We start from the raw sequence: 49204 nt of genomic DNA on the forward strand, positions 1-49204 counted from the left end.
TAGGCTCCTTTGTCTAAACAAAAAAGCAACAGAATGCCAAATGTAAGCAAACTGTTGCTAGGAGACCCTTATGTACGGTAAAATGGGGTACATAAAGAGTTACAGCAAGTGTTTGCCTAGTTATGGTAGGCGGACGGTTAATAAAGTGGTGAGACACTTTATTAACACGCTGTGCTCTTTTATTTTTTAGTTTTTATTTCGATTTTTTCGGTAACGGATTTGGTCACAAATAACCAGAAAAGTGTTGCCATTTATAATCTTTGATATAGTACAAAACTGCGTAATATAGCGGTTTGTTGCGCTTTTATGAAATATAAATTTCATACCTCACTGATTGTGTAGATCAATTAATGGTTATTAAAACATTACCTGGTAATGCACATGTTATTGGTGTTTTATTTGATGAGTTAGATTGGAAAGAAAAAATAGGATGTATATGTGGAAATGATACATGCCTTATAATTTCACAGTCGAAATCAGATAGGGAGATTATAGAAGAAAGATTAAATTTAATTATTTAGATGCAAAAATCCTGTTTTTAATAAAATTAAAAACAGGATTTTTGTTTAAATACGGAAGTTAAATATTCAACATATATGCGTAATATATGTGTTTTTTATTGAAAAAGCGAGAGAGTTTGTTATAAAAATACAAATTCGTATGATTTTAAAAAAATAACTTGTTTAATATTTCACAATGATAATGTGGATACTTTCACAAAGATGAAAGTGCAGAGCATTTATTATGTACTTGTAAGACATCAAACATATTTAAAAGGAGGTACAACAAATGAAACATCCGATACATGTTACTTCAGAAATTGGGGAATTACAAACGGTTTTATTAAAACGACCGGGTAAAGAAGTGGAAAACTTGACGCCAGATTATTTGCAGCAATTATTATTTGATGATATTCCATACTTACCAATTATTCAAAAAGAGCATGATTATTTTGCACAAACGTTACGCAATCGGGGTGTTGAAGTTCTTTATTTAGAAAAACTAGCCGCTGAGGCGTTAGTAGATAAAAAACTTCGAGAAGAATTTGTTGATCGTATTTTAAAAGAAGGACAGGCTGACGTAAATGTTGCACATCAAACTTTAAAAGAATATTTACTTTCCTTTTCAAATGAAGAATTAATTCAAAAAATTATGGGCGGTGTACGGAAAAACGAAATTGAAACAAGTAAGAAGACACATTTATATGAATTAATGGAAGATCATTATCCGTTTTACTTAGATCCAATGCCTAATTTATATTTTACTCGTGATCCAGCAGCTAGCGTGGGCGATGGCTTAACGATAAATAAGATGAGAGAACCAGCGCGTAGACGTGAATCATTATTCATGGAGTACATCATTAAATATCACCCAAGATTTGCAAAACATAATGTACCAATCTGGTTAGATCGTGATTATAAATTTCCAATTGAAGGTGGCGACGAGCTAATTTTAAATGAAGAAACAATTGCGATTGGAGTGTCTGCTCGTACTTCAGCTAAAGCAATTGAACGTTTAGCTAAAAATCTCTTTAGCCGACAAAATAAAATTAAGAAAGTGTTAGCAATAGAAATTCCAAAATGCCGAGCATTTATGCATTTAGATACAGTATTTACAATGGTTGATTATGACAAGTTTACAATTCATCCAGCCATTCAAGGGCCAAAAGGGAATATGAATATTTATATTTTAGAAAAAGGATCAGATGAGGAAACTCTTAAAATTACACATCGTACTTCTTTAATGGAAGCATTAAAAGAGGTATTAGGCTTAAGTGAATTAGTTCTTATTCCATGTGGAGGAGGAGATGTAATTGCTTCTGCTCGTGAACAATGGAATGATGGCTCGAACACATTAGCAATCGCACCAGGTGTAGTTGTTACATATGATCGCAACTATGTATCCAATACGTTATTACGGGAGCACGGTATAGAAGTAATTGAAGTGCTAAGTTCGGAATTATCTCGTGGTCGTGGGGGGCCACGTTGCATGAGTATGCCAATTGTTCGTAAAGATATTTAGTATAAATAACGGAGAAAGTAGGGATGAAGTATGTTAATGACTAGACCAAATTTAAAAGGAAGAAGCTTTCTAGCAGAAAAAGATTTTACACAAGAAGAATTGTTATATTTTCTAGATTTGGCAGCAGAATTAAAAGAGAAAAAGAAAAATGGTATCCCGCATCATTATTTAGAAGATAAGAATGTAGCGCTCTTATTTGAAAAAACCTCCACTCGTACGCGCTGTGCATTTACAGTAGCATGTACAGATTTAGGGGCGAATCCTGAATATTTAGGGAAAGGTGATATTCAGCTTGGGAAAAAAGAATCCGTAGAGGATACAGCAAAAGTGTTAGGGCGTATGTTTGACGGAATTGAGTTTCGTGGATTTAATCATGAGACTGTAGAATCTTTAGCACAAAATTCTGGTGTGCCAGTTTGGAATGGATTAACAGACATGTGGCATCCAACACAAACACTAGCAGATTTATTAACAATTAGAGAACATGTAGGGAAGTTGAAAAATGTGAAGCTCGTTTACGTTGGAGATGGACGAAATAATGTTGCTAATAGCTTACTAGTTGGTGGAGCAATCGTTGGAATGGATGTACGTATTTGCACACCAGAATCTTTATGGCCTGCACAAGAAGTAATTGATTTAGCAAAAAAATATAATGAACAGGTAATGATAACAAGTAATGTGGAAGAAGCTGTTGCGAATGCAGATGTAATTTATACAGATGTATGGGTGTCTATGGGGGAAGAAGAAAAATTTGCTGAACGTGTCGAGTTATTAAGACCTTATCAAGTAAATATGAAAATGATTAAAGAAACAGGGAATGAAAACGTGATTTTCTTACATTGTTTACCTGCATTTCATGATGTTGAAACGATGTATGGCGAAGAAGTTTACGAGAAATATGGGTTGAAAGAAATGGAGGTAACTGACGAAGTATTCCGCAGTAAACATTCAAAAGTATTTGATCAAGCTGAAAATAGAATGCATACAATTAAAGCGGTTATGGCAGCTACTTTAGGAAACATGGAGTAAAGAAGAAAGGGAGTCTTCCTTTCTTCTTTCTCCTCCTTTAGACACTATCATTCACTATTGCTTTTGTATTGTTATTGCAATTAAAGAGAGGTGAGTGGAATGGGTGAAGATAAGAAATTAGGGTTGTTTACACTAACGGCTCTTGTAGTTGGGTCTATGATTGGCGGTGGAGCCTTTAATTTAGCGAGTGATATGGCAAAAGGTGCTGGTGCTGGAGCCATTATTATTGGCTGGGTTATAACAGGAATTGGGATGATTGCACTTGGATTATCTTTTCAAAATCTAACTGTAAAACGGCCAGATTTAGATGGTGGTATTTTTAGCTATGCAAAAACAGGATTTGGTAATTTTATGGGATTTAATAGTGCGTGGGGATACTGGCTATCTGCTTGGCTTGGGAATGTAGCTTACGGTACATTATTATTTTCTTCATTAGGATATTTCTTCCCGATCTTTGAAGGCGGTCAAAATGTAGAATCCATTATTGGTGCAAGCGTATTATTGTGGTGTGTTCACATGTTAATTTTACGTGGAGTTCAATCAGCAGCACTTGTGAATTTAGTAACTACAATCGCAAAATTAGTACCTGTATTTGTATTTATTGTCATAGGAATCTTCGCGTTTCATATTGATACATTCTTAGATGGATTTTGGGGGCAAACTGGTTCTTTTTCATGGGGAGCAGTTGGTAGCCAAGTTAAAAGTACAATGCTTGTAACTCTATGGGTATTTATTGGGGTAGAAGGGGCGGTTGTTTTATCCAGTCGAGCAAAAAATAGAAGTGATGTAGGGAAAGCAACGGTTATTGGCTTAATTGGTACACTCATCATTTACATTTTAATCACATTATTGTCTCTTGGACTTATGCAGCAAGCAGATATTGCTGGTTTGAAAAATCCAGCTATGGCTTATTTATTTGAAAGTGTTGTTGGAAAATGGGGTGCTATCTTTATAAATTTAGGTTTGGTCATCTCTGTATTAGGTGCTTGGTTAGGTTGGACTTTGCTCGCTTCTGAAATTCCATATTTAGCGGCTAAAGATGGAGTATTTCCAAAATGGTTCGCAAAAGAAAATAAAAATAAGGCTCCAGTAAATTCATTATGGATAACAAATGGTTTAATTCAAATATTCTTGTTAACATTCGTCGTTTCTGATCAGGCGTATAACTTTGCATTCTCTTTAGCATCTTCAGCTATTTTAATCCCATATGCTTTTTCAGCGTTTTATCAACTGAAGCATAGCTTAAAGTCTGAAGAAGCAGATCGAAATAAAAATATAATAATTGGCTTGATAGCCAGTATTTATGGCGTGTGGCTAGTTTATGCAGCTGGTTTAGAGTATTTATTATTAACAATGACTTTATATGCGCCAGGTATTTTTATTTTTTACAATGTTCAAAAGCAAAAGAGTTCGAAGCAAATATTTACTCGAGTGGAATTAGCATCATCCGTAGCAATTGGTGCTTTAGCATTCTTTGCTATTTATGGATTAATTACAGGCAGTATTACTTTATAAAGCGCTGTGAAAGCGAAATGAACTGGAGGGCTGAAATATGGCACGAAGAAAAATTGTAGTTGCACTAGGGGGAAATGCGATACAGTCTGGAGAAGCTACTGCGGGAGCGCAGCAAGAAGCGTTGGAAAAAACGGCGGAACAACTTGTGAAAATAATGGAAAATGATGTGGATATAGTAATTGCGCATGGAAATGGCCCACAAGTGGGGAATATTTTATTACAGCAAAAAGCTGCAGAAACGGAAAAGACACCTGCAATGCCATTAGATACTTGTGGGGCAATGAGCCAAGGGATGATTGGATATTGGATGGAAAATGCGATTGAAAAGGCATTAAAAAAACGGAATATACAAAAAGATGTAGCAACGGTTATAACGCGCGTTGTTGTGGACAAAAAAGATGAGGCATTTAAAAATCCAACTAAACCAATTGGTCCTTTTTATACAGAAGAAGAGGCCAGAAGATTAATGGATGAAACAAAAGCAGTGTTTAAAGAAGATGCTGGTAGAGGATGGAGACGTGTTGTTCCATCACCGAAGCCTGTAAGTATTCATGAACATAAAGTGATTAATTCTTTGGTGGAAGATGGAAACATAGTGATAGCTGTTGGCGGGGGTGGAATTCCAGTAATTGATTCCGAAGAAGGGTTAAAAGGAACTGAAGCGGTTATCGATAAAGATTTCGCTGCGCAGAAATTAGCAGAATTAGTAGATGCCGATACGCTCGTTATTTTAACTGCAGTTGATCATGTGTATGTAAATTATAATCAACCGAATCAAAAAAAATTAGAGCATGTCACAGTGAATCAATTAGAAGAATATATTGAAGAACAACAATTTGCTGCGGGAAGCATGCTTCCAAAAATTGAAGCTGCTATTAATTTTGTTAATACAAATCCAAAAAGAAAAACAATTATTACGTCTTTAGAAAAAGTATATGAAGCACTAGAAGAAAAAGCTGGTACTATTATTTCAAAACAGGATGTATGCATGTGTGTTTAAAATTATTATGTACGCTACTTAGTATTAAAAAAGAATGGAGTTAGTAACTTCATTCTTTTTATTTATTAATATTTTTTGTATTCATTGTTCATAAAGTTTTCATGATGAAATCTGAATATACAAGTTAATTATGATAAAATTCAAATTGAATACGCTTTCTTGATTTTTCGCTCCAACATACAGCAAGAGAGAGGGAATTTTATGAATAGACGGAACGTAGTGAAAGACTTAAAGCAGTTCGAATTATTTGCTCATTTAACAGAAAAAAAATTGAAAGGCTTAACAGAGTTTGTTTATTGGCGAACTTATAAAAAAGGTCAATTTTTATTTTTAGAAGGGGATTCAAGGGAAAGAATTTACTTCATGTTAGATGGTTTTGTAAAGTTAGAGCGGGTTAATCAAAATGGGAACTTATTATACGATGACTATGTAAAGCGGTATTCTATTTTTCCTTATGGTGGTATGTTTACAGACAGAGGATATAGCTATACAGCAGAAGCAATGACGGATGTGGAGGTATATTATATTCCAACGGTAATCTTTGAAGATATGGTAAAATCCAGCAGAACGCAATTGATGTACGTTGTTCAGCAATTATCATCTATATTAAAATTGAATGAAAATCGAGTGCAAAATATTACAATTCCTAATGCACAAGATCGTGTTATCCAAACGTTAAATTATTTAATGCAGGATTTAGGAGAACAGAGTGGGGAAAAGATTGTAATTTCATGTCCACTTACAACAATTGAAATATCCAAAATATCTGGAACATCTCGAGAGACAGTTAGCAGCGTATTAAAACAATTAAAAAATGATAGCATTGTTACAATTTTAGATAAAAAAATTACAATACACAATCCAACATATTTTGAAGAAATCTCAATGTGAAAATTGTATATTAATTTTTTAATTCATAATGTATATTAATAAGGTTCTTTATATATTTATAAGGAACTTTTTTACGTTATCCTCTATAAAAAGATTGTATAGTATGGTAATAATAGCTAAAATCGATAATAAAAAACAAAGTGAAGGGGAGAAAGAATGATTCGTATTGAGTATGATCGATTAGTAGCTATTTGTTACAGTATAGGGGTTTTGTTATTATTAAAAATTCCAAATGATAATGAATTAATTGGGGAAAAACTATTCAATGTCTATAAGGTTCCGATACATACGTATGTTTATATGAATTATAAAGTCTCAAATATATTGATTGTTTCTTTCATACTACATGTAATTGCATTTATATTATTTTTAAAATGGCTAGGAAAAAAGGAGTCTAGTACATTTAGAAAAATGAATAAGATAAAAGTAGTAGGCATTAGTATATTGATTGTAATGATGCCGTTTATTTTAAATAACATCATCCAGACATTGAATAAAACATGGTACTACGCAGGAAAAACAGGGGTAGAAGCAATAGAATATAAAAAAGAAGATAGCCAGTGTAGTATGGAGAAAAATGGAGATAATATCCAACCGAAGTGCATTGTTACTTTAAAAAATTATCGTAATCATTCACAAGCATTAAAAGTTGTTTTATATGATAATGCAAACGAGAATTCAAAAAGCTATCCAGTACCGAAACCAGTCTATTTACAAAAACACGAGACAAAACAATTCGAATTTCAAGTTCCTGTTTCTTATAATAATGGTATTGAAAAAGATAAAGTACCAGATATTAAATTACATTTATTGCATGAAAATGATACGAAGTACAATTAATCTGTAAGTAAAAGTTTATGAGTAGGAGCAATAATTTGAAACGATATAGAAAATCAACTTGAATCATCCAACATACTGCAAGGTAACGGTATATTGGATGATTTTTTATGTTATCCCCTTGTTTCACGTATGAAAAGGAGGAATACTTTGTTGGAAATGAAAAACATCACAAGGATCATACATGGTTTTTACTTTACGCAATCTGTGAAAGTTAGAGCCATAATAACTAGTTTGCCAATTTTTAATGTCGATATCGGGCCAGTTCACATAGTCACCTAGTGTATAAGGATCTAAGCTTTCTCGTAAATCTTTAACCCAGCGTATATTTTGATTTTCTTCATCATCGCATTTCCAAGAGGTAATGTATTCTTGAGCAATAATTGCTTTACGATGAAAATAAGCCGTTTCATTCGGCGAAATATTTTCAACAGCACCTATGAGCGATTGATGCCAAATACTAGCATCTTTATTTGGTGCATGAGAAAGAAAGTATTGCATGATTTGAATGCCTTTAAGGGGAATAGGTTTATAGACATAGGAACCAGAGCGCTTGAAATTTTCAGGGATGTTACCGCCATTAAAAAATTCGACAGCCTTTATATAAGGAACTTCTTCTATAAAGAGAGAGGGGCTACCAGTTTCAAGAAGAGGGGATAATAGGGAATGGAGTTCAGAGGGAGAACCGACAAACTCGCCTTGTGCTTCAATTTTATTTCGTTGCTTGGCGAATAATTCGATCGATGAAGTGAGACGTTCATCTATATAAGGTGCCCAGTTTTGCCACGCTTGAAATGCAGCAATAAAGTCTTCCCATTCCCATGTAATTGAGAAAATTGATACATTTTTTATCGGGTGGACTCGAAAAGTTAAGGAAGTGACAATTCCGAAGTTTCCACCACCGCCACCACGGCATGCCCAAAAAAGGTTAGAGTTTTCTTGTTCATTTGCACGAATGAGTTTTGCACCAAATTTTCCACACGCTTGTACCATTTCCACTTCCATTAATTGATCACATGTTAATCCAAATAAGCGCGAAAGCATACCAATACCACCGCCAAGTGCTAATCCAACAACTCCAACGCTTGCACTTGTACCAGCAGGAATTGTAACACCGTAATTCCAAAGTTCTTTATAAACAGTGCCAAGATTTGCACCAGCCTCAATTGTTGCTGTTAATTTCTCTGTATTAACAGTAATGCGATGCATTTCACTCACATCAATAATAAGTCCTCTATTTAAAAGAGAAAAATTTTCATAGCTATGACGTCCACTTCTTAACCGAAATGGTATATGACGTTCACGTGCCCATTTTAAGGCGTTACAGATATCCTTGCTATTTTGACAAAAAACAATAATACAAGGGAGTTTTGGAATACTTAAATTTAAATTCATTCGGGCTACATTGTAGTCAGGATCTGTGGGAACAACGATACGACCTGTTAATTTTGTTTGCTTCAATTTATTACTCCTTTCTAAAATAATCAGAGCTTTTTATTAATATATGAAAAATGTCTGTAATACGCGTGGACAAGGAGAGGTGGAGAATGAGATTTACCTTTGTGAGAAATAAATAAAGCATAAGAATAAAGAATCTACATAGAGTTCAATGAAAACAGTTGCAAACTGTTCATATTTTGTTATGATAGTGTTACGAAAACGTTTGCATAAAATTCCGATGGGATGCAAAAGGAGAGAAGGACTATGAATAAGACATGGTGGAAAGAAGCAGTTGCTTATCAAATTTATCCACGAAGCTTTATGGATTCAAATGGTGATGGTATTGGAGATTTACAAGGTATTATTGCAAAACTGGATTATTTAAAAGATTTAGGTATAGATGTAATTTGGATTTGTCCAATGTATAAGTCACCTAATGATGATAATGGTTATGATATTAGTGATTATCAAGATATTATGGATGAGTTTGGTACAATGGCAGACTTTGATGCTTTACTAGATGAAGTTCATAAGCGTGATATGAAGCTTATTATTGATTTAGTTATTAATCATACGAGTGATGAACATCCATGGTTTATTGAATCACGTTCATCTAAAGATAATCCGAAGCGTGATTGGTATATTTGGCATGATGGTAAAGATGGTGCGGAGCCAAACAACTGGGAAAGTATTTTTAATGGTTCGGCATGGGAATATGATGAAGAAACAGAACAATATTATTTACATCTATTCTCACGTAAACAACCAGATTTGAACTGGGAGAATAAAGAAGTTCGCGAAGTACTATATGATACGGTTAATTGGTGGCTTGATAAAGGTATTGATGGTTTCCGCGTTGATGCGATCAGTCATATTAAAAAAGAAGAAGGCCTTAAGGATATGCCAAATCCAAAAGAGTTAAAATATGTGCCATCTTTTGATAAACATATGAATGTGAAAGGTATTCAACCTTTATTAGAAGAGCTAAAAGAAAATACATTCTCTAAGTACGATATTATGACTGTTGGTGAAGCAAATGGCGTTAAGATTGAAGATGCTGAGCTTTGGGTTGGAGAAGAGCAAGGTAAGTTCAATATGGTATTCCAGTTTGAACATTTAAGTTTATGGGATGCAGAGAAGAAGAAAGACCTTGATGTTGTAGGATTGAAAAAAGTATTAACGAAATGGCAAAAAGGATTAGAGAATAAAGGATGGAACGCTTTATATATTGAAAATCACGATAAACCACGTATCGTTTCAACATGGGGAGATGATAAACAATATTGGCGTGAAAGTGCAACAGCTCTAGGAGCGATGTATTTCTTTATGCACGGTACACCGTTTATTTATCAAGGACAAGAAATTGGTATGACAAATGTTCAGTTACCAAATATTGAAGATTACGATGATGTAGCAATTAAAAACTTATATCGCGAGAAAATTGCAGAGGGCGTACCACATCAAGATATGATGGAGATTATATGGGCTTCTTGCCGCGATAATTCACGTACACCTATGCAGTGGAATGATGAGATGAATGCTGGTTTCACAACAAGTACACCTTGGTTTAGCATGAATCCAAATTACAAAGAAATTAATGTTGAAAAGCAAAAAAATGAAGAAAAGTCTATTTTCAATTTCTATAAGAAAATGATTGCCCTGAAAAAAGAGCACGATGTACTGAACTATGGTACGTACGATTTACTTTTAGAAGACGATCCACAAATTTATGCATATACACGTACGTTACAGGATGAAAAAGTCATTGTAATTAGTAATATCTCAAAAGAGGAAGCAGTGTATAATGAGGATTTATTTGCACTAGAACGCAAACGTTTGCTTTTAAATAACTATGAAGTTGCGGAACATGAAGAAGTAACAACAATTGCTTTAAAACCTTATGAAACAAGGGTTTATCGCATTTCATAATAAAAAAGGATGCTCTTTGAGCATCTTTTTTTATGAAAAAAAATAAATTTCTATTGCAAAGTGAAAACGCTTTTATTAAAATAGATTTATGAAAACGGTTGCGTAAAGATAAAAATAAAGTAACATAAGGAATCGTTTTCATAAAGGGAACAGAAATTATAATTTAAATCATTATGTTGTTATAAATAAAGGGGAGGAAGAACAGATGAAAATTACGTCTTTTGATTTTTGGCAAAAGTTCGGGAAAGCGTTATTAGTTGTTGTAGCCGTAATGCCAGCAGCTGGTTTAATGATTTCCATCGGTAAGTTAATTGGTATGTCTGCTGGGGATGTTAACGCAGTTCATACAATTGCTCGCGTAATGGAAGACATCGGTTGGGCAATCATTACAAATCTACACATCTTATTCGCAGTAGCAATTGGGGGATCTTGGGCGAAGGATCGTGCAGGTGGTGCATTTGCAGCGCTATTAGCATTCGTCTTAACAAACCGAATTACAGGAGCTATATTTGGCGTAAACGCTCAAATGTTAGCGGATTCAAAAGCGACAGTTTCTTCAGTAATAGCAGGAGATTTACTTGTAAAAGATTACTTTACTTCTGTACTTGGTGCACCAGCATTAAACATGGGAGTTTTCGTGGGGATTATCACAGGTTTCTTAGGAGCTAATCTATATAACAAATATTATAACTATAATAAACTGCCACAGGCATTAGCATTCTTTAATGGAAAACGATTTGTACCATTCGTTGTAATTCTTTGGTCTACAGTTACTGCGATTGTATTATCACTTCTATGGCCATTCATCCAAAGTGGGTTAAATGAATTTGGTCGCTGGATTGCAGCTTCAAAAGATAGTGCACCAGTTGTTGCACCGTTTGTATATGGAACGTTAGAGCGTTTATTATTACCATTTGGTTTACACCATATGTTAACGATTCCGATGAACTATACAGAGCTAGGCGGAACATATACGATGCTAACTGGTTCAAAAGTTGGACAAGTTGTAGCAGGACAAGATCCATTATGGCTTGCATGGATTACAGATTTAAATAATTTATTGGCAAATGGAGATACGAAGGCATATAACGATTTATTAAATAACGTTGTACCAGCTCGTTTCAAAGCTGGACAAGTTATCGGCTCAACAGCAGCGTTAATGGGGATTGCATTTGCGATGTTCCGTAACGTTGATAAAGAAAAGCGTGCAAAATATAAACCAATGTTTTTATCAGCAGCATTAGCAGTATTCTTAACAGGTGTAACAGAACCAATTGAATTCATGTTCATGTTTATTGCTCCAGTATTATATGTTGTATATGCTATTACAACAGGACTTGCATTCGCGTTAGCTGATTTAATTAACTTACGTGTTCATGCATTTGGATTTATTGAGTTAATTACTCGTACACCAATGATGGTTAACGCAGGTTTAACAAGAGACTTAATCAACTTTGTTATTGTTTCATTAGTGTTCTTCGGTCTTAACTTTACACTATTTAATTTCTTAATTAAAAAATTCAACTTACCAACACCAGGGCGTGCAGGTAACTATATTGATAATGAAGATGAGGCATCAGAAGGAACAGGAAATGTACAAGATGGTTCATTAGCAACAAAAGTTATCGATTTATTAGGTGGAAAAGAAAATATTGCTGACGTAGATGCTTGTATGACACGCTTACGTGTAACAGTAAAAGACTTAGATGTTGTTGCACCAGAAGCACAGTGGAAACAAAATGGTGCTTTAGGGCTTATTGTAAAAGATAAAGGTGTACAAGCGGTATATGGTCCGAAAGCTGACGTATTAAAGTCAGACATTCAAGATATGTTAGGTGCGTAATAATATGAAATTGCTAACTTTAAACTGTCATTCTTGGCAAGAAGAGAATCAAATAGAAAAGATAAAATACCTTGCTAAAGTAATTCAAGAAGAAGAGTACGATGTCATCGCATTGCAAGAAGTAAGTCAGTCCATACAAGCTGAAAATGTATGCGGTAACAAGAAAGAAGATAATTTTGGACTTTTACTATTAGAAGAGTTAAAAGCACTACATGTAAAAGATTACAATATTACTTGGGATTTCTCTCATATTGGTTATGACGTGTATGAAGAAGGATTAGCGATTATAACGAAGCATAATATTATAAAAGAAGATACGTTCTTCATTTCAGAAAACGAGGATACAACGTATTGGAAAACACGTAAAATTGTAAGTACAACAATTGCTTATAATGGTAAAGATATAACGTTTTACTCTTGCCATCTCGGTTGGTGGAATGATGAAGAAGAGTCATTCAAAGGTCAAATCAATCGTTTGATGGGGCGTGTAGATAGCAATAAGCTCGCCTTCTTAATGGGGGATTTTAATAACAATGCTCGCTTGGAAGGCGAAGGTTATGAGTATATGATGCAAAAAGGGTTGTATGACACATATGAATTAGCAATAGAGAAGGATGAAGGAACGACTGTCCAAGGCGAGATTGCTGGTTGGGATGAAAATAAACATAATTTGCGAATAGATCTAATATTGTGTAACCAAAGTAAAAAAGTTCATTCTTCAAAAGTTATTTTTAATGGTACAAACAGAAATGTAATTTCAGATCATTTCGGTGTAGAGATTCAATTGGATATATAATAGAAGAAATCCTCACAGAGAATAAAAGCTGTGAGGATTTTTTTTAGGAATACAAGTATTTCCAAGAGAAAATACTTGTATTTTTTATGACATTTCATATATATTTGTTATTATTGAATGTAAAACCGATTTGGTCATTTTGTATTCATACTTTGACTCACTTCGTTATATAATAAAGTAAGTGAAAGTTAATGGGAAAAAATAGTACGTTTTTGGTTAATACACGATGTAGAAAGTGATATAATTGCAAAATGCATGTATCATTTTCTAAAGAAGGAAAAATATATAATTAGGTGATAACTTCTATGAAACAGATTTGGCGTATTTATAAGACAGATTTACGGAATGTAGCCAAACATTGGGCTGCAATTGTTATTGTTTTAGGATTAATGATTTTACCATCGTTATATGCATGGTTTAACATTAAAGCTTCTTGGGATCCGTATGGAAATACAAAAGAGGTTCCCATTGCAGTTTCTAACCAAGATGCAGGTTCTAATTTAAGAGGGAAAGATATTAATATCGGGAAAGAGATTGTAGACTCCCTTAAGAAAAACAAAAATCTTGGCTGGAAATTTGTAGATGAAAAACAAGCGATTTACGGAGTTGAGCGTGGGGATTATTATGCAAGTATTACGATTCCAAAAGACTTCTCTGAAAAAATTGCAACTGTTCTGGATGAAAATCCTAAAAAACCAGAACTGGATTACTATGTGAATGAAAAAGTAAACGCGATTGCACCGAAGATTACAGCAAAAGGTGCATCAGGTATTACAGAAGAAATTAGTAAAAACTTTGTAAAAACAGCAAACGGTGAGATTTTTAAAATTTTCAATGACCTTGGAATCGATTTAGAAACAAACTTACCAAGTATCGAAAAAGTAAAAGATCTTGTATTTAAGTTAGAAGCGCAGTTCCCAGAAATGAATACACTTATGGATAAGGCATTAGATGATGCAACTCGAGCAGAAGATGTTGTGAAAGTAGCGCAAAAAGAGTTGCCAGTTGTAGAGAGTGTTATGAATGATGGGCAAGAAGCGTTAGGGAATTTAGATAAATTCTTTGCGAGAAATGATGAAACATTGAATCGCGCTCCGGGAACTATTAAGAATAATTTAATGGTAATGCAAAAAGGTTTAGATGGTGCCGCGGCAATTACGGATTTCTTAAAGAATCCATCATTGGATTTCAATCTGGCACTTCCAGATCCATCCAAGTTCCCAGACTTACCGAATATAACCATCCCGCAAATACCAACACTTCCAGAGTTACCGCAAGTGAATGGCGAGGGATATAAAAATATTGCTAAAAATATTAATCAAACTGTAAATAATGTTTTTAGTTCAATACGTGTCGGAACAACTTATGCACAAGGCGTTATAAACGGATTGCAAAATGGTAATTTTGATCCAGAAAAAGCAAAACAAGACCTTAATAAGGTTTCTGAAAATCTTCAAGGTCGTGCAGATAGTGTTTCATATTTAATTGATGTCTTTACTAAATTTAAGGAATTTGCACCAACTGATTCTGGAAAAGACTTCTTCCAAAAACGAATAGATAAATTAACGAATCTTAAATCAGCTATAGAAAATGCAAATGGCGGCGTTAAAGATATCGCTAATATTATTGGTACAGGGCAAGAAGTGAAACAAGATGTCAGAGATGCTGCTAATAAAAAGTTAGATGCAATAAATAACTTGGTAAATCAAGCAGAAGCAGATTATAATGCGACGTTTGTAGCAGATTTTGAAAAAGCAGTAAGCACAGCTGAGCAATTGAAAAATAAGGCTGACAATGTAAAAGAAGATGCTCAGCAGCTTAGAGGCAATTTAAATCAAGATATAAATAAGGCTAATGAGATATTAAACAATGGTAGAGAGAACTATGATCAGGCTGTAGCGGATTATGCAAAACTAAAAACCAGTCTTGAAAAGGCAAAAGAAGATTTAAGTAATAAAGGTGTTAACGGCTTAGATTCTACAAAAGTAGCCTTAAATGAATTAAATGGGCAGTTTAAAGCAAGTTGGAATTTAGTTAATGACATGATTCCAGTTCTGGAAAGTACAAATAAAGTGTTAGCTGATGTGAATAGTGATAAAAACCTTAATGGTACAATTTCTAAGTTAAATAAAGCAAAAGATGGTTTGCAAAAAGGAATGGAGTTAACTGATAAAGGAATTGACGCTATTAATAAAGGTCAAAAACCAGCAGCTGATGTTATTGAAAGTATTAATCAAGTGTCTAAAAGTGTTTCGGGTCAAATTGGTGACATTTTAGCTAAATATGACTCAGAAATCACTCCAAATTTCAATGCAGCAATTGCTCGCACAAAAGAGATGTCTAAAAACACATCTCAAATTTTAAAAGAGGCAGACAAAAAGCTTCCAGATGTTAAAAAATTACTAGAAGATTCATCAAAAGGCTTAGTAGATGGTAAAAAGAAATTAGCAGACATTAAAGCTGAAATGCCAGCTACTGAGAAAAAGATTAAAGAATTAGCAGATAAAATTCGTGATTTTGAATCTGAAGAGGATTTAAAAGACATCATACGTTTATTGAAAAATGATGTTGAAAAGCAAAGTGATTACTTTGCGAATCCAGTAAATTTAAAAGAGAATAAATTATTTGCGATGCCGAACTACGGTTCAGCAATGTCACCATTCTATACAGTGCTTGCATTATGGGTAGGCGCATTATTAATGGTTTCATTATTAACAGTAGAAGTACACGAAGAGGGCGCGAATTATAAGAGCCATGAAATTTACTTCGGACGTTTATTAACATTCTTAACGATAGGTCTTTCACAAGCGTTTATCGTATCGATGGGAGATATATTCTTACTCGGTACGTACGTAGTCGATAAGTTCTGGTTTGTGTTATTTAGTTTATTTATTGGTGGAGTCTTCGTTTGTATCGTATACTCACTCGTTTCTATTTTCGGAAACGTTGGGAAATCGATGGCGATCATTTTACTTGTACTACAAGTAGCAGGATCGGGCGGAACATTCCCAATCCAAATGACACCAGCGTTCTTCCAAGCAATTTATCCGTTCTTACCGTTCACATACGCAATTAGTGCAATTCGTGAAACGGTTGGCGGAATGCTTTGGGATATCGTAATAAGAGACTTACTTGTGTTAAGTGTTTTCGTAGTAGTTATGATTGTTGCTGCGTTATTACTGAAAACACCAATTAACAAATCAAGTGAAAAATTTGTTGAGAATGCAAAAGGAAGTAAAATCATTCACTAAGAAAAGGTTCCTACCGAGAGCGGTAGGAACCTTTTTGTTTAATCGAACTTTAATTTTTTTAATGCGTCTGCGAACGGGTTGTTTAATGGTTCTTCTTCTTTTTTCTGTTGTTTCATATATTTTTGGACGTCACGTTTATCAGCTTTGTTTCCAGATTCTTTTTTACGTCTCTCTTGGAATGTAGAAAGTTTCTCACGATAGCCACATTTACATGCAAAGATTTGACCTGCACCTTCACCACGTAATTCTAGTTTCTTCTTACATTGTGGGCAACGAGCGTTTGTTGTGCGAGATACATTTTTACGATGACCACATTCACGGTCTTGGCATACGAGCATTTTTCCTTTTTTGCCGTTTACTTCTAGCATCGGTTTACCACAGTCTGGACAAGACTTCGTTGAAATGTTGTCATGTTTATATTTTTTATCACTCGATTTAATTTCAGAAACAATTTCTTTCGTATAGTTCTTCATTTCAGAAATGAATACTTCTTTTTTTAGCTTACCTTTTGCGATAGCCTCAAGTTTTTGTTCCCATTCACCAGTTAGTGTAGGGGATTTTAACTCTTCTGGTACTAAATCAAGTAACTGACGGCCTTTTGAAGTAATATGAATATCTTTGCCGCGTTTTTCAATTAAGAAAGAGTTGAAAAGTTTGTCGATAATATCTGCACGTGTCGCTACAGTACCTAATCCACCAGTCGATTTTAACGTATCAGCAAGTTGTTTATTTTGCGTATCCATATATTTTGTAGGATTCTCCATTGCTGAAAGTAAAGTTGCTTCATTAAAGCGTGCAGGTGCTTTCGTTTGGCCTGATGTTTGCATAATTAACTTTACAGTTAATGTATCGCCCTTTTCAATGCGAGGAAGAAGCTGCTCTTTTACGTCATCAGTTACATCATCGTCTTCAAATCGATTTTCGTATACTTCCTTCCAGCCAGCATGTAAAATCGTTTTTCCGCGTGCAATGAACGTTTCACTACCAACTTTAGTACGTAATGTTAGTTGCTCGTATTCGAATGCTGGGAATAAAACAGCTAAGAAACGTTTTACAACTAAATCATAAATTTTGCGTTCTTTATCTGTGAATGCTGAGAAGTTAACGTATCCTTCTGTTGGAATAATCGCATGATGATCGCTTACTTTACTATCATCAACAAATGATTTGTTAGGTTTGATAGGCTTTTGTAATACTTTATGTGCGAAGGGACGGTATTCTCCAACACCACATGCTTTTAGACGTTCTGGAAGTGTTCCAACGATATCAGATGAAATGTAGCGTGAATCTGTACGAGGGTACGTTAGCACTTTATGCTGTTCATACAATTTCTGCATAATATTTAATGTTTCTTTAGCAGAGTAACCGAACTTTTTATTTGCATCACGTTGCAATTCAGTTAAATCGTAAAGACCAGGAGAGAATGACTTCTTCTGTTTCTTATCAATTTCCACAACAGTAGCATGTTGTTTATCTAAACTTTTTACAATACCATCAATTTTTTCTTTATTAAAACTACGGCTATTGCCATTTGCATCTTGCCAAGTAAGTTTGAGTTTCTCCATCGTTTGAGCTTCGATGCCGTAGTAAGTTTGAGCTTTGAAGTTCTTTATTTCATCCTCACGACTAGCAATCATAGCAACAGTAGGGGTTTGTACACGGCCGCAATTTAACTGGGCATTAAAGCGAGTCGTTAAAGCACGAGTTGCATTAAGACCGATATACCAGTCAGCTTCTGAACGCGCAACTGCTGAAGCGTATAAATTGTCATAGGCTTTACCTGGTTTTAAATTTGCAAAACCATCTTTAATTGCTTTATCGGTTACAGAAGAAATCCATAAACGTTTGATTGGTTTATTTAGCTTAACTTTATCGATAATCCAGCGTGCGACTAATTCCCCTTCACGTCCAGCGTCTGTTGCTACGATAATTTCATTTACATCTTTTCTAAGTAGCTGACTTTTTACAGCATTAAATTGTTTACCAGTTTGTTTAATAACCGTTAATTTCAAACGCTCAGGTAGCATCGGTAAATCTTCTAAATTCCACTTTTTATATTTCACATCATAACTTTCTGGATCTGCTAATGTAACGAGATGACCTAAAGCCCAAGTTACAATATATTTACTACCTTCAAGATAGCCGTTTCCTTTTTTATCACACTTCAGTACACGAGCAATATCTCGTGCAACGGAAGGTTTTTCAGCGATTACAATACTTTTTGCCATTTAATTGAACTCCTTTATTAACTATATATCGTCTAATATACCACAGTTTTCAAGAGGAAATGTAAAGGAGGCTCCTATCTTATAGTCAGATGTTTCTTTCTAGAAATTCCTTTTAAAATTATTAATTGAACTAATATTTTTTGATTAGTTGATTAAGTGGGGATGGGATTTATCCCGCATTAACGGGCAGTAAGACCCCCACCTCAAAATTCAGTGGAAGCAAAGAAGTTAGGTAGGGTCGGGCTGCCCGTAAAAGCCCGATTGGTGAAGGCTAATAATCAGTGAGGGATGAACAAAACCCCACTGATTAAAGTTTCACTTTATTATTTAGTGCTCCTTTTTTGATCTTATTAAGAGTATCAAAATATAAGAATACATTTTGATACATGAGAGAAAGTGCTCATGTATCATATTTAAAAATCTAAAAAACTATTTTTAGAAAATTCTATAAAAGGATATTGCGTATATTTAACTATAATGGTAAACTTTAGTAGAACCCGGGGGATGTTGAGAAGAAGAGTGGAATTATTATTTTTATATTAAAATTAAGTGGATGTTCAAGGAGGATATTTATAATGAAAAAAGTTATGATTATGAATCTTATTGGATGTAGCGCAGCTACTGCATCAGCAATTATGGCCGCTTTAGATTGGATTTCTTATGCTTCTTTACTATTGTCTCTAACTGGAATTGGTGCTGCAGCTTCTGCAGCTGTTTGGAGCTATCGTGCTACAATTTTAGGAATGACTAGAATGGGTAAGAGGGCTGCAGCAAGAGCTCTTTAAAAAGGACATTAGGGGGGCAAAATTGCCCCCTAATTATGATGAGGTGTATTCTAAAATTTAATTTTAGAATGATATGTTTATAGGGTATTAGAGTTATGTAATAGAAGAGGCACACAGCTATTTGTGTATTAAAAAACATAACGATTTATTAATTTACTTATATTAGGGAGATAAAAATGTTTAAGTTAATACATAAAAGGGGCATAAATTTATTATCTTTTTTGCTACTCATTCTAGTAGTGGTCGCAAATTCACTTTTTACAATTAAACAGTTTAAAGTTATTGAAGAATTTCATAAAATGGAAATGCCGTTACAATTATTTACAGATTCTTTTGTCACAGTCTTTTTAATTTTAATACAATTGGTTGTGAGTATTACAGTGGTAGTAATAGAAACATTATTTATTACTTTTAGTACAAATTTTATTACTCATAAAAAACTAAAATTCAGCAATTTTTTTCCAATAATAGTTTCTGCGAATATAGCATCTGTGTTATTAAATATGGTTATTTTTTCGATTGCTGGTTTAAACAATTTATACGATGTTCAATGGATAGGGTGGTCTCCAGGATCTCAACTATTTTTGGCAGGTTTTGTTTATCTATATTTACTTAATTTAGATGATTCTATTTCGAATAGATTGAAAATAAAGCTAAGTACAATTATATTTTTAATAACTTATGGTTTGACAGTTATCTTTCAAATGATGATTACTTTTATTTAGTCTAAATAACTTTAGGAGGGTGTAATAGATGGAAAAGAATTTTAAGTTTAAGATGAAAGTAATGTTAGTAGTATCGATTTTATTTGGTGTAGTAGCGGCATATAGTTTGATAAAAACTGTTATAAATTTATTAGGAAATTAAAGCGGATGAAATACTTTAAATTTAAAAGATTGATGAAAAAAAGAAAAGCATTTGCAAATATGGAAGTTTTATTTGGGGATTTTTTAAACAAATTTGCCGATGGCGATAAAAAATTATTGCTATCTTTTTTTTATAATATAAATATATGTATTACATTTGTTTCAATTTTGGCACCAATCTTTGTTTATGAATTAATGCATTATTTTCGTTCGTCTATAAATCCCTTTTATAGTGCGACTGTCTATCTTTTTTTAACAATTTTGATGACAGATATTAATAATGATGATTATGATTCGGAAGAAATTGAGAATATTTCTCAATGGATGCATAAGGCTCAAAACAATAATTTTAAATTACTTATCATAGAAAAATTGCTACGGACATTTGGAACAAAAATTCTTTTTTATTGTATTTTTAGTATCATTTTTATGGTTGAGCTGCAGTTTAGTTACATAACAATATTTATATATGAATGCTTGGTGATAGTAATAGTTTCAGCGATTATTCTATCAAAATTTTTATGGAGTAATCATCAGATTATCTTTTTCTTTATTCATGGACCAAACTATACGAAAAAGAAAGAGCATATAATCAAGTATCAAAACGGCAAGCAGTTGGATAAGTATCGAATGGCGTTAGCTCGATCTTGCCAAAATAGAACTTTCTTTTTACATATATTTTATACTTATCTGTTTGCAATAGCTTCACTATTGATAATCGGCATTTTAAATTTTTATTTTAGCATTAATAAAATTATTATAATTTCCGTTTATTTAGCTGTTGAAAGTGCGATTCTTAGTTTTCTATCTCAAGGAATTATAAATAGCTCAAAAATGTTACAAACTTCTAACTTGAGTGATTTTTATTATATAAGGAAGTTTGATAAGAAAACATATTTTGAGGATTTACTTTCCAAATTTCTGTCAAGAAAGCTTATAGTAATTCTAATTAGTTATTATATTGGTGCATTTATGTTTTATGGAACTTCATTGTTTACAGGTATTACTATTTTTGGTTCAACAATTATTTACTTCTACTCAATAAAAATCATAACTAAAAGAGTATACCGCTTTAAAAAATTATCAATAGAAGATATAAAAAATAATTTCTTTATGTACTTTTTTAATCCTATTGAAGATTTGTTAGTTTTAGGTTTACCATTTGTAACATGTAGTCTTGTGGCTGTTTATTCAATGAAGCTAGGGAATTTATATCCTGTAATGGGCTTTTTTATCGTTTATTCTATTTATTTGGTATTTTATAATTTCCTAAAAAAAGAGAGGTAAAATATGCTGGAATTAATAAATATAAAAAAAAAATATGGTGAATCAACTTATATTTTTGATGGAGTAAATTTAAAGGTAGATGAAATGAAGATTTTAGAGTTAGTTGGTAAAAATGGGATAGGAAAATCAACTTTATTGAATATAATTGGTGGAATGACAAAGTTTGATGGGGAAGTTATATTAAAGAAATCTTCATTAAAGAACGATTTTAAAGAGTATATTGCAAATGTCTCATTAATTGGTAATACACCGTTCTTATACGAATATTTAACGCCTTCGGAAACAATAGATATGGTACTATCTTTTATTAATAGAACTAGATTAGATTCGTCTTTAGAACATTTGATTCAAGAGATTGGGCTTGATAAATATCAAAATACATATACACGTGAATTATCTTTGGGAACTAGACAAAAGCTGTCATTAATATTGGCTCTTCTAGCTTCACCTAGCTTAATTCTTCTTGATGAACCTTTTGTTAATTTTGACATTAGGTCAAGGAAAGTTACTTTGGATTATTTAAAGGATTACATAATTCAAAATAGATCAATTTTAATTTATGCCACGCATTCAACAGATGTTGATTTAGCAAATTTTTCGGATGGAAAAATAATTTTAAAAAGGGATGAGCGATTGAATAAATTAATTTTGGAGAGTGATAACTGTGAAACCTAAATTATTTATCCTTTGTTTTATTGCTTGTTCAGTTATAGGGAGTTTATTTTTCTTTCTGGGGTTTTTATTGCTGCCTAATGAACAGTTTAGTCCTAATTTAAAGCCCTCTTTCATTACAATTTTTAGTAATAATTTAGAAATTCATTTGTTTACAATAATTTTCTCGATTATTAGTTTTGGCTTTTTTTCTTTAATTTTTTTATTTGAACAGTTTTTTTACTTAGGGTTTTCTTTCCATAGCTTGATAGAGAGAACGTCTTTGAAAACAGCAGCATCTTATTTTGCAGGCCATGGAATAATTGAGATCATAAATATGTGTTTTACTGCAACAATAGGTGTATATGTAGCGGTATCCATTATTAATATAATTAGAAAAAAAGAACTTAGTAAAAATTCTTTTATCATATTAGGGAAAAAAATTTTGATTTTACTAGTCATAGATCTAGTACTTTTATTTGTTGCTGCATTATTGGAAACATATTTATCTCCGCTATTAGTTGATAGAAGTTATATAATTTAATTTATTATGATTCAGATTCATATTTTTTACTAAATTACACCGATAGGGGAGCAAGATGAAGAGACCTACAACGAAATTACAGTAAGTCTCTTATTTTGTTATGTAAATACAAATTGTAACTTCAAAAGTTTAATATATTTAAGAGTAATTTTTTTATCTTTTTAATTGAATAGATAAATTTGTATTAACGAAATGAAATTGTTAACTTCTTCGATGGTGTGTACTTCATTTATCTTCTATATAACTTGGATGGAGCAAAGAAGTTAGGCGGGGGTCGGGCTGCCGTAAACGCCCGATTGGTGAAGGCTAATAATCAGTGGGGGATGCCCCCACTGATTAAAGTTTCACTTTATATGGAAAAGTAAAGAACTTGTTATTTTACTAGAATAAGAGTAGACTTTGAAGTAGATGAATAAGAAACACATGGGAGTTTGTGGATACAAACTGAGAGTATGGCTACTAGTCCGTCATTGACCATTTGAACCTGTTGGATAATGCCAGCGTAGGGAGAGTGTAAAAGCACATGTTCAGGCACTTTGCGTACGCGCAAAGTGTCTTTTTGTGTATCTCCCATCATTATAGTTAGGAGATGAAAAGGATGAATATGAAAGAAATTAGTAAAGTAGTGGATTTGGTGAGAGAATCTAATCCGCTTGTTCATAATATTACAAATGTTGTTGTAACAAATTTTACTGCTAACGGTTTGTTGGCACTTGGGGCATCGCCTGTAATGGCGTATGCAAAAGAAGAAGTAGCAGAAATGGCTAGCATTGCTGGAGCGTTAGTATTAAATATGGGGACACTTCGTCCTGAAGAAGTAGAAGCTATGCTACTCGCGGGTAAATCAGCAAATACGAACAATGTGCCAGTACTATTTGATCCAGTTGGTGCAGGAGCAACTTCGTATCGAACAGAAGTTGCGAGACATATTCCGGCTGAAATCGATTTAGCAATTATCCGCGGAAATGCAGCTGAAATAGCAAATGTTATTAATGAGAAATGGGAAATTAAAGGGGTAGACGCTGGTACTGGAAATGGAAATGTTGTAAGTATTGCAAGGCAGGCAGCAGACGAACTAAATACAGTTGCGGTCATTACTGGAAAAGAAGATGTTGTTACAGATGGAGAGAGAACTATTGTTATTCGAAACGGTCACCCTATTTTAACGAAAGTTACGGGAACAGGTTGTTTACTAACTTCTGTAATAGGAGCATTTGTAGCAGTAGAAAAAGATTATGTAAAAGCAGCAGTAGCCGCATTAACGTTTTATGGTGTAGCTGCGGAACTGGCAGCTGTTAAAACAGTAGAAAAAGGGCCAGGTAGTTTCCAAATTGAATTTTTAAATCAATTAGCGAATACAACTTCAGCTGATATTGAGAAGTATGGGAAGATTGAGGAGTTAGAGTAAGGGGGATGAAACATACGATGCGCATTGAAACAAAGAAAATGTCTAAGTTATTACAAGTGTATTTTATTATGGGAAGCAATAACTGCACGAAGGATCCTTTAGCTGTATTGAAAGAAGCGTTAGATGGTGGAGTGACACTTTTTCAGTTTCGCGAGAAGGGGGAAGGTTCTTTAATCGGAGAAGATAGAGTGCGCTTTGCAAAAGAATTGCAGACGCTTTGTAAGGAATATAGTGTTCCTTTCATTGTAAATGATGATGTAGAATTAGCCATTGAATTAGATGCAGATGGTGTTCATGTAGGACAAGATGATGAAGGAATTACATCTGTTCGTGAAAAAATGGGAGATAAAATTATCGGCGTATCTGCTCATACAATTGAAGAAGCACGCTTTGCAATCGAAAATGGAGCAGATTATTTAGGCGTTGGACCTATTTTCACAACGAGTACGAAAAAAGATACGAAAGCGGTTCAAGGAACGAAAGGATTAGCTTATTTTAGAGAACAAGGAATTACAGTGCCAATCGTTGGTATTGGTGGGATTACAATTGAAAATACAGCAGCAGTTATAGAAGCGGGTGCGGACGGTGTTTCAGTTATTTCAGCAATTAGTTTAGCTGAATCTGCGTATGAAAGTACGAGAAAATTAGCTGAAGAAGTAAAGAGAAGTTTGTAGGGAAGGACGTGTAGTATTTTAAGTGCTACATGGAGAAATGGACTGCCCCAAATTTTAAACAAACGTTTGATTAAAAAAGCACAAACCTTTTTAAATAAGGGTTTGTGCTTTTTCTTTAAAACATAATAGAAATTAAAAGCATTCCAATGCCGATAGAAGTAAATGTTGCGATTAAACCTGGAATCATAAAGCTATGATTTAATACGTATTTACCGATACCTGTTGTACCAGTACGGTCAAAGTTAATGGCAGCAACGATTGTTCCATAGTTTGGAATGAAGAAATATCCGTTTACTGCAGGGAACATTGCAATCAGTAGTGCTGGTGGAATACCAAGGGATAGTCCAAGTGGCATTAAGGCACGTACTGTTGCTGCTTGGCTGTACAGTAAAATAGATAGAATGAATAGCGCGATGGCAAATAGCCAAGGTGCACTTGTTACTAAATGCTGAATGGATCCTTGAATCATATTTAAGTTTCCGTTAAAGAAAGTATCTCCCATCCAAGCGATACCGAAAATAGCAACAACTGCTGTTGCCCCTGCTTTAAAGACGTTACCAGACACAATGCTTTCTACATTTGGTTTACAGAAAATAATAATAAGAGCCGCGATAGTTAACATGACCATCTCAATTGTGTTCGGCATGGAAAGGCGAGCTAACTTCCCATCAACTATCCATCCTGGACGAAGTGCTTCAAATGAACCAAGAAGTACAACAAGGAAGGTTCCTACAAGGAAAAGGATAACTGATAATTTTGCGCCCTTTACACCTACAAATTCTTTTTTCTCTTCAAGCTTAGGAATCATTCCTTCTTTTAATCGTTTTAAGTATTCAGGGTCCTCACTTAATTCTTTTCCCATCTTACTAGCAACGAATGCTGCTAACATACAAGCAATGAAAGTGGAGGGAATACTCACTTTTAAAATATCTAATAAAGTGATTTTATAGTCAGCTAACATTGCTAAAAGAGCAACTGTGGCAGCTGAAATTGGACTAGCTGTAATTGCTTGTTGAGAAGCGATTACGGCAATCGACATTGGGCGTTCCGGTCTAATCCCTGATTCACGAGAGACTTCTGCAATAACAGGAAGTACAGAATAGGCAACGTGACCAGTGCCTGCACATAGTGTGAATAAATAAGTAACAATTGGAGCAAAAAAAGTAATACGCTTTGGATTTTTTCGTAATGCCTTTTCAGCTAGATGAACAAGATAGTCCATTCCTCCAGCAGCTTGCAAAGCACCAGCAGCTGTAATTACTGCCAAAATCATAAGCATTACATCGATAGGAGGCGCGGTTGGTTGTAAGTGGAAGACAAAAACGAGTATTGCCATACCAACTCCACCCATTACTCCTAAACCAACTCCGCCTAGGCGTGCACCAATAAAAATACAGAGTAACAAGGTAAGAAATTGTAGCCAAAACATGATAAACTACCTCCGGAATTCATTAGTTAAGATATATTCGAATAGTTTAATTTGAATGAAAATTAAATAAATACCCGAAGAAATCCTTGTTGTTTATACATTTTTTATTATATAACACAAAAAAAGTAACATTCACGTACTTTTTGAAATTATTTTGAAAAAGCAATGCATTAAAAATTTGTATTTATATCTCTAAATAAGTAGACATTTTGATTTATATGTTGTAATCTTTGAAAGAGAATAAATTAATTCTCATAGAACTCCCATATCGTTCAACTCGTTCAGCGAGAAAGGCAAACTGATGGAAACATGAGGACGCAAAACTACAGGAGCTAAGGTCGAAAGGCTACGCTAGCCAGTTACCGGACGGATAGGGTTGGTCTTGGCCAATGCTTTTACATTGGCTTTTTTTTATTCTCGAACATATTGAGAAACATTTTCAAACAAAATATTCATATATTTTGTTTTTTTGTTTATGTTAATTAAGGAAGGTGGATATTAATGAAAAAATATTGGCATAAGTTATCGTTCCTTCAAAAGAACGTCTTATTAACCGTATTAGTTATTTTGACACTTGTTGGAAGTATGGGTGCACTAAGTTTCAACATGTTTCAAAATAGTATGATGTCTTTATTTGAAAGGCAGTCTATTGAAACAGGAGAAATAGTATTGAAAAAATTGGATGTAGAATTAGTTAGAGACATGGCGAAAGATCCTACAGCCGAAAAAGTGAAAAAAGAAAAGTTAACAGAGAAATTAGATGAAGTGTCAAAAGAATTGAAAAGTGTTGGACAAACGTATGTTACAGGAGCAAAGCCGAATGAAAAGCGAGAATTACAACTCGTTGGTTTGACTACAGAGTTAACAAAAGCGTTCCCTATAAAGCCGGGAGATTATTATGAACAACCCGCTCATTGGATGAAGGCATACGATAAAGTCATTGATACGAAAAAGGCCCAAATGACAGAAGTATATGAAGATGAAATAGGTTCGTGGGTGACAATATTAGAACCAATTACAGATGGAGAAAATAATATTGTTGCAATTATTGCGGCTGACTTAGATGCTTCCATTGTTCCTATTACAAAAGAGAAGTTTATGATACAGGGCTTACTCTTTATCATTATTTCATTAGCAATTGCGACTATTACTCAATTCTTTATCGTGCGTCACTCGTTAGCTCCATTAAAAGATTTACGAGAAGGGTTACGTAAAATTGGTGAAGGTGACTTAAGTATTAAATTAAAAGAAAGACCAGATGATATTGGAATTATTAATGTTTATTTCAATAACACGATTGAAAAATTTAAAGGGATTATAGATAAAGTAAGGCAAACTGCTGAGCAAGTTTCTTCTTCTTCACAAGAATTGTCGGCGAGTACAGAGGAAAACAGCATGGCAGTTCAAGAGATTGCAAGTTCTATTGAAGGTTTAAGAGTAGGGGCACAGTCTCAAAAAACTTCAGTACAACAATGTTTAGGAATTGTACATGGAATGGAAGATAAGGTAGAAGAGATAACTGGGGCTGCGAAACAAGTTGCGGTTGCTTCTGAAGGTATGGAGCAACATTCAATTGAAGGTAATGAAGTGATTGGACAAATTATTAATCAAATGAGTTTAATTCAAAATGCAGTACAAGATTTATCTTCCATCATTTATTCGTTAGAAACAAGGTCAAAAGAAATTAGTGATATCGTAACTGTAATTACAGGTATTTCAAATCAAACAAATTTATTAGCTTTAAATGCTTCTATTGAGGCTTCACGTGCTGGAGCAGCGGGGAGAGGGTTTGCAGTTGTTGCTGATGAAGTACGAAAATTAGCAGAACAAACGGAAGCGTCTGCTAAAGATATAGCGAAATTAATTGGTGAAACACAAGCTGAGACAGAAGATGCTGTAGTTTCAATGCAAAAAGGTTCAAAAGAAGTAGAAACTGGAATTTCACTTGTTCAAAGTAGTGGAAATTTCTTTGAAAAAATCTCCAAATCAGCGCAATCTGTTACAGATCAAGTAAAAGCTGTTTCGGGTAATTCGAGTGACATTTTACAAAATAGCCAGAATATCGTTCAAGTCGTAAATGAATTATCACATATTGCAAACACTTATGCCAACAGCAGTAGTAATGTTGAAGAAAGCATGAAAGAGCAAGAAATATCAGTACAAGATATTGCAGAATTAGCGACTTCTTTAAGTTGGCTTTCTCAGGAATTACAAGAGCTTATTGGTGAGTTTAAAAGCGAATAAGGAGAAAGTTCAATTCTAATCAAAGGGGATATCTCCGCTACTGATTATGAATTGAACGAATCTGCCCGTTAATAAGGGATGAAAAAGGTGTGAATTTTCACACCTTTATTATATTTAAGAGAGGAATTTACATAAATATGAAATTAGCAATTTCTTATAATGAGATGGTAAAAGAATTTTTAGGGAAAGTAGAAGGAAGTATTAAAATACCTAAAGATGTGCAAGGAACGGAACTTAGGATAAAAAGGAAAACTGAACTATTTCCAAATTTGACTCATATTGTAGATTTAATAGGAGCGACTGCAACGTGGTTATATCATATTTCTAAAGAAAAACATATTGTCGTGCTTTATCATGTAAGAGGAAGTTTATTTCCGATTACTATTGAAGTTTCTAATTTTCTCTCCTATGAAAGTTTGAATTTACAGATTGAAGAGCAACTGGAACAAATTAAAGAAATGAATGAGGAAGAAATAGAAGAGTTTCAAAACGGTAATACATTATATGAAATGTCACCTATTATTATTGGTGAAACATATTATGAGCTACAAGACACGAATACATTACAATTTGTATTTAGTAAAAATATGCAAAGTGTAGAAATAATATTTAATAGTGTTAATTGGAAGGAAACAACGATTACTCGTTATGCACAACAAATACAAGGTGTTTTAATTGGTACATCACGAAATAAGAATAATTATATAAAGAATTTTAATATTATTACAGAGGCCGAGATGGCACTTTATAGTCAAGTGAATGATACGACAGCAGTATATCCTGAGAAAAGTATCGTCGATATGTTCTATAATACTGTTACTCAATTTCCAAATCGTATAGCTTTATCTTCAAGGGAAGGTACTTTAACTTATGAGGAGCTAAATAAAAAAAGTAATCAAATAGCTCATATGTTAATTAAAAATGGCGTCCAATTAGGAGACTATGTTGGAATATTTATGAAACGTAGCATAGACACAGTAGTAAGTATGGTAGCTATATTAAAAGCTGGTGCAGCGTATGTTCCGATTGATCCAGATTATCCGGAAAGTAGAATACAGTACATTATTCAAGATAGCCAAGCGAAAGTTATATTGATGAAAGAGACGCCTATAACATGTGATGGGGTTCAAACAGTTTCAATGTATGATAGTGAAACTTGTGAAGATATAGATGTAAAGTTGTCTATTCATTGTGATGATGTAGCTTATATGATTTATACATCTGGTTCAACAGGGAATCCAAAGGGAACGATGTTAGCACATAGAGGCGTTGTTAATCTGTACACTTGGATGCAAAAGCAATATGAATTGACAGAAGAGGATGTATTTGCCCAATTTCCTTCCTTTAGTTTCGATGCTTCTGTATGGGAGTCATTTGCTTCTTTATTCTGCGGAGGAAATTTGTATGTATTATTAGAGGAAGAGCGATTGTCTGTAGAAGCATTTGCAAATGCAATCTATAAAGTGAAAGCAACTTCGATCTTGGCATTAGCAACAATTTTTGTTCGACAAGTAGCAACTTATTTAGCAGAAGAAGATATATATAAGCTAGCTTCCCTAAAAAGAATTGCGATTGGCGGTGAAATGTTGCCTGTAGAGGTTATTAAATTGTGGAGAGAAAGAATAGGTACAAATGTTGAAATTCATAATGTATACGGACCGACAGAATGTACTGTAGTGACGACAACCTATAAAATACCTAGTCAGTTAAATGAGGATGTTGCGAGTATTCCCATTGGTAAACCATGTGCTAATTATCAAGTTATGATTTTGGATGAGAATATGAATCTTTGTCCAATTGGTGTACCTGGTGAATTATATATAGATTCAGTAGGATTAGCAAAAGGGTATTTTAATAAGCCTAATAAAACAATGGAAGCTTTTATTCAGAACCCTTTCAATCCTATAGTTAATATATATAAAACAGGTGATATTGTTAAGTTGTTAGAGGATGGAAATATAGAATTTTTACATCGGAAAGATGATCAAGTAAAGATTAGAGGACATCGTATTGAACTAGGAGAAATCCAAAGTAAAATTTCTCAAAATCATAATATAAAAGAAAATGCTGTTTTTGCTAAGAAGAGTAAGGAAGGTAGCCAATATTTAATCGCGTTCTATACAACTTTAAATAAAAAAGAAATACCAGAATTAGTTTATCAGTTACAAGAGCAATTACCAGATTATATGGTGCCATCTAAACTAATTTATATTAATGAATTGCCACTTACACCTAATAAAAAGATTGATGTGAAGAAGTTAGCTCAGCTAGAAGAAAAGTATGAACCGGTTCGTCTACAAGAATATGTTGCACCTTCTAATAAAGCAGAGAAACAAATAGCGCGCGCTTGGGCGGAAGTATTAGGAATTTCAAAAGTTGGAGTACATGATGATTTCTTTACAATTGGTGGACATTCATTAAAAGTATTACGAGTCTTAACATTGTTAAAAGAAGATTTTTCACATTTAACAATTCAAGATTTCTTTAAAGAAAGAACGATATATGGATTAGCTCGAATTGAGCGAGAAGTAAAAGTAGAGAAAGAAGAAGTATTTCGTGAATATAAAGTGATTCACGAACCAGATACTATTACGTATGCAAACGTTTTGGAAGAAACCCAGATTTTAAATGTCTTTTTAACAGGAGCTACTGGTTATTTAGGATCACACATATTATATGAATTGTTGAGAGATACATCTGCTACTATTTATTGTTTAGTAAGACCAACCAAAGATGTGCAACAAAGAATTATAGATACATTAACAGGCTACTTTAGTGATATATGTGAAGAATGGTTACAGCGTATACAGGCCGTAGCTGGTGATCTGGGGGAAGAGTATCTTGGGATGAGCGAAGAAGAATTTATGTTCATCAGTTCTAAGATGGATACGATAATTCATTGCGGTGCAGATGTAAGACATTTTGGAGATGTAAAACAATTTGAAAATATAAATGTCCAAGGAACTAGCCGTATGCTAGCATTAGCGGAGAAAGGTGCTACATTCCATTTTATTTCTACAATTGGTATCCCGTTAGAATTAGCGGTAGATCAATGGGATACATACATGAAAACTGGTGATTTTAATTACAGTGTAGACTTAGAGAATGTATATTCAAATAGTAAACTACAAGCGGAAAACATTGTTCGTGAAGCAATGAAAAATGGTTTGCGCGGAAATATTTATCGTGCAGGTAATTTAGCATGTCATTCAGAAACAGGTTCGTTCCAACAAAATATTGAAGGAAACGCATTTTATCGTCTTATTAAAACAATGCTATTAATTGGGAAAGCACCAAATGTGAAGTGGAAAGTTGATTTCACACCAATTGATTTTGCTAGTAAATCAATTGTATCGTATTTAAAAGATTCGCAAATTGTAGGAGAGACGTTACATATTTGTCATCCACATCAAATTGAGTTTGAACAATTTATACAGTTAATTGGAGAGTGTGGATACAATCTTGAAATGGTTCCACTTTCAGAATATGTAAATACCGGACTTGAATTAGCGAAGGAAAATGAAGTAATAGCAGAGTTAATTGCTTCTCAAGTTGCAGGAGATGGAGCGCAGCAATCTGAAATTGTAATGGGTACGCGTAGAACGAATGAATGGATTAAGAAAAAAGAATTGATAGTACCAGCAATCAATAAAGAATTTATACAGCAGTTATTAGCTCATGGTGAAAAAGTTGGATATTTTCCAAAAATAATGAAATGATTATGCATGCTTTTGTTTGTTCAATAAAATAAATCATGCTACAATGAAAACGAATTAAGGACCGGGGAGCCAATTGGCTGAGAGGATGTAAGTAAACATCGACCCTCAACCTGATCTGGATAATGCCAGCGTAGGGAGTTACTTAAAGTGATGTAGCATATGTTATTCTATAATAACTTGCATACAAGGCTTTCCTACGCAGTAGGAAAGCCTTTTCTTATTTTTGAAATCTAATTTTATAAGGGGGATTTTATTATGTCACAACAAGTTACAATGTCATTTTCAGTAGTACCACAAGCGAAAACGAAAGATGTATATTCTGTTGTCGATAAAGCAATTGAAGTTGTGCAACAATCGGGAGTTCGTTATGAAGTAGGGGCAATGGAAACAACTTTGGAAGGAGAATTAGATGTACTTCTTGATGTCGTTAAACGTGCGCAACAAGCTTGCGTCGATGCTGGAGCAGAAGAAGTGATTACTTCTATTAAAATCCATTATCGTCCAAGCACTGGTGTAACGATAGATGAAAAGGTTTGGAAGTACCGTGATGAATATGCAAAACCAGAAGCAATCTAAACTTATTACAACTATTTGGCTTATCCTTCTCATTGCGATATGGGAAGGATCTGTTTCATTATTTAAAATCGAACCGTGGATTTTACCAAAGCCTTCTGCCATTGTTCAAGAATTAATTGGGATGAAAGATTTACTATTACCAAATACGATGCAAACACTGCAGGAAGTTATAATTGGACTATTCTTTGCAATTTTATTGGGGACGAGCATCGCAATTATTATGGACGTTATACCGTTATTTCGTATTTTAATAAATCCATTGCTCGTTATTTCGCAAACAATTCCAATTGTTGTACTTGCACCGCTATTTATTATTTGGTTTGGATATGGGATGTTGCCGAAAGTAATGGTCGTAATACTCGTTTGTTTCTTCCCAATTGCGCTTAGTATTTTAGAAGGTTTTCAAACAGTAGATAAAAACATGTTGAAGCTGTTACAAACAATGAAGGCGACAAAATGGCAAGTTTACCAGAAAGTAAAATTTCCAGCAGTGCTTCCATACTTTTTCTCCGGTTTAAAAATTGCAGTTACATATAGCGTAATGGGGGCAATTATCGGAGAATGGCTCGGTGCAAGTGAAGGATTAGGCGTTATGCTTACGAGGGCTACAAAATCCTTTTTGACTGCCCGAGTATTTGGTGTTGCAGCAATCATCGTTATAGTGACATTATGCCTGTATTTTATCGTAGAGTTTATGGCAAGAATAACAGCACCATGGATATATAGAAAGGACGGCAGAAAATGAAAAAAGGTTTGAAAGTTATGTTAGCTGCCTTAGTAGCGGTAGGTGTGGCTGGATGTAATCCGGCGAAGAAAGAAGAAAGTGCAAGTAAAGATCAAAAAGTAAAAGTAGTATTAGATTGGTTTCCAAATACGAATCATACTGGCTTGTATGTAGCGCAAACGAAAGATTATTACAAAAAGCAAGGATTAGATGTAGAAATTATTCAACCAGGTGACAATGTAACAGCAGAGCAAATGATAGCATCAGGAAAAGCAGACTTCGCAATAAGCGCACAAGAAAATGTAACATTAGCTCGTGTGGAAGGAATTCCTGTTGTATCTGTAGGAGCGATTATTCAGCATAACACTTCAGCGTTTGCATCGCTTAAGAAAGATAATATGACGTCACCGAAAGATTTTGAAAGTAAACGTTATGGCGGCTGGGGAGGACCAGCGGAAGAAGCGACATTAAAGACGATTATGGATAAGCATCAAGCTGATTTTAATAAAGTTGAAAAAATCATCTTAGGACAAACAGATTTCTTTAAATCAATCGGCCGTGATGCAGATTTCGAATGGATTTATTACGGTTGGGATGGTATTGAAGCGAAGCGCCAAGGAAAAGAGTTAAATACGATTATGGTGAAAGACTTAGATCCAGCGCTTGATTTCTATAGTCCTGTTATTATTACGAGTGAAAAACATACGAAGCAAGATAAAGACTTTGTGAAAAAGTTTATGAGTGCAACAACAGAAGGTTATAATTTTGCAATTAAGGAACCGAAAGAAGCTGCTGATATTCTAATTAAAGCTGTTCCAGATGTAAATAAAGATTTAGTTCAAGAAAGCCAGAAATGGTTAAGTACGAAGTATCAAGATGATGCGAAAGCATGGGGAGTACAGAAGGAAGAAATTTGGACGAATTACATGAATTTCTTATATGACAACAAAGTTATTAAAAAGAAAATCGATGTAAAAGATGCTTTTACAAATGAATTCCTTCCAAGTGAAAAATGAGCGGATTACAAATAAAAAATATAGTGAAATCTTTCGACGGAAAGAATGTATTAGAGAATATTAGTGCCTCTATACAAGAGGGAGAGTTTGTTTCTTTTGTAGGACCGAGTGGTTGTGGGAAAAGCACATTATTAAACATGATTGCAAATGTTGAAAAACCAACAAGCGGGAACGTAATGTATAAAGATAAGCAAGTACAAGAGCAAGATGTTGTTAGTTATATGCCACAACAAGATTTATTACTACCGTGGCGATCAGCTTTGCAAAATATCGTTCTTCCGTTAGAAATTGAAGGAAAGCCGAAAAAACAAAGGCTGACAGAAGGAATGGAAGCATTAAAGCAGTTCGAACTAGATGAATATGCAGACCATTATCCAGATGAATTGTCTGGTGGTATGCGTCAAAGAATTAGTTTTCTGCGCACATATTTATGTGAAAAGCCAATTATGCTGCTTGATGAGCCTTTTGGAAAGTTAGATGCATTTACAAAAATGGAAGTACATAGCTGGCTTTTAAACTCTTGGCATCAAGAGAAGCAAACAATCGTTATGGTGACACATGACTTAGATGAGGCAATCTTGCTTTCAGATCGCGTATTTATTTTATCTCAAAGACCAGCGTCAATTGTTGGCGAGGTACAAGTGAAATTACCTAGACCGAGAACGATGGATATGTTAACATCACTCGAATTAAAAAAGGATAAAGAAGAGATTTTAAGTGTGTTAGCTCCTTATATGAAAAAATAGAAAAAGCCTTTTAACAGTTTTTAGTATAATTACTGTTAAGAGGCTTTTTTTAGAATATGAAAAGATGGAGAAGGAACAAAAGGGAAAATAGAGAATAGAATATAACAGAGTAGTTTATACTCTTAATATAACAAATGTTAAAGGAGTGAAAGGATAAAATGACTTTATCAACTGTTCTTCAAATGGTTTTAGCTTGATATGGGAGAAGTCTGCCCATTTTTTAAGATTAAGCTAAATTGAAGACAGCAGGTAAAGAACCTTAATCCTTTTTTACGATAATATGTAATGGGTAAGGTGTATTCACCTTACCCATTTTTATATGCATAATTAAATAAGGCTTCATACTGTTGGTCTCTCTATTTAGCTTATGGACGATAAGTAAAGGAGAGAAAAAAATGAGTATATTAACAGTAGAAAATTTAAGTCATTCGTATGGTGAGAAAACCATCTTATATAATGCGTGCTTTCGATTATTAAAGGGGGAGCATGTTGGGTTAGTAGGGAAAAATGGGATTGGAAAATCAACACTGCTAAGAATTTTAACAGGAGAACTTATACATGATGATGGGAACATTGAATGGTTTCCACATGTGAAGGTTGGATTTTTGCAGCAGCATATAGATTTACAAGAAGGGATAACAATTGAAGGATACTTGCAAAGTGCATTTTCTAACTTGTATGCAATTGAATACGAAATGTTAAAAATTGCAAAAGAGATGACTGAGGCAGTAGAAGTAGAAAAATTGTTAGTAAGGTATGGAGAGTTACAAACTATATTGGAAAACTCTAATTTCTATCAAATTCATACAGAAATTGAAGAAGTAGCAATTGGTTTAGGGCTGTTTGAAATAGGATTGGAAAAGGATGTTTCAAAGTTAAGTGGAGGACAGCGGACAAAGTTATTACTAGGAAAGCTTCTTCTAGAAAAAGCTGATGTTTTATTGCTAGATGAACCAACGAACTATTTAGATACAGCACATATAGAATGGTTGCAATCGTACTTGAAGTTGTATGAAAAAGCTTATATTATCATTTCGCATGACGAAGTGTTTTTGAACAATATTACGAATGTCATTTACCATCTAGAAGAACGAAAAGTTAAGCGATATGTAGGGGATTATGAAAAGTTTTTACAAAGTTATCAAGTGCAAAGGAAACAATTACAATCGGCGTATGTGAAACAACAAAAAGAAATTGCTCAGTTAGAAACATTTATTCAAAAAAATAAAATTCGAAAAGCAAAACAGGCAAAAAGTCGAGAGAAAGTATTGGAGAAAATGCGAAGGGTTGAAAAGGTAAATAATGTACCTCAGTCCTGTTTTGCTTTTACTGTTTATAATGAACCAGTAAGTCGTATATTACAGGCTGAGAAACTAAGAGTGGGTTATAGTGAGCCGTTATTTCCAGACTTGAATTTACAAGTGAAAAAAGGAGAAAAGATAGCTATTGTTGGTCAGAATGGTATTGGAAAAACGACAATATTAAAAACGTTATTAGGTCAAATAAAGCCGCTAAGCGGTTCGATTTTTGTTGGGGACCGAGTAAATCCTGCTTATTTTGCACAGGAAGAGTTTGCTTCAGAAATAACACCGTTAGAGAAAGTTTGGGCACAACGACCAGATATGACAAAGAAAGAAGCGCGCCAAGCATTAGCGAAGTGTGGATTAAAAGAAGAACACGTATTAAAACCTATTCGTTTATTAAGCGGTGGAGAGCAAACGAAAGTGCGTTTATGTGAACTTATCGTAACGAAAAGCAATGTTTTAATTTTAGACGAACCGACTAATCATTTGGATGTAGAAACTAAGATGGCTTTACAGGAAGCGTTACAACAATACAAAGGAACGATTTTAATTGTCTCACATGAACCTTCTTTCTATGAATCGTGGATAACAAAAGTATGGAATATAGAAGATTGGAATGCTGAACAATATGAATAAAGAAAAGGCATTAGCTTTTATGAGCTAATGCCTTTTCTTTGTGATTAACATGATTTTCGAGAACTCTTACATGAGAATTGTATGAAGAAGCACTCTTATGGTGCGCTTATAAGCGTGCTTTTTCTTTTGTTATATTTATAATAATACGAAAGCCTTTCCCTAACAGGTGACTATCTTTCTTTATATATATATAGATAGTTCAAAACGGAATGAAAATAATTCCTATATGTAAAGGATAATGTGGATATTATAGGAAGACAATAGAAATTAAAGGAAATTCATGTAAAATTCAAATGAACTTCATATAAACTTCATATTAGAAACTAAATATAATCATAATAGGTTATTGTGATATTTTTGATTTTTCATAAAATTAAAAGTTTGAATTTAGGAAGTCTTGCTCGAACCTAAATTCAAACTTTAGTGAAATAATTAATGGATATTACGTCTAGTTTTCGCTAATGACGGCATTTAAAAGTTCGGCAGGATTACCCGTTCCTGCACCACCAATTGTAATAGATCCACCAGGAGGAATTTCGCCATTCCATCCTGCGTTCGTAATTACATAATGATTATTTGTTTTACTACTAATTTTAGAATCCCAAACTTGTGTTAAATTGCCGCTATAATCAAATTCTAATTTCCAATTTTTAATAGGAGTCGTTCCATTATTTTTGATTATAATCGAGAAGTTATAACCGCTGCCCCAATTCGAAGTGACTGAAAATGTAGCAGTGCCATTTCCATCAGGAGGTGTCGTATTAGCTTCATCCGTTTTGACAGTAAGAGCGGTAGGTTGTGATTTATTTCCAGCAGCATCTTTGGCAATTACTGAAAATGTGTATTCCGTATTAGGTTTTAAGTTTTTAATTGTAATGCTATTTGTTGTTGCACTCCATTTTTCTTCTCCGGCAGTAATTTCGTATTCAGTAACGCCTACGTTATCAGTGGATGCAGTCCAACTTAATTGAACTGAGCTTGAATTTTTATTCGTAACTACAATATTTTTAACATTTGTTGGTGGCTCAGTATCTTTTTGACTAATAGGTCCACCAAGTAATTCTTTTACTAGCGTATCAAGTAATTTTGGACCACTACAACTATATTTTGGACTTGTACGGCAATCCCCGCTTAGTTCCCAAAACATTGCTCCACTTAAACCCTTCGTCTTTATATAGTCTGTTTTATATTTCATAGATTCATTGTCATCGTAGCTAATAAATGTGCCTGTAGTCGCATTATATAAGTAAGGTACTTTAGCTGTGTCATTCCAGTAGCGTACAAAACCATTTTTATTAACGTAATTGGCTGCTAAATCACCGTAATCATACACACCTGTGTCACCGGTAGAATAATCATCCCAAGTACCTTTAGAAGCAAGTTTCCCATCACTACCTGGTTTGCAAGGTTGATATTGTCCGTTATTTTCTTTTCCACAACTTTTCCAGCCACGTCCGTAAAAAGGTACGCCTAATACTAGTTTATCCACTGGAACACCTTCATTTGTATAAACATTTATAGCACCATCTACGTAAAAATTCGTATTTGCTGCTGGGTCATTTGGATCCTTGTATAGAGCTGCATTATGATTAGAAGTAGCTTCCCATCCACCGTGGAAATCGTATGTCATAATATTAATCCAATCGAGTATTTGAGAAATTTTCTTTAGCTCTGTATGATCAGCGTAGCGTTGGCTTGCACCTGACGCGATTGTTAGTAAATATTGTTTGCCATCTTCAGCACCTGCTTTATTCAAAGCATTTCGGACGTCTTGAAGAAGGAGAGTGAAATTTTGTTTATCTTCAGGACGATAACTACCACCAGGAATCGTTTCAACGCCCGGATATTCCCAGTCTAAATCTACGCCATCAAACCCATATGCGCGAAGAAAAGCTACTGTAGATTCAGCAAATACTTTTCTTGTTTTTTCATCAGCGGCCATATCAGAAAAGCGGTTAGACCAAGTCCAGCCACCAACGGAAATAATTGTTTTTAAGTGAGGATATTTAGCTTTTAATCGTTTTAGTTCTCCGAAATTTCCGCAACGGGCATATTTATCACAATCTTCCCAAGTTGTACCTGAGCCAGGATACGATTTGGTAACATCAGCCCATGGTTCACCGAGTACGAGAGTACCATTAGGAACCTCTTTATTTTGCAATGGTACACCAGATTCTTTACAGTTCCACGTTTGTTTATTTGGATTATCAGGATGGGTAGAAGGATTTCCATGTTTTCCATTCCAACAAATATCCGCGAAAGCATAGTTAAGGTGAGTAAGTTTTGATGCATCAATGTCAGCAACTTGATAATTACGTCCGTAAACGCCCCACGAAGGAAAGTACCCAACAATTTTTTGACTTTGCTTTGGTGAATCTGCTAATGCGAGATTTGGAGTAATAAAATTTGTGAGAAAAAGAGGTAAGAAAAGTAGTAAAGATAGTAATAGCAGTGTGAATTTTTGAGACCTCATAGCCATTTCTCCTTTCAAAATAAAAGATATATTTAAAGGCATACGCCAATAAATCAAAATGAATCTAGACGTATGAAACGTCTAGATAAAATGATCAGACATCACGAAGTCTATACAAGGGAGCTGGGGGTGATTAAATCGTAACAAATGTAAGATTTAGTGTAAACGCTTTATTCAGTTGTAAAAGACTTTCTCAATACAAAAAGGCTTGAATACAAACTATATATGAAAACGAAAGGTCGGTATGGGAGGAAATAGCTCATTATAAATAAATTTGAGAAAAAATTGTATGGAGCCAATTATTAAAGACGTAGAAAGATAAGGAAATATCATGTAAAATAATAGTAAAAATATGTAAAGGAGGGAACGGTGTGGATGTGTTTTTGAACATTGCTGAAGAAAAAATTCGACAAGCGATACGGAATGGTGATCTTGATTATCTTCCGGGAAAAGGAAAACCACTACAATTAGAAGATCTTTAAATGGTACCTCCAGAACTTAGAATGAGTTATAAAATTTTAAAAAATGCGGGAATGATTCCACCAGAGATGGAACTACAAAAAGATATATTAAAAATAGAGGATCTAATTGCTTGCTGTTATGATGAAGAAGAGAGAAAGAAATTAAGAGAAGAGTTAACAGTAAAAACGCTTCGTTTTCAGCAGGTAATGGAAAAGAGAAAGATTAAAGATAGTTCAGCTTTTCGTATGTATCAAGACAAAGTATTTCGTAAACTACGCTAAGAGGGATAAGATGACTACATTTAAAACGATAGAAGAATTAGCGACCTATATCGAAGAACAACAATTGGTACTTCTGTTTATTAAAACGGAAAATTGTGGTGTTTGTGATGTTATGCTAAGAAAAGTAAATTGCGTATTAGAGAATTATGATTACTTAGAGAAAATAGAGATATTACTACAAGACATGCAAGAGATTGCGGGGCGATATGCCGTATTTACAGGACCGACAATTTTATTATTTTATAATGGAAAAGAGATCCTTCGGGAATCGCGCTTCATTTCAATTGAAAATCTAGAGAGAACCATTCAATTATTCGAGGAATAAGGGAGGCTTTTATATGGAATTTATTATTGTCATACTATTATTTGTTGTAGTTGGAATAATCGTAACAGCAGTTCGATCGAACAAAAAGAAGGTAAATCTTACAAAACAAAATAACATTCATAATTCATCTAACAGCTCATCACCATTATTTTTCTTTGCTGGATCTGATAATGATAGCTCGCATGATGGTGGCTCACATGATTGTGGAGGGTCTTTTGGCGGAGATAGCGGAGGAAGCTGCGGTGGCGGTGGTGATTGATGAAAATGCGCCTTATATAGGCGTATTTCTTTTTAAACAAACGTTTGATTAGTTGGCTTACATATTGCATAAACACAGTTAAACAAACGTTTGATTAATATTTTTAATATACTAAGGGGAATGGAAATGAAAAGGGAACCGAAAGTGAAAAATAAGGGGAAAGTAGTGTTATTTTTATTAGCTGCGGGAGGCGTATTTCTTGTTAAATTAGCATTTAAATTTGGAACGATACATATGATTCGAACTTGGTTTGAAAGTACGTTTTCTTAAATAAGGAATATATCCTCTTGCGATAGAGGTTTTTGATTTGTTATTATTAGACTGAACGGTCGGTTTAAAGAGGTGTGAATATGAGAAGAAGCGCAGAAGAGATAAAGAAAGAAATTGCATATAAAGCAGAAAGTCTATTTTCACAGAAGGGCTATGCAGCTACATCTATGGAAGAGATTTGTGAAATTACAGAGCGAAGTAAAGGAAGCATTTATTATCACTTTAAAAGTAAAGAAGAATTATTTTTATTTGTAGTGAAACAGCATACGTATGATTGGGTTGAAAAATGGAATGAAAAAGAGAAGTTGTATAGTACTAGTACTGAAAAACTATATGGTCTCGCGGAATATCATGTAGAGGACATACAGCAACCAATTTCAAATGCAATAGAGGAATTCTCTATGAGCCAAGTTGTAAGTAAAGAGATTCTGGATGAACTGTTAGCTTTAACTAGAGAATCATATGTTATGTTTGAGAAATTAATTGAAGCAGGTATACAGTCTGGAGAGTTCCGTGAAGATAATGCTCGTGATCTTATGTATATTGTGAACGGATTATTATCAGGGCTTGGAGTACTTTACTACGAGTTAGATTATAAAGAGCTGAAACGTATTTATAAAAAGGCAATAGATGTATTGTTAAAAGGAATGGCAGCTGAATAATAAGTCAGTTGCTTTTCTTACAAAACAAATTAGACCGAACGGTCGGTTTATGGAAGGGGAATGAAAGTGAAAGCTTTATTTAAAAACCGAGCATTTATGCTCGTTATGGCATCTGATATTTTACAACAATTTGCAATTTGGATCAGAAATATGGCTCTTTTATATTTCATAATGGAGCGGACAAATAATGATCCAGTTTCAGTGTCTCTATTATCTGTCATGGAGTATGCACCTATCTTTATTTTCTCGTTCATTGGTGGTGCATTAGCAGATCGTTGGAATCCGAAAAGAACAATGGTCGCTGGAGATGTGTTGAGTGTACTGTCTATTATAGGAATTGTCCTGTTGTTAAAGCTGGATTATTGGCAGGCTATATTTTTTGCAACACTCATTTCCGCGATTGTAGGTCAGTTTTCTCAGCCCTCATCTTCGCGTATATTTAAGCGCTATGTAAAAGAAGAACAGGTAGCAAATGCGATTGCATTTAACCAAACATTACAGTCATTATTTCTAATTTTTGGGCCAGTGGTAGGATCGCTTGTGTATACACAACTTGGTTTATTTACGTCACTATATAGCTTAATCATTTTATTTTTGTTATCTGCTATCGCCCTTTCATTTTTACCAAAATGGGTTGAAAAAGAGCAAGTGGCGAGAGATTCATTAAAAAATGATATAAAAGAAGGTTGGAAGTATGTTCTTCATACGAAAAATTTACGTATGATTACGATTACTTTTACAATTATGGGTTTAGCTGTTGGATTAACGAATCCATTAGAAGTATTCCTTGTAATTGAACGTTTAGGCATGGAAAAAGAAGCTGTTCAATATTTAGCGGCAGCTGATGGAATAGGTATGTTACTTGGTGGTATTGTTGCTGCAGTTTTCGCTTCAAAAGTGAATCCGAAAAAGATGTTTGTATTCGGTATGGGTATATTAGCGATTTCGTTTTTAGTAGAAGGGCTATCTACATCATTTTGGATTACTAGTTTCATGAGATTTGGAACAGGTATTTGTTTAGCTTGTGTTAATATTGTTGTCGGTACGCTTATGATTCAACTTGTACCAGAAAATATGGTTGGAAGAGTAAATGGGACGATTTTACCACTGTTTATGGGGGCAATGCTAATTGGAACTTCATTAGCTGGAGGATTAAAGGAACTAACTTCGCTAGTTACTGTGTTTTGTATAGCAATGGCACTTATTTTATTAGCGATAGGGCCAGTTCTACGTATGCAAATAAAGAAAGAAGATATCGCTAATAAAGAGGCACTAACAAATTCATTAGCTTCAAAATAACTATTGTAAGGGAGCAATATTGCTCCCTTTTTCTTTGAGGAACTTTTGACAACTATATGAGCCAATTATATACTGATGTTGTAAAAACGATTTTACAGGTTAGGAGCAATGGTGTGAAAAATCAAATCTATGAATTACGCACTGAAAATAATATTTCACAAGGCGCATTAGCTGATAAATGTAAGGTTTCTAGACAAACGATAAATGCAATTGAGAATAATAAATATGATCCAAGTTTAGCGTTAGCATTCCGCTTAGCTGAAGTATTAGGAACAACTGTTGATAAATTATTTTTGTACAAGCAGTAGAGTCGTTCATTATAAGGCGCACCTTTAAAAATAAAAAAGATCCTCTTCTTATGAGAAGAGGATCTTTTTTTAGAGCGTTTTAGTCTTTGGACTAGGTGGTGTAACGGATGTATTATTTTCTGGAACTCTAGTTAGTAAGAATCCTCCGATAATAAACAGAACAATAATACTAAGAACACCAGCGTTTGTTTTTCCTGTTAATTGCGTTGTAACACCGACTAATACCGGACCCATAATTGCGGCAAACTTCCCAAATATATTATAAAATCCGAAGAATTCATTAGCAGATTCTTTTGGTACTAGTTTTGCAAAGTATGAACGACTTAGTGCTTGAATACCACCTTGAGATGTAGCAACTAACATTGCTAAAATCCAAAAATCAAGTGTCGTTTTTAAGAAATAAGCATATGTGCAAATAATGATATAAATAATGATACCGACATATAACATTTTTTTACCAGTAAATGTTTCAGATAGTTTTCCGTATAGTAACGCAAATGGACAAGCGACAATTTGTGTTACAAATAATATGATTAATAGATTCGTTGCACTGATACCGAGGTCGGTTCCGTAAGCTGTAGACATAGTAATAATTGTATCGACTCCGTCAATATAGAAAAAGTAAGCAATTAGAAACATAAATACAGTTTTATATTCTTTAATATTTTTAAAAGTATCAGCAAGACGTTTGAAGCTCATTTTAATAGGTCTTGGATGACGCTCAATATAGTGTGTTTGCTCTACGTTTTTAAGCATTGGAATTGTAAATAACCCCCACCAAAGAGCAGTTATCGCGAATGAAATTTGACTAGCAATGCCAACTGATAAAGGGATAGTTCCTTTTTGAGCAAGAATAATAAGAGCGATACAACCGATAAAAGGAATAGTACTCCCAATATAGCCTAAAGCGAAACCTCTTGTAGAAATTCGATCCATTCTATCTTCAGAAGTGACATCTACTAAAAATGCATCATAGAAAATGTTGGCTCCAGCAAAACCAACTAAGGCGAGCATATAGCATCCTAATAATAAGTACCACTGAGATGTTGGAACGACTGCTAACATACTTGTAAATACGATACCAAGTCCAAAGAAGAATGTGAAAAATCGTTTTTTAAATCCTTTATAATCAGCAACTGTGCCGAGAATAGGAGCAAGTATAGAAATTAAAAGTGTAGCGAACGAGTTTGCATATCCCCAATATGCTGTTGAAGTTGCACCAGATAGCCCGGCTTCTTTTGCAGCTGCTTTAAAGTAAATTGGAAATAATGCAGTTGTAATGACGAGCGAATATACCGAGTTCGCCCAATCGTATAATATCCAGCTTTTTTCTTGTCTGGACATTTTTTTCATATAGTGTTCCCCCTTAAATTTGTTCTACTAACAGTGTACAAAAATAAAAATTATAAAAAGAGAAACAGTGATGATTTTTACAGAACTTTTACATATATACACAGTTCTTTACAATTGGAGTAAATCCTCTACAATTGATCCGTCTGTTTCGCCTAAGTGTAAACCGAGTAGTCTAGCGATAGTTGGACCTTCATCAATAAGTCTCATATACGGGACGGTAACGCCGGTTTTTATTCCTTTTCCAGCAGCGATAAAAATTGTTTCATAGTTAGGTTTTGTTGGAGAGTATCCATGCGTACCAAATGTATATTTTTTACTAGGAGTAACATCTTTTTCAGTAATTTCTTTTATAAAATCTCCTGTATAGTTTTCAGTGAAATAATACCCCTCTTGCGCTTCTAACATAAATAAACAATTACCATCTGCACCGCAGTCTTTCGCAGCTTCATCATGAAGTATAAATTCAATTCCATTCTGTTTATTTTGCAGCAGTTCTTCAAGGAGTAGTTGTACTTCTCGAATTGTATCCGTATCATTTTTGTCTTTCACATATACATAGGCAGACCCGTCGCAACTTTGACAATAGGCCTTCCAATCTACTAATAGCCCTTTTTTATTTATAGATACGAGGCCTTTTTGTTGGAATAGCACATTTAATTGAATCGCTTTGTTTTCACTTAAAGCGCTATGGTCACCAAGAGCGATAATTGTACTCTCTTCGTATAGGTCACTGTCTTTTAAAGTTTGAATAATTTTCCCGAGCCGCTCATCATGTCTATGAATTGCAGCTATTGTTTCGTTAGATTCAAAGCCATGATAATGTCTTTGCGTGTCTAAATCAGTGAAATGTACGAACATAACATTAGGCTTTTTCGTCTGAATGGTGTGTACAGCAGAGGCGAGGACGAAATCATCCAGCTCTGGTTGTGATAAACCATTTCTTATATGGCCGAAACGAAGATTTAAATCTAATTGGTATAGTGGGCTACCGCTAAATAAGGAAACTAACACTTGATTTTGCCAAGGTCTATTGGGGAAAATTTCTGGTAAATTGTAATCAATGTTTGCTCTCCCAGTAACAGGCCATAGAAGGGCAGCTGTCGTTAAATTTGCTTTACGCGCTTCATCATACAATGTTGTTCCTTTTATCGATTTTCGGTACCAATGCCAATCAGGTGATTCACGTCCTGGTTGAAGTAACGTATTACTAACAACACCGTGCTTGTTAGGGTAATTACCGGTTACGATTGTTGAGTGGCTTGGATATGTTACAGAAGGATAAATTGGTTCTACTTTTTCGACAACCGTGCCCTTTTTTATTAGAGATTGGAAATGAGGTAGTTTTTGTAGTATAGGAAAATCTAAAGCTGATAAACAGTCGAATGATAAAATAATGACACGATTCGTTAATGCTTTATCCATAAAGTAATCCTCCTAATTATATAAAACCTATTCTTATATATTACTATTAATACCTAGTAATAAAAATATGTTTCTGAATAAAATTTATTGTTTATTTTCAGAAAAATTAAACATATAATAAGTATAAGGGAATCTATGGACGGAGGGAATAGTATGGACTGGTTAGATGGATTCGGTATATTTTACATCATTGGTGGCATCACAATTCTCCTTGTATTTGCTATTTCATATTTACTAAAGAAACGTTTTCCAGACAAACAGTTTGATATTATATTTGCACTGATTGTAATACTTCTTTGCTTAGCATCATTTCCTGTTACCATGATGGTTATTGGTGGGTGGGAAGGAATGGGATATGGATTTATTGGTTTCTTCGTTCTACTAGGTACACTTATTGGTATGATTGCACATCAACTTGTAAAAATCTCTCGAAAAAGCTACGTATAAAACTGTAAAAAATGAAAAGAATATATAATAATAAGAAAATTAGCTATTGTTTTAAAAAAGAATTTGTATTATGCTAATCAACAAATTTATTTCGTTATAACGATGAAAAAGGACTAGTACATATTCAACCTTTTTAGCAGAGAGAGAATCCGCCAGGCTGAAAGATTCTTAAAAAGGCAATATGGAACCTGCCTTTGAGTTCTGCATATGCAGCGGGAATTTCCCGTTATCAAAAAGAGAGCATGCGCAATTTTTGTGCATGAATCAGGGTGGTAACGCCGGCAAAGCTCGGTCCCTATTTAGGGACGCGGGCTTTTTTGTATTTTCTAGAAGGAGGAAGACTGACTATGGCAAAAGAACAAGTGCAAGCCATTACGAAGATGGAAGAGGACTTTGCGCAGTGGTATACCGATATTGTAAAAAAAGCCGAACTTGTTGATTATTCAAGTGTAAAAGGGTGCATGATTTTACGTCCGTATGGTTATGCCTTATGGGAGAATATGCAGAAGGTGATGGATGAGAAGTTAAAAGAAACTGGCCATGAAAATGTATATATGCCAATGTTTATCCCAGAGAGTTTATTGCAAAAAGAGAAGGATCATGTTGAAGGATTTGCTCCTGAAGTAGCATGGGTTACACATGGCGGGGATGAAAAGTTAGCGGAAAGACTTTGTGTACGTCCTACATCTGAAACTTTATTCTGTGAGCACTTTTCAAAAATTGTGCAATCCTATAATGATTTGCCAAAGTTATATAATCAGTGGTGTTCAGTAGTTCGTTGGGAGAAGACAACTAGACCATTCCTTCGTACGACTGAATTTTTATGGCAAGAGGGTCATACAATCCATGAAACGGCAGAAGAATCGCAGGCTGAAACATTAAATATTTTAAACTTATATGCTTCTTTCTGTGAGGATTATTTAGCGATACCAGTTATTAAAGGACAAAAAACAGAAAAAGAGAAGTTTGCTGGAGCAAAGGCAACTTATACAATTGAAAGTTTAATGCATGATGGAAAAGCGCTTCAAACAGGAACATCTCATAACTTTGGGACGAATTTCTCAGAAGCATTTGATATTAAGTTTTTAGATCGTAACGGTAAATGGCAATATGTGCACCAAACATCTTGGGGTGTATCAACAAGAATGATAGGCGGGCTAATAATGGTTCATAGCGATAATAATGGACTTGTAATGCCACCAAAAGTCGCTCCAGTGCAAGTTGTTATTGTACCAATTGCTCAGCATAAAGAAGGAGTTTTAGCAAAAGCAACAGAGTTACAAGGACATATTCAAAAGGTTGCACGAGTAAAAATAGATGCTAGTAATAAAACGCCTGGTTGGAAATTTAATGAGTATGAAATGAAGGGTATTCCAATTCGATTAGAAGTTGGCCCTAAAGATATTGAAAAGAATCAAGTTGTACTTGTAAGAAGAGATACGAAGGAAAAAGAGTTTGTACCAATGGATCAATTAGAAGAACGTATTCCAGCATTACTTGAAGAAATTCATATTGCTTTATTTAATAAAGCAAAAGCATTTCGCGATGAGAATACGTATGCTGTGACAAATTTCGAAGAGATGAAAAAAGTAGCTGACGAAAAGCAAGGCTTTATTAAAGCGATGTGGTGCGGGGAATTGGCTTGTGAAGAGAAACTAAAAGAAGAGGTGGGAGTATCTTCACGTTGTATGCCTTTTGAGCAAGAGCATTTAGCTGAAGAATGTATTTTTTGTGGTAAAGAAGCTAAACAAATGGTGTATTGGGGAAAAGCATATTAATACTCTTTTGATAGGGGATAAAAAGGACTTTGGGCTGCATAATAAAATGCAATCCAAAGCCCTTTTTGGTTTTATACAGTATTTCATGTATTCTTTAGATGGAAGGATGTTGTTCTTATTTTACGTTTTTACGACGAATAAACAGTAACATACCAATTAGGAATGTTGAAAGACCCATTAAAATAGATATAGGGTAATGCGTTGCAGTATTAGGTAATTTATCACCTTGTTTTTTTGTATTATCTTTTACATTATCCCCTTGAGAACCGTTGCCCTTCTGAGAATTGCTATCGCCTTTCACACGATTGCCACCTTGAGAGCCATTACCCCCTTGAGAACTGCTATCACCTTTAACACGATTGCCGCCGTGAGAGCCATTACCGCCGTGAGAGCCACTGCCACCAGAACCGTTACCACCGGAACCATTGTCACCACTGCCACCAGAACCGTTACTGCCGGAACCATTGCCGCCAGA

The 49204-nt window shown here is 34.2% G+C and carries 39 protein-coding genes, 2 pseudogenes, 3 riboswitches and 1 other annotated feature; of the genes and pseudogenes, 34 read left to right on the forward strand and 7 right to left on the reverse strand.

Translation table 11 applies throughout. The features are described from left to right. Nucleotides 1-332 precede the first annotated feature (332 nt). The 7 genes and pseudogenes from ATL10_RS20105 to ATL10_RS20135 form a co-directional block, all read left to right on the forward strand. A pseudogene (locus ATL10_RS20105) lies at nt 333-521 on the forward strand (arginine repressor); the annotation flags it as partial. A 268-nt stretch (nt 522-789) separates the two neighbouring features. Beyond that, nucleotides 790-2022, forward strand: coding sequence for an arginine deiminase (gene arcA, locus ATL10_RS20110; protein ID WP_000682331.1), 1233 nt, complete (start codon nt 790-792; stop codon nt 2020-2022). 30 nt (nt 2023-2052) lie between these two features. Continuing rightward, nucleotides 2053-3051, forward strand: coding sequence for an ornithine carbamoyltransferase (gene argF / locus ATL10_RS20115; protein WP_000930283.1), 999 nt, complete (start codon nt 2053-2055; stop codon nt 3049-3051). Between the two features lie 99 nt (nt 3052-3150). Further along, the gene (arcD, locus tag ATL10_RS20120) at nt 3151-4566 is read left to right on the forward strand and encodes an arginine-ornithine antiporter (RefSeq protein WP_110497386.1); all 1416 of its coding nucleotides are present in this window, start codon (nt 3151-3153) and stop codon (nt 4564-4566) included. Nucleotides 4567-4603: 37 nt separating this feature from the next. Beyond that, entirely contained in the window at nt 4604-5566 is a 963-nt protein-coding gene (gene arcC, locus ATL10_RS20125) for a carbamate kinase (RefSeq protein ID WP_110497388.1), read from the forward strand. Between the two features lie 201 nt (nt 5567-5767). After that, complete coding sequence (locus ATL10_RS20130) at nt 5768-6457, forward strand: Crp/Fnr family transcriptional regulator (protein ID WP_097924654.1); 690 nt, start codon at nt 5768-5770, stop codon at nt 6455-6457. Nucleotides 6458-6613: 156 nt separating this feature from the next. After that, a complete protein-coding gene (locus ATL10_RS20135; RefSeq protein ID WP_069354891.1) occupies nt 6614-7297 on the forward strand; it encodes a hypothetical protein in 684 nt (227 codons plus the stop codon). A gap of 123 nt (nt 7298-7420) precedes the next feature. Here ATL10_RS20135 and ATL10_RS20140 read toward each other — a convergent pair whose 3' ends face one another. Further along, entirely contained in the window at nt 7421-8755 is a 1335-nt protein-coding gene (locus ATL10_RS20140) for an FAD-binding oxidoreductase (RefSeq protein WP_097924652.1), read from the reverse strand. A gap of 243 nt (nt 8756-8998) precedes the next feature. Here ATL10_RS20140 and ATL10_RS20145 point away from each other — a divergent pair, with 243 nt between their 5' ends. From ATL10_RS20145 to ATL10_RS20160, 4 genes are all read left to right on the forward strand, one after another. Continuing rightward, nucleotides 8999-10663 carry a glycoside hydrolase family 13 protein gene (locus tag ATL10_RS20145; RefSeq protein ID WP_001044701.1) on the forward strand — a complete coding sequence of 555 codons (1665 nt, stop codon included), beginning with the start codon at nt 8999-9001 and terminating at the stop codon, nt 10661-10663. Between the two features lie 205 nt (nt 10664-10868). Continuing rightward, the gene (locus ATL10_RS20150; protein ID WP_000705569.1) at nt 10869-12506 is read left to right on the forward strand and encodes a PTS transporter subunit IIBC; all 1638 of its coding nucleotides are present in this window, start codon (nt 10869-10871) and stop codon (nt 12504-12506) included. Between the two features lie 4 nt (nt 12507-12510). After that, the gene (locus tag ATL10_RS20155; RefSeq protein WP_097924650.1) at nt 12511-13302 is read left to right on the forward strand and encodes an endonuclease/exonuclease/phosphatase family protein; all 792 of its coding nucleotides are present in this window, start codon (nt 12511-12513) and stop codon (nt 13300-13302) included. A 305-nt stretch (nt 13303-13607) separates the two neighbouring features. Then, on the forward strand, nt 13608-16553 hold the full coding sequence (locus ATL10_RS20160) for a YhgE/Pip domain-containing protein (RefSeq protein WP_090978211.1): 2946 nt from the start codon (nt 13608-13610) through the stop codon (nt 16551-16553). 38 nt (nt 16554-16591) lie between these two features. Here the strand turns inward: ATL10_RS20160 and topB are convergent, their stop codons facing one another. Further along, a complete protein-coding gene (gene topB, locus ATL10_RS20165) occupies nt 16592-18781 on the reverse strand; it encodes a DNA topoisomerase III (protein ID WP_090978213.1) in 2190 nt (729 codons plus the stop codon). A gap of 575 nt (nt 18782-19356) precedes the next feature. Here topB and ATL10_RS20170 point away from each other — a divergent pair. The 7 genes from ATL10_RS20170 to thiE all read left to right on the forward strand — a co-directional run bounded on the left by ATL10_RS20170 (nt 19357) and on the right by thiE (nt 24996). Next, the gene (locus ATL10_RS20170) at nt 19357-19566 is read left to right on the forward strand and encodes a hypothetical protein (protein WP_090978215.1); all 210 of its coding nucleotides are present in this window, start codon (nt 19357-19359) and stop codon (nt 19564-19566) included. Nucleotides 19567-19742: 176 nt separating this feature from the next. Next, nucleotides 19743-20291, forward strand: a complete 549-nt coding sequence (locus tag ATL10_RS20175) for a hypothetical protein (protein ID WP_097913222.1) — start codon at nt 19743-19745, stop codon at nt 20289-20291. A gap of 174 nt (nt 20292-20465) precedes the next feature. Beyond that, nucleotides 20466-21719 (forward strand): sugar transporter, encoded by a 1254-nt coding sequence (locus ATL10_RS20180; RefSeq protein ID WP_257130310.1) that lies wholly within the window; start codon nt 20466-20468, stop codon nt 21717-21719. A 3-nt stretch (nt 21720-21722) separates the two neighbouring features. Beyond that, nucleotides 21723-22394, forward strand: coding sequence for an ABC transporter ATP-binding protein (locus tag ATL10_RS20185; protein WP_090978220.1), 672 nt, complete (start codon nt 21723-21725; stop codon nt 22392-22394). After that, nucleotides 22384-22914 carry a stage II sporulation protein M gene (locus ATL10_RS20190; protein WP_098236015.1) on the forward strand — a complete coding sequence of 177 codons (531 nt, stop codon included), beginning with the start codon at nt 22384-22386 and terminating at the stop codon, nt 22912-22914. Before ATL10_RS20185 ends, ATL10_RS20190 begins: the two co-directional genes overlap by 11 nt. Before the next feature lie 413 nt (nt 22915-23327). Next, nucleotides 23328-23440: riboswitch (TPP riboswitch) on the forward strand. Between the two features lie 72 nt (nt 23441-23512). Next, entirely contained in the window at nt 23513-24322 is an 810-nt protein-coding gene (gene thiM, locus ATL10_RS20195) for a hydroxyethylthiazole kinase (protein ID WP_097924646.1), read from the forward strand. 5 nt (nt 24323-24327) lie between these two features. After that, on the forward strand, nt 24328-24996 hold the full coding sequence (gene thiE / locus ATL10_RS20200; RefSeq protein ID WP_097924644.1) for a thiamine phosphate synthase: 669 nt from the start codon (nt 24328-24330) through the stop codon (nt 24994-24996). 115 nt (nt 24997-25111) lie between these two features. On the opposite strand, the gene ATL10_RS20205 is transcribed toward thiE, so the two are convergent. Then, a complete protein-coding gene (locus ATL10_RS20205; protein ID WP_064532153.1) occupies nt 25112-26425 on the reverse strand; it encodes an anaerobic C4-dicarboxylate transporter family protein in 1314 nt (437 codons plus the stop codon). 282 nt (nt 26426-26707) lie between these two features. Further along, nucleotides 26708-26792, forward strand: a riboswitch (cyclic di-GMP riboswitch). Between the two features lie 134 nt (nt 26793-26926). Here ATL10_RS20205 and ATL10_RS20210 point away from each other — a divergent pair. The 7 genes from ATL10_RS20210 (at nt 26927) to ATL10_RS20240 (ending at nt 37390) form a co-directional block, all read left to right on the forward strand. After that, on the forward strand, nt 26927-28669 hold the full coding sequence (locus ATL10_RS20210) for a methyl-accepting chemotaxis protein (RefSeq protein ID WP_000761077.1): 1743 nt from the start codon (nt 26927-26929) through the stop codon (nt 28667-28669). A 137-nt stretch (nt 28670-28806) separates the two neighbouring features. After that, on the forward strand, nt 28807-32388 hold the full coding sequence (locus tag ATL10_RS20215; protein ID WP_110497390.1) for a non-ribosomal peptide synthetase family protein: 3582 nt from the start codon (nt 28807-28809) through the stop codon (nt 32386-32388). A 52-nt stretch (nt 32389-32440) separates the two neighbouring features. Next, nucleotides 32441-32542, forward strand: a riboswitch (TPP riboswitch). Nucleotides 32543-32643: 101 nt separating this feature from the next. Continuing rightward, the gene (locus ATL10_RS20220) at nt 32644-32964 is read left to right on the forward strand and encodes an MTH1187 family thiamine-binding protein (RefSeq protein WP_000082906.1); all 321 of its coding nucleotides are present in this window, start codon (nt 32644-32646) and stop codon (nt 32962-32964) included. After that, on the forward strand, nt 32936-33709 hold the full coding sequence (locus ATL10_RS20225; protein WP_001057164.1) for an ABC transporter permease: 774 nt from the start codon (nt 32936-32938) through the stop codon (nt 33707-33709). The genes ATL10_RS20220 and ATL10_RS20225 overlap by 29 nt, the downstream gene beginning before the upstream one ends. Continuing rightward, nucleotides 33706-34704: an ABC transporter substrate-binding protein gene (locus tag ATL10_RS20230; RefSeq protein WP_090978234.1), complete on the forward strand. Its 999-nt coding sequence runs from the start codon at nt 33706-33708 to the stop codon at nt 34702-34704. Before ATL10_RS20225 ends, ATL10_RS20230 begins: the two co-directional genes overlap by 4 nt. Next, a complete protein-coding gene (locus ATL10_RS20235) occupies nt 34701-35450 on the forward strand; it encodes an ABC transporter ATP-binding protein (protein WP_000016079.1) in 750 nt (249 codons plus the stop codon). Before ATL10_RS20230 ends, ATL10_RS20235 begins: the two co-directional genes overlap by 4 nt. Nucleotides 35451-35845: 395 nt before the next feature. Further along, on the forward strand, nt 35846-37390 hold the full coding sequence (locus ATL10_RS20240; RefSeq protein ID WP_064532160.1) for an ABC-F family ATP-binding cassette domain-containing protein: 1545 nt from the start codon (nt 35846-35848) through the stop codon (nt 37388-37390). Between the two features lie 448 nt (nt 37391-37838). Here the strand turns inward: ATL10_RS20240 and ATL10_RS20245 are convergent, their stop codons facing one another. Beyond that, nucleotides 37839-39863, reverse strand: a complete 2025-nt coding sequence (locus ATL10_RS20245; protein WP_071714726.1) for a glycosyl hydrolase family 18 protein — start codon at nt 39861-39863, stop codon at nt 37839-37841. Between the two features lie 371 nt (nt 39864-40234). On the opposite strand from ATL10_RS20245, the pseudogene ATL10_RS20255 reads away from it, so the two are divergent. From ATL10_RS20255 to ATL10_RS20285, 7 genes and pseudogenes are all read left to right on the forward strand, one after another. After that, nucleotides 40235-40606: pseudogene (locus ATL10_RS20255) on the forward strand (DnaJ family domain-containing protein). 10 nt (nt 40607-40616) lie between these two features. Then, nucleotides 40617-40931, forward strand: coding sequence for a thioredoxin family protein (locus ATL10_RS20260; RefSeq protein WP_071714727.1), 315 nt, complete (start codon nt 40617-40619; stop codon nt 40929-40931). A 13-nt stretch (nt 40932-40944) separates the two neighbouring features. After that, nucleotides 40945-41190, forward strand: a complete 246-nt coding sequence (locus ATL10_RS20265; RefSeq protein ID WP_000394364.1) for a hypothetical protein — start codon at nt 40945-40947, stop codon at nt 41188-41190. A 126-nt stretch (nt 41191-41316) separates the two neighbouring features. Next, complete coding sequence (locus ATL10_RS20270) at nt 41317-41460, forward strand: hypothetical protein (RefSeq protein ID WP_000817981.1); 144 nt, start codon at nt 41317-41319, stop codon at nt 41458-41460. Between the two features lie 80 nt (nt 41461-41540). Then, the gene (locus tag ATL10_RS20275; protein WP_001254447.1) at nt 41541-42122 is read left to right on the forward strand and encodes a TetR/AcrR family transcriptional regulator; all 582 of its coding nucleotides are present in this window, start codon (nt 41541-41543) and stop codon (nt 42120-42122) included. A 66-nt stretch (nt 42123-42188) separates the two neighbouring features. Then, nucleotides 42189-43421, forward strand: coding sequence for an MFS transporter (locus ATL10_RS20280; RefSeq protein WP_000645358.1), 1233 nt, complete (start codon nt 42189-42191; stop codon nt 43419-43421). 56 nt (nt 43422-43477) lie between these two features. Beyond that, nucleotides 43478-43729, forward strand: a complete 252-nt coding sequence (locus ATL10_RS20285) for a helix-turn-helix transcriptional regulator (protein ID WP_002023181.1) — start codon at nt 43478-43480, stop codon at nt 43727-43729. Between the two features lie 69 nt (nt 43730-43798). Here the strand turns inward: ATL10_RS20285 and ATL10_RS20290 are convergent, their stop codons facing one another. Continuing rightward, nucleotides 43799-45082, reverse strand: coding sequence for an MFS transporter (locus ATL10_RS20290; protein WP_000738820.1), 1284 nt, complete (start codon nt 45080-45082; stop codon nt 43799-43801). 108 nt (nt 45083-45190) lie between these two features. Then, nucleotides 45191-46504, reverse strand: coding sequence for an alkaline phosphatase family protein (locus ATL10_RS20295; protein ID WP_090978238.1), 1314 nt, complete (start codon nt 46502-46504; stop codon nt 45191-45193). A 153-nt stretch (nt 46505-46657) separates the two neighbouring features. Between ATL10_RS20295 and ATL10_RS20300 the strand changes: the two genes are divergently transcribed. Beyond that, a complete protein-coding gene (locus ATL10_RS20300; RefSeq protein WP_000383860.1) occupies nt 46658-46951 on the forward strand; it encodes a YesK-like family protein in 294 nt (97 codons plus the stop codon). Nucleotides 46952-47044: 93 nt separating this feature from the next. After that, nucleotides 47045-47251 (forward strand) — a binding site (T-box leader). A 47-nt stretch (nt 47252-47298) separates the two neighbouring features. Further along, nucleotides 47299-48729, forward strand: coding sequence for a proline--tRNA ligase (gene proS / locus ATL10_RS20305; RefSeq protein WP_110497392.1), 1431 nt, complete (start codon nt 47299-47301; stop codon nt 48727-48729). A gap of 115 nt (nt 48730-48844) precedes the next feature. Here proS and ATL10_RS20310 read toward each other — a convergent pair. Continuing rightward, nucleotides 48845-49204, reverse strand: a 360-nt coding sequence (locus ATL10_RS20310; protein ID WP_142669983.1) for an LPXTG cell wall anchor domain-containing protein, incomplete at its 5' end; no start/stop codon positions are given.

This window comes from Bacillus sp. 196mf (assembly GCF_003217275.1).
Lineage (GTDB): Bacteria > Bacillota > Bacilli > Bacillales > Bacillaceae_G > Bacillus_A > Bacillus_A thuringiensis_S.

Bases quoted from the DNA above. Each gene is read 5' to 3' on its own strand.
- arcA (WP_000682331.1), top strand. From the start codon at position 790: ATGAAACATCCGATACATGTTACTTCAGAAATTGGGGAATTACAAACG.
- argF (WP_000930283.1), top strand. From the start codon at position 2,053: ATGTTAATGACTAGACCAAATTTAAAAGGAAGAAGCTTTCTAGCAGAA.
- arcD (WP_110497386.1), top strand. From the start codon at position 3,151: ATGGGTGAAGATAAGAAATTAGGGTTGTTTACACTAACGGCTCTTGTA.
- arcC (WP_110497388.1), top strand. From the start codon at position 4,604: ATGGCACGAAGAAAAATTGTAGTTGCACTAGGGGGAAATGCGATACAG.
- ATL10_RS20130 (WP_097924654.1), top strand. From the start codon at position 5,768: ATGAATAGACGGAACGTAGTGAAAGACTTAAAGCAGTTCGAATTATTT.
- ATL10_RS20135 (WP_069354891.1), top strand. From the start codon at position 6,614: ATGATTCGTATTGAGTATGATCGATTAGTAGCTATTTGTTACAGTATA.
- ATL10_RS20145 (WP_001044701.1), top strand. From the start codon at position 8,999: ATGAATAAGACATGGTGGAAAGAAGCAGTTGCTTATCAAATTTATCCA.
- ATL10_RS20150 (WP_000705569.1), top strand. From the start codon at position 10,869: ATGAAAATTACGTCTTTTGATTTTTGGCAAAAGTTCGGGAAAGCGTTA.
- ATL10_RS20155 (WP_097924650.1), top strand. From the start codon at position 12,511: ATGAAATTGCTAACTTTAAACTGTCATTCTTGGCAAGAAGAGAATCAA.
- ATL10_RS20160 (WP_090978211.1), top strand. From the start codon at position 13,608: ATGAAACAGATTTGGCGTATTTATAAGACAGATTTACGGAATGTAGCC.
- topB (WP_090978213.1), bottom strand. From the start codon at position 18,781: ATGGCAAAAAGTATTGTAATCGCTGAAAAACCTTCCGTTGCACGAGAT.
- ATL10_RS20170 (WP_090978215.1), top strand. From the start codon at position 19,357: ATGAAAAAAGTTATGATTATGAATCTTATTGGATGTAGCGCAGCTACT.
- ATL10_RS20175 (WP_097913222.1), top strand. From the start codon at position 19,743: ATGTTTAAGTTAATACATAAAAGGGGCATAAATTTATTATCTTTTTTG.
- ATL10_RS20180 (WP_257130310.1), top strand. From the start codon at position 20,466: ATGAAAAAAAGAAAAGCATTTGCAAATATGGAAGTTTTATTTGGGGAT.
- ATL10_RS20185 (WP_090978220.1), top strand. From the start codon at position 21,723: ATGCTGGAATTAATAAATATAAAAAAAAAATATGGTGAATCAACTTAT.
- thiM (WP_097924646.1), top strand. From the start codon at position 23,513: ATGAATATGAAAGAAATTAGTAAAGTAGTGGATTTGGTGAGAGAATCT.
- thiE (WP_097924644.1), top strand. From the start codon at position 24,328: ATGAAACATACGATGCGCATTGAAACAAAGAAAATGTCTAAGTTATTA.
- ATL10_RS20205 (WP_064532153.1), bottom strand. From the start codon at position 26,425: ATGTTTTGGCTACAATTTCTTACCTTGTTACTCTGTATTTTTATTGGT.
- ATL10_RS20210 (WP_000761077.1), top strand. From the start codon at position 26,927: ATGAAAAAATATTGGCATAAGTTATCGTTCCTTCAAAAGAACGTCTTA.
- ATL10_RS20215 (WP_110497390.1), top strand. From the start codon at position 28,807: ATGAAATTAGCAATTTCTTATAATGAGATGGTAAAAGAATTTTTAGGG.
- ATL10_RS20220 (WP_000082906.1), top strand. From the start codon at position 32,644: ATGTCACAACAAGTTACAATGTCATTTTCAGTAGTACCACAAGCGAAA.
- ATL10_RS20225 (WP_001057164.1), top strand. From the start codon at position 32,936: ATGAATATGCAAAACCAGAAGCAATCTAAACTTATTACAACTATTTGG.
- ATL10_RS20230 (WP_090978234.1), top strand. From the start codon at position 33,706: ATGAAAAAAGGTTTGAAAGTTATGTTAGCTGCCTTAGTAGCGGTAGGT.
- ATL10_RS20235 (WP_000016079.1), top strand. From the start codon at position 34,701: ATGAGCGGATTACAAATAAAAAATATAGTGAAATCTTTCGACGGAAAG.
- ATL10_RS20240 (WP_064532160.1), top strand. From the start codon at position 35,846: ATGAGTATATTAACAGTAGAAAATTTAAGTCATTCGTATGGTGAGAAA.
- ATL10_RS20245 (WP_071714726.1), bottom strand. From the start codon at position 39,863: ATGAGGTCTCAAAAATTCACACTGCTATTACTATCTTTACTACTTTTC.
- ATL10_RS20260 (WP_071714727.1), top strand. From the start codon at position 40,617: ATGACTACATTTAAAACGATAGAAGAATTAGCGACCTATATCGAAGAA.
- ATL10_RS20265 (WP_000394364.1), top strand. From the start codon at position 40,945: ATGGAATTTATTATTGTCATACTATTATTTGTTGTAGTTGGAATAATC.
- ATL10_RS20270 (WP_000817981.1), top strand. From the start codon at position 41,317: ATGAAAAGGGAACCGAAAGTGAAAAATAAGGGGAAAGTAGTGTTATTT.
- ATL10_RS20275 (WP_001254447.1), top strand. From the start codon at position 41,541: ATGAGAAGAAGCGCAGAAGAGATAAAGAAAGAAATTGCATATAAAGCA.
- ATL10_RS20285 (WP_002023181.1), top strand. From the start codon at position 43,478: ATGAGCCAATTATATACTGATGTTGTAAAAACGATTTTACAGGTTAGG.
- ATL10_RS20290 (WP_000738820.1), bottom strand. From the start codon at position 45,082: ATGAAAAAAATGTCCAGACAAGAAAAAAGCTGGATATTATACGATTGG.
- ATL10_RS20295 (WP_090978238.1), bottom strand. From the start codon at position 46,504: ATGGATAAAGCATTAACGAATCGTGTCATTATTTTATCATTCGACTGT.
- ATL10_RS20300 (WP_000383860.1), top strand. From the start codon at position 46,658: ATGGACTGGTTAGATGGATTCGGTATATTTTACATCATTGGTGGCATC.
- proS (WP_110497392.1), top strand. From the start codon at position 47,299: ATGGCAAAAGAACAAGTGCAAGCCATTACGAAGATGGAAGAGGACTTT.